The sequence below is a fragment of the Gemmatimonadota bacterium genome, from assembly GCA_026702745.1.
Taxonomy (GTDB): Bacteria; JAAXHH01; JAAXHH01; order JAAXHH01; family JAAXHH01; genus JAAXHH01.
Genome location: JAPPBT010000083.1, coordinates 57126 through 114796 on the forward strand (window position 1 = coordinate 57126; position 57671 = coordinate 114796).

General features: G+C 57.5%; 44 protein-coding genes and 1 pseudogene (2 of these 45 cut by a window edge). 34 read left to right on the forward strand and 11 right to left on the reverse strand.

Annotated features, from left to right (window positions below; genetic code table 11):
• Positions 1-174: the end of a hypothetical protein gene (locus OXH56_14140; protein ID MCY3556450.1), read on the forward strand. 519 nt of this gene lie to the left of the window's left edge; only the last 174 of its 693 coding nucleotides appear in the window; its start codon lies off the left edge, out of view; the stop codon is at positions 172-174.
• A 110-nt stretch (positions 175-284) separates the two neighbouring features.
• Positions 285-1268, forward strand: a complete 984-nt coding sequence (locus tag OXH56_14145; GenBank protein ID MCY3556451.1) for an ankyrin repeat domain-containing protein — start codon at positions 285-287, stop codon at positions 1266-1268.
• On the opposite strand, the gene OXH56_14150 is transcribed toward OXH56_14145, so the two are convergent.
• Positions 1246-2841, reverse strand: coding sequence for an ankyrin repeat domain-containing protein (locus OXH56_14150; GenBank protein MCY3556452.1), 1596 nt, complete (start codon positions 2839-2841; stop codon positions 1246-1248). The genes OXH56_14145 and OXH56_14150 overlap by 23 nt on opposite strands.
• 250 nt (positions 2842-3091) lie before the next feature.
• Here OXH56_14150 and OXH56_14155 point away from each other — a divergent pair, with 250 nt between their 5' ends.
• The 6 genes from OXH56_14155 to OXH56_14180 all read left to right on the forward strand — a co-directional run bounded on the left by OXH56_14155 (position 3092) and on the right by OXH56_14180 (position 11717).
• The gene (locus OXH56_14155) at positions 3092-4048 is read left to right on the forward strand and encodes a nucleotidyltransferase domain-containing protein (GenBank protein MCY3556453.1); all 957 of its coding nucleotides are present in this window, start codon (positions 3092-3094) and stop codon (positions 4046-4048) included.
• 69 nt (positions 4049-4117) lie between these two features.
• Positions 4118-7102, forward strand: a complete 2985-nt coding sequence (uvrA, locus tag OXH56_14160; protein ID MCY3556454.1) for an excinuclease ABC subunit UvrA — start codon at positions 4118-4120, stop codon at positions 7100-7102.
• Positions 7080-9683: a DNA polymerase II gene (locus OXH56_14165; GenBank protein ID MCY3556455.1), complete on the forward strand. Its 2604-nt coding sequence runs from the start codon at positions 7080-7082 to the stop codon at positions 9681-9683. The genes uvrA and OXH56_14165 overlap by 23 nt, the downstream gene beginning before the upstream one ends.
• 25 nt (positions 9684-9708) lie before the next feature.
• Positions 9709-10302 carry a YdeI/OmpD-associated family protein gene (locus OXH56_14170; GenBank protein MCY3556456.1) on the forward strand — a complete coding sequence of 198 codons (594 nt, stop codon included), beginning with the start codon at positions 9709-9711 and terminating at the stop codon, positions 10300-10302.
• Positions 10303-10380: 78 nt separating this feature from the next.
• Positions 10381-10734: a VOC family protein gene (locus OXH56_14175; GenBank protein MCY3556457.1), complete on the forward strand. Its 354-nt coding sequence runs from the start codon at positions 10381-10383 to the stop codon at positions 10732-10734.
• Between the two features lie 2 nt (positions 10735-10736).
• The gene (locus OXH56_14180) at positions 10737-11717 is read left to right on the forward strand and encodes a hypothetical protein (GenBank protein MCY3556458.1); all 981 of its coding nucleotides are present in this window, start codon (positions 10737-10739) and stop codon (positions 11715-11717) included.
• A gap of 19 nt (positions 11718-11736) precedes the next feature.
• Here OXH56_14180 and OXH56_14185 read toward each other — a convergent pair whose 3' ends face one another.
• Entirely contained in the window at positions 11737-12108 is a 372-nt protein-coding gene (locus tag OXH56_14185; GenBank protein ID MCY3556459.1) for a glyoxalase, read from the reverse strand.
• Positions 12109-12282: 174 nt separating this feature from the next.
• On the opposite strand from OXH56_14185, the gene OXH56_14190 reads away from it, so the two are divergent.
• Together OXH56_14190 and OXH56_14195 are read left to right on the forward strand one after the other, a co-directional pair.
• Complete coding sequence (locus tag OXH56_14190) at positions 12283-14481, forward strand: sigma-70 family RNA polymerase sigma factor (protein MCY3556460.1); 2199 nt, start codon at positions 12283-12285, stop codon at positions 14479-14481.
• Between the two features lie 29 nt (positions 14482-14510).
• On the forward strand, positions 14511-15485 hold the full coding sequence (locus OXH56_14195; protein ID MCY3556461.1) for an ankyrin repeat domain-containing protein: 975 nt from the start codon (positions 14511-14513) through the stop codon (positions 15483-15485).
• Between the two features lie 23 nt (positions 15486-15508).
• On the opposite strand, the gene OXH56_14200 is transcribed toward OXH56_14195, so the two are convergent.
• Positions 15509-15811 (reverse strand): MoaD/ThiS family protein, encoded by a 303-nt coding sequence (locus tag OXH56_14200; protein ID MCY3556462.1) that lies wholly within the window; start codon positions 15809-15811, stop codon positions 15509-15511.
• Positions 15808-16923, reverse strand: a complete 1116-nt coding sequence (locus OXH56_14205; GenBank protein ID MCY3556463.1) for a sialidase family protein — start codon at positions 16921-16923, stop codon at positions 15808-15810. The genes OXH56_14200 and OXH56_14205 overlap by 4 nt, the downstream gene beginning before the upstream one ends.
• 335 nt (positions 16924-17258) lie before the next feature.
• On the opposite strand from OXH56_14205, the gene OXH56_14210 reads away from it, so the two are divergent.
• Positions 17259-17663: a VOC family protein gene (locus OXH56_14210; protein ID MCY3556464.1), complete on the forward strand. Its 405-nt coding sequence runs from the start codon at positions 17259-17261 to the stop codon at positions 17661-17663.
• A gap of 11 nt (positions 17664-17674) precedes the next feature.
• Positions 17675-18235 carry a DinB family protein gene (locus OXH56_14215; protein ID MCY3556465.1) on the forward strand — a complete coding sequence of 187 codons (561 nt, stop codon included), beginning with the start codon at positions 17675-17677 and terminating at the stop codon, positions 18233-18235.
• A 59-nt stretch (positions 18236-18294) separates the two neighbouring features.
• On the opposite strand, the pseudogene OXH56_14220 reads toward OXH56_14215, so the two are convergent.
• A pseudogene (locus OXH56_14220) lies at positions 18295-19137 on the reverse strand (phytanoyl-CoA dioxygenase family protein).
• Between the two features lie 71 nt (positions 19138-19208).
• Positions 19209-19979 (reverse strand): DUF481 domain-containing protein, encoded by a 771-nt coding sequence (locus OXH56_14225; protein ID MCY3556466.1) that lies wholly within the window; start codon positions 19977-19979, stop codon positions 19209-19211.
• Positions 19980-20098: 119 nt separating this feature from the next.
• Here OXH56_14225 and OXH56_14230 point away from each other — a divergent pair, with 119 nt between their 5' ends.
• The 6 genes from OXH56_14230 to OXH56_14255 all read left to right on the forward strand — a co-directional run bounded on the left by OXH56_14230 (position 20099) and on the right by OXH56_14255 (position 24985).
• Positions 20099-21103: a Gfo/Idh/MocA family oxidoreductase gene (locus OXH56_14230; GenBank protein ID MCY3556467.1), complete on the forward strand. Its 1005-nt coding sequence runs from the start codon at positions 20099-20101 to the stop codon at positions 21101-21103.
• Between the two features lie 113 nt (positions 21104-21216).
• Positions 21217-21510: a class I SAM-dependent methyltransferase gene (locus OXH56_14235; protein MCY3556468.1), complete on the forward strand. Its 294-nt coding sequence runs from the start codon at positions 21217-21219 to the stop codon at positions 21508-21510.
• 18 nt (positions 21511-21528) lie between these two features.
• Positions 21529-21963: a hypothetical protein gene (locus tag OXH56_14240; protein ID MCY3556469.1), complete on the forward strand. Its 435-nt coding sequence runs from the start codon at positions 21529-21531 to the stop codon at positions 21961-21963.
• An 18-nt stretch (positions 21964-21981) separates the two neighbouring features.
• Complete coding sequence (locus OXH56_14245; GenBank protein MCY3556470.1) at positions 21982-22707, forward strand: aldolase/citrate lyase family protein; 726 nt, start codon at positions 21982-21984, stop codon at positions 22705-22707.
• An 88-nt stretch (positions 22708-22795) separates the two neighbouring features.
• Positions 22796-23809 carry an Ldh family oxidoreductase gene (locus OXH56_14250; protein MCY3556471.1) on the forward strand — a complete coding sequence of 338 codons (1014 nt, stop codon included), beginning with the start codon at positions 22796-22798 and terminating at the stop codon, positions 23807-23809.
• A gap of 81 nt (positions 23810-23890) precedes the next feature.
• The gene (locus tag OXH56_14255) at positions 23891-24985 is read left to right on the forward strand and encodes a Gfo/Idh/MocA family oxidoreductase (GenBank protein MCY3556472.1); all 1095 of its coding nucleotides are present in this window, start codon (positions 23891-23893) and stop codon (positions 24983-24985) included.
• A 35-nt stretch (positions 24986-25020) separates the two neighbouring features.
• Here OXH56_14255 and OXH56_14260 read toward each other — a convergent pair whose 3' ends face one another.
• Positions 25021-26193: an aminotransferase class V-fold PLP-dependent enzyme gene (locus OXH56_14260; protein MCY3556473.1), complete on the reverse strand. Its 1173-nt coding sequence runs from the start codon at positions 26191-26193 to the stop codon at positions 25021-25023.
• Positions 26194-26471: 278 nt separating this feature from the next.
• On the opposite strand from OXH56_14260, the gene OXH56_14265 reads away from it, so the two are divergent.
• Positions 26472-27413, forward strand: coding sequence for a hypothetical protein (locus tag OXH56_14265; GenBank protein ID MCY3556474.1), 942 nt, complete (start codon positions 26472-26474; stop codon positions 27411-27413).
• 13 nt (positions 27414-27426) lie between these two features.
• The gene (locus OXH56_14270) at positions 27427-28359 is read left to right on the forward strand and encodes a PfkB family carbohydrate kinase (protein MCY3556475.1); all 933 of its coding nucleotides are present in this window, start codon (positions 27427-27429) and stop codon (positions 28357-28359) included.
• Positions 28360-28437: 78 nt separating this feature from the next.
• Here the strand turns inward: OXH56_14270 and OXH56_14275 are convergent, their stop codons facing one another.
• The gene (locus OXH56_14275; GenBank protein MCY3556476.1) at positions 28438-29805 is read right to left on the reverse strand and encodes an aminotransferase class V-fold PLP-dependent enzyme; all 1368 of its coding nucleotides are present in this window, start codon (positions 29803-29805) and stop codon (positions 28438-28440) included.
• 4 nt (positions 29806-29809) lie between these two features.
• Positions 29810-31222, reverse strand: a complete 1413-nt coding sequence (locus OXH56_14280) for a LamG domain-containing protein (protein ID MCY3556477.1) — start codon at positions 31220-31222, stop codon at positions 29810-29812.
• Positions 31223-31621: 399 nt separating this feature from the next.
• On the opposite strand from OXH56_14280, the gene OXH56_14285 reads away from it, so the two are divergent.
• Genes OXH56_14285 through OXH56_14305 form a run of 5 tightly spaced genes read left to right on the forward strand, consistent with a single transcriptional unit; the run spans position 31622 to position 38601 of the window.
• Positions 31622-33370: a hypothetical protein gene (locus OXH56_14285; protein ID MCY3556478.1), complete on the forward strand. Its 1749-nt coding sequence runs from the start codon at positions 31622-31624 to the stop codon at positions 33368-33370.
• Between the two features lie 14 nt (positions 33371-33384).
• Entirely contained in the window at positions 33385-34104 is a 720-nt protein-coding gene (locus OXH56_14290; protein ID MCY3556479.1) for an ABC transporter ATP-binding protein, read from the forward strand.
• 20 nt (positions 34105-34124) lie between these two features.
• Positions 34125-36491, forward strand: coding sequence for an FtsX-like permease family protein (locus OXH56_14295; protein ID MCY3556480.1), 2367 nt, complete (start codon positions 34125-34127; stop codon positions 36489-36491).
• Between the two features lie 13 nt (positions 36492-36504).
• Positions 36505-37686, forward strand: a complete 1182-nt coding sequence (locus OXH56_14300; protein MCY3556481.1) for an efflux RND transporter periplasmic adaptor subunit — start codon at positions 36505-36507, stop codon at positions 37684-37686.
• A gap of 30 nt (positions 37687-37716) precedes the next feature.
• Entirely contained in the window at positions 37717-38601 is an 885-nt protein-coding gene (locus OXH56_14305) for an alpha/beta hydrolase (GenBank protein MCY3556482.1), read from the forward strand.
• A 52-nt stretch (positions 38602-38653) separates the two neighbouring features.
• On the opposite strand, the gene OXH56_14310 is transcribed toward OXH56_14305, so the two are convergent.
• Both OXH56_14310 and OXH56_14315 read right to left on the reverse strand, forming a co-directional pair.
• Positions 38654-39841 carry an MFS transporter gene (locus OXH56_14310; GenBank protein ID MCY3556483.1) on the reverse strand — a complete coding sequence of 396 codons (1188 nt, stop codon included), beginning with the start codon at positions 39839-39841 and terminating at the stop codon, positions 38654-38656.
• A 3164-nt stretch (positions 39842-43005) separates the two neighbouring features.
• Positions 43006-43155, reverse strand: coding sequence for a hypothetical protein (locus OXH56_14315; protein MCY3556484.1), 150 nt, complete (start codon positions 43153-43155; stop codon positions 43006-43008).
• Between the two features lie 450 nt (positions 43156-43605).
• Here OXH56_14315 and OXH56_14320 point away from each other — a divergent pair, with 450 nt between their 5' ends.
• From OXH56_14320 to OXH56_14360, 9 genes are all read left to right on the forward strand, one after another.
• The gene (locus OXH56_14320) at positions 43606-44733 is read left to right on the forward strand and encodes a sigma-54 dependent transcriptional regulator (GenBank protein MCY3556485.1); all 1128 of its coding nucleotides are present in this window, start codon (positions 43606-43608) and stop codon (positions 44731-44733) included.
• 1247 nt (positions 44734-45980) lie between these two features.
• Positions 45981-47045 (forward strand): radical SAM protein, encoded by a 1065-nt coding sequence (locus tag OXH56_14325; GenBank protein MCY3556486.1) that lies wholly within the window; start codon positions 45981-45983, stop codon positions 47043-47045.
• 59 nt (positions 47046-47104) lie between these two features.
• Positions 47105-48388 (forward strand): radical SAM protein, encoded by a 1284-nt coding sequence (locus OXH56_14330; protein MCY3556487.1) that lies wholly within the window; start codon positions 47105-47107, stop codon positions 48386-48388.
• Positions 48389-48714: 326 nt separating this feature from the next.
• Positions 48715-49404, forward strand: coding sequence for a hypothetical protein (locus OXH56_14335; GenBank protein MCY3556488.1), 690 nt, complete (start codon positions 48715-48717; stop codon positions 49402-49404).
• Positions 49379-51274, forward strand: a complete 1896-nt coding sequence (locus tag OXH56_14340; protein ID MCY3556489.1) for an asparagine synthase-related protein — start codon at positions 49379-49381, stop codon at positions 51272-51274. Before OXH56_14335 ends, OXH56_14340 begins: the two co-directional genes overlap by 26 nt.
• Before the next feature lie 1567 nt (positions 51275-52841).
• Complete coding sequence (locus OXH56_14345) at positions 52842-53150, forward strand: PqqD family protein (protein MCY3556490.1); 309 nt, start codon at positions 52842-52844, stop codon at positions 53148-53150.
• Positions 53140-54969 (forward strand): ABC transporter ATP-binding protein, encoded by a 1830-nt coding sequence (locus tag OXH56_14350; GenBank protein ID MCY3556491.1) that lies wholly within the window; start codon positions 53140-53142, stop codon positions 54967-54969. Before OXH56_14345 ends, OXH56_14350 begins: the two co-directional genes overlap by 11 nt.
• Positions 54970-55309: 340 nt before the next feature.
• Positions 55310-57076: an ABC transporter ATP-binding protein gene (locus OXH56_14355; protein MCY3556492.1), complete on the forward strand. Its 1767-nt coding sequence runs from the start codon at positions 55310-55312 to the stop codon at positions 57074-57076.
• A gap of 331 nt (positions 57077-57407) precedes the next feature.
• A protein-coding gene (locus OXH56_14360) for an ABC transporter permease (GenBank protein ID MCY3556493.1) crosses the window boundary here: on the forward strand, positions 57408-57671 show its 5' end (the start). Its footprint extends 2082 nt past the window's final position; 264 of the gene's 2346 nt are visible here — the first part of the coding sequence; it begins with the start codon at positions 57408-57410; its stop codon lies beyond the right edge, outside the window.

Sequence of the window (57671 nt, forward strand, 5' to 3'; positions counted from 1 at the left end):
CCATTCTACTACACCCTGCTTGCTTTGTCTGAGGTCGACACGCCAAACGCCCGACGCGCCGTTTCCTACGCCTTGCCGGAATGCGAGCGCCGCGTGAAGTCCATCCGGCGAAATCCCCCGTTTGGCACTCGCAGATACCGGTTGTTATCCCGGATCCTCGATCAAAACCCTTAGGCACCCACGCATCCATGCATCCATGCATCGAACAGGACGGAAGAGAGGATAGCCCGATGTCCGAATCCCGTGAACCCTCCCCCCAAGCGGACTCGCACTTCGGTGCGGCCATGAAACGACTGCGAACCGCCATCTGGCAGATGGATCCGGCCGGGGTCGAAGCAGCCCTTTCCCAGGTACCTGGTATAGTCAATGATGCCATGGACCATCCGCGCTGGGGAGGCCGACCCACCCCCATCCAGCTGGCGGCGGAACGCGGGGACACGAAGGTCATCGAAATACTGTTGCGCAACGGGGCGGACCCGAACGGCGGAACGGACACCTACGGAGGCTGGACCGCACTCCACCTCGCGGCCCACTGGGGACACACGGATGCAGCCGAAACGTTGCGGTCATTCGGCGCGAACGTGGATCTGCATGCCGCGTGCCTGCTGGATGATGTCGCCGCCATCCGGGCGATACTGGCGGAAGATCCAGGCGCAGCATCCCGTCCGGCATTGGGAGGAGAGCCACCCCTTCACGTAGCGGTGTCTGCGGAGACGGCCGAGGTTCTGCTGGACCACGGTGCGCGGCTGGACACGACCGATAGCGAAGACAACACGCCGCTGGGTGCGGCGCTGGCCCGCGGTGAACGTTGTCGCAGGTTGGCAGAATTCCTGATCGACCGGGGCGCGCCGGCGGATCCCTGCCAGCTCGCCGCCCTGGGAAGGACAGACCAGCTCGGGCGGCTTTGCCGGGCCGATGCAGGCACGTCGGCGTACGAAGGGAAGATCGGGGTTCATGCCGTGGTGGGGACGCCCTTGCACGCCGCGGTGCAGCATGTACGGGCGGAAACGGTCAGGATTCTGCTTGACTGCGGCGCGGATGCGAACGCCCGGGCGGACTCCGGGCAGACGCCCCTGCATTTATGCGGAGATGCCGGGATCGCGAAGATGCTCGTCGATGCCGGCGCCGATCCGGGTGCCACAGACGATGAACACGGCACGACGCCACTGGTATGGGCGGAAGTGGGGATTGAAATCCACGGCACGACGCCGGAGCGCGTGGCCCTGGTAACGTACCTGAAGGATATTACGCCGGCACGGAAGGACTAGCGGCTTCGAACATGGAGACGATGCGTTCCTTGTCGGGGCGCTTCATCCGGCGGGCGATCCCAAGAGGCGACTTGCCCAGTCTATCTTCAAGGGTCGGATCCGCGCCGTGGGCCAACAACAGTGCCACCGATCTCACCATGTCCGCCCGTGGACCCGCCTTCAGCGCGTAAAACAGGGGGGTCTCGCCCTTTTCGCTCCGCCCGTCGACCGGGGCGCCGTTGTCCAGCAGCACCTCCATTGCTTCGGTAAACCCGGCCTTGGCGGCAAAGTGCAGGGCGCCGGCCCCGCGCAATACCGTGTCGATCCGGGCCCCTTTGTCCAGCAGGGCCTGCACGTACCAGGGATCGTCCCGCTGGCTGTTGTTCCCCGTACAGGCCGTCCAGATCCAATTACCTTCGGGATAGTTGACGTCGGCGCCGCTGGCGATAAGCAGGGCCGACTCTTCTTCGTCGAGTACCCATCTGCCGCAGCCGATCCGGGTGGCGTCCGCGCCATGTTCCAGCACCAGCCGAAGCAGTTCGGTCCGCCGTCGGCCGGCGGCGTAACTGACCAGGGCCGTGCTGTTTACGCCGACCCTGGCGCCGCGGTCGAACAGCATGCTCGCGACTTCTATGTGTCCGCCGTACACCGCGTGATGCAGCGGGGTAACGGGTAGCAGGTCGCAGGCGGGGTCGTGGGCATTGACCAGTCCGGGCGCTGCATCCAGCAGTTCGCCAACCCGGTCCAGGTCACCTAGAAAACTGGCGCTGAAGACATCATACACCGCACCCCGCTCCAGCAGGAACGCGGCCGTTTCGTCCTTCTTCTTGCTAAGCGCGGCACAGTGGGCGGTCATCATGATGTCGCTCGAATCGGCAAACGGTATGTTCACGTCCACCCCCCGGTCGAGCAGCACGGCCGCTACCTTTGTGTGGCCCCGCAACGCTGCCTCTCCAAGCAGGATTGCGCTGTGACGGGGGTCGTCCAGCACTGAAGCGTCCTCGTCCAGGAATCGCTCAAGGCCTTCCAACTGGCCCCTGGCCGCCATTCTCGCCGGTACTCGCCATCGTTTCTCCCGGTGACATCTCATTTCCCACCCGTGCCGGGCGGGTTCCCGCTCGTTGACGAGGCCGTGGGCAAGGGGCCGGAGCACGTGCAGTACTTCGGCAACGAGCGTTTCGTCACCAATGTGATCCCGCAGCGAAGCGGCCATGTGCGTGAGCCACCGGTCGGCGGATGCACGGGTGATGTGAATGTGACCGTGCCGGTTTTTCAGACCGCCGTAGGCGTGGTGCCGCGTGTAGCCCGGTTCGCCGCCCATCCACTCCACCATGAACGCCTTCTGCTTCATGCGTTCGGGCGCCAGCGTACGGGTGAACATGGGCCGTAGCTCGGCGTCCTTTTCGATACGGTCATACAGGCCGTCAATGATGCCCGCGACCACGGATCGGCCGCCGACGCGCTCAAAGAGGGTCGGATCGGGTCTCAAGGTTGAAGCGAGCCCGCCCCGGTGGGCCAGCAGGTCCTGGATCCGGGACGAATCGGTGGATGCTGGAGATGAAGTAGATGAAGGAGACGCTGGTGATGGCGTCATTGCACCATCCTCGAATTATGGAGTCTGGCCGTAATGACCTGGAGGTTCCTGCGCGGCTGGGATGCTGGGTTTGTAGCAAAGTAGCCGCCGCCGGGCGTTCCAATCAAGGGGTTTCATCGCCTTTCCACCCGTAATTGCGCGTTGACGAAAGCACGATGGCGTATTATATAGAAACGGGCGCATCCACGGATCGGTGACGGTTTGTGGTATGCGCTTTATCCTTTTGGATGCCTTTTCCAGGGATCCCCCGATGGAAACCACGCACTCGACCATAGAGCGTAAATTCGAGTCGGCCCTCGCGTCCTTCGTAAGCAAGGCGCGGGAGGACCGGCACGTGCTGGCGGCGATTCTCTTCGGCAGCCTCTCCGCCGACCGGGTATGGGAGAAATCCGATATCGATCTGATCGTCGTCACCCGGGACGACAAGGACCTGTTTCGCCGGGAAGGCGGGGATGACGACGAGGTGTCCGAAGGCGCCGCGCTCCTGGAGAACGACGTATACATCCACGTGTTCATGCAGCCTCGCTCCGCGTTCAGGAAGATGATCGAAGGCGGACTGCAGAGCTCGTTCATGCACTCGGCCCTCGCCCGCAGCCGTCTGCTCTTCACCCACGACGAGACGATCCGGGAACTGTACGACGGCATTCAGGCGTTGCACGCGAAAGACCGCCAGGTCCAGCTCATGCACGCGGCATCGCACGTGTTACCCACGCTGTACAAGGCAGAGAAATGGTTTCACGTCCGGCACGATCTCCACTACGCGTTTCTCTATATCATGTGGTGCGTGAGCAGTCTCGCAAAAATCGAGGTTTTCATGCACGGCCAGCTTGCCGGACGCGAAGTCATCCAGCAGGCGCTGGAACTCAATCCGGAGTTTTTCAGGAAGGTGTATACGAACCTGATCGACCAGCCGAAGACCGAGGCGCTGGTGGGTGAAGCGCTAGGACTGATCGATTCCTATCTCGAGGAACGCCTGCCGGACCTGTTCCAGCCCATTCTCGACTACCTCGCAGAAGAAGGATCGGCCAGGTCGGTCACGGAAATCGAGACCTGGTTCGATAACCAGATGAATCTAAGGGGCGTTACCACCGTGTGTGAATGGCTCGCGGACAAGGACATCATATCCCGGGTATCCAGCCCGCTGCGGCTCACATTGAAAAGCAACGTGGAGTACGAGGAACTCGGATTCTACTACTACCGCGGGTGATTCCACAACTGCCGTGGGCGATTTTTCGGTTACCGTGGGAGTATCCGCTCAGTGATTCAGGAGCATGGCATGTCCGAAATCCCGGTCCGGCCCCGTACATCCGCCGATCCCGCATCGGCCGGTCCAACAACAGTCGGTCCACAAGCCAACACAAGCGGCGACGGGGCCGGTCCTCGCACAACGATCCTGGTTCAGGGCGCCCGGGAGCATAACCTCAGGGACATTACGGTAGAACTGCCGCGCAACCGGTTGATCGTGGTAACCGGACTTTCCGGCTCGGGGAAATCGTCCCTGGCCTTCGATACGATCTACGCGGAAGGCCAGCGGCGCTACATGGAGTCGCTTTCCTCCTACGCCCGCCGGTTCATCCAGCAGGTGGGCAAGCCGGACGTGGACTATCTCTTCGGCCTTTCTCCCGTCATCTCCATCGAGCAGAAGACCGTCGCGCGCAATCCACGCTCCACCGTGGGCACCATGACCGATGTCAGCAGTTACCTGAACCTGCTGTTCGCCACGATCAGCAGCGCCCGCTGTCCCTATTGCGGCCACGATCTACCAATCAAGACCGCGGTGCAGATTCTCGATGAGCTGCTGTCACTGCCCGAAGGCACCGAAGTGGAACTGCGCGCGCCGGTTTCCCGGATCTATGGCGAGGACCTCGACTTTCTCTTCACGGAGATCCGAAAGAAGGGGTACCGCCGCATGGTGATCAACGAAACGCCCGTGGACATCAGCGGCGAGGTCGATGTGGACGAATCCGGTGACCTGCGCATGGAGGTGATCGTAGACCGGTTCGTCCTGAAACCCGGCGTGGAGAAACAGCTGGTCAAGGGGATACAGGACGCCCTGATCGCCGGGGATCAGTTCCTCAGGATCCACGTGGCGGCCTGCGGCAGCAAATCCGCCGCCGATCGATTCTACGCGTCCTTCGGCTGCCCGGAACACCATCTCGCGGTGGGCGACCTGGCGCCGGACTACTTCCAGTTCAACAATCCGTCCAGCGCGTGCCGGACCTGTCTCGGACTGGGCACGTACATGGTCGTGCACCGGGATCTGCTGGTGCCGGACAAATCGCTGAGCATCCGGGACGGTTGCTTCGTCAAGGACGCCTTCAACTACAACCCGGATACCTGGTCCGGTCGGGTCATGTACAGCCTATCGGTGTACATGGGATTCAGCCTCGATACACCCTTCCGTGCATTACCACCACCTGTCCAGGACGTGCTGTTCGACGGCACGCCGGACAAGTTTCCCCTGCTGGCGCCGCCCGACGCGAAGGAACCCGATCACAAGCTGCTCGGTAAGCCATGGGGATTCGGCGGCATCGGCAAGGGGATCGAGCGGAACTACAAGCGGTACCGGCAGAAGCAGGTGGCCAGTTCAGGTATGGAGGCCTGGCTCGAAAAGGTCATGGTGGAGCGGGTGTGTCCCGACTGCGAGGGATCCCGGCTCAAGGAGACACGGCACAGGTTCCGGATCAACGGCCGCACGGTCCACGATTTCGGGGAGATCAACTTCGACGAGCTTCGCGCCGAGTTGGATGACATCGAACCCGCGGGACGCCAGGAATTGGCCGGCCGGCAGGTGATCCGGGAGATTACCGGCCGGCTCGACCTGCTGTTGGGCATCGGCCTGGACTACCTCAACTTCAACCGCCGCGCCGGCACCCTTTCGGGCGGCGAAGCGCAGCGCATCCGGCTCTCCACGCAGATCGGATCGGGCCTCATGGGCATGCTGTACGTGCTGGACGAACCGAGCATTGGGCTGCATCCCCGCGACAACGTGAAGATGATCCGCACGCTCAGGCAACTGCGCGATCTCGGCAATACGGTCATCGTGGTGGAGCACGACGAGGAGACCATCCGGGCGGCCGACCACATCGTGGAAATGGGGCCGGGACCGGGCGTGCACGGTGGAGAGGTCGTGGTGCAGGGCGATCTCGACGATATCCTGCACTGTGCCGGGTCGCCTACCGGCCAGTATCTATCGGGTGCGCGGACCATCGAGACCCCGCACGTACGGCGCGGCCCGACCGGAAAGACGCTGCGCATCCTGGGCGCGCGGGAGAACAACCTCAACGACATCGACGTCGAGATCCCCCTTGGACAGTTCGTCTGCGTGACCGGTGCATCCGGATCCGGGAAGAGTACACTGATCAACGAAGTGTTATACAAAAAGCTGTACAACCAGCTGTACGACAGCCGGGTGCTCGCGGGAGACCACGACCGGCTCGAAGGCGTCGAGCACATCAAGCACGTCATCAACATAGACCAGTCGCCCATCGGCCGGAACGCCCGTTCGAACCCGGCCACCTACATCGGGTTCTACGACCAGATCAGAACGCTCTTCTCGAAGACCGACGAGGCGGTATCGCGTGGCTACCGGCCAGGTCGGTTCAGCTTCAACGTGGCCGAGGGACGCTGTGCCGAATGTAATGGGGAGGGTACGATCACTACCCAGCTCTACTTCATGCCGGACGTGGAGGTGCCGTGCGAAGCCTGCAAGGGGGCCAGGTACAACCCGGAGACGCTGGAAGTGACCTATCGGGGGAAGACCATCGCCGACGTGCTGAACATGTCCGTCGAAGAGGGGGTCACCTTCTTCGAGGAAAGGCCCACCATCGCAAAGAAGATCGGGACACTCGACCAGTTGGGTCTGGGCTACCTCACACTGGGCCAGTCCGCCACCACCCTCTCCGGGGGCGAGGCCCAGCGCATCAAGCTGGCGAGCGAACTGGGAAAGCTGCGCCGGGGCAGCCATATCCTGTACATCCTGGACGAGCCCACCACCGGGCTGCACCTGGCCGACATCGTCCACCTGCTGTCCAGCCTGAACCGGCTGATCGAAGCCGGTCACAGCGTCGTGGTGATCGAACACCATCTCGACGTGATCAAAACGGCCGACCACATCATCGACCTGGGTCCCGAAGGCGGCCACAGCGGCGGGGAAGTCATTGCCACCGGCACGCCCGAGGAAGTGGCGGGGGTCGACGCGTCCTACACCGGCCGGTTTCTCCGAGACCATTTGAGCCATGTCCAACGCGCTACCGCATAGCAACGCCGGCGGGGCAGCATCCGCGCCCGGCGGTGCGGCATCCGCGCCCGGCGGTGCGGCATCCGCGCCCGGCAGGACAGCATCCGCTCCCGCCAGGGAAACCGCTGCGGAAGACGTGGGATACCTGCTTCACGTCTTCCATCGGGCGGAGCACGGCCGGGACGTGATCTGCGGGGTCGGGAAACTAAAGAACGGCCAGACCTTCCAGTTCATGGACGACCGGGTCTCGCCCACGCTCTACGTCCGGGTCTCGGAACAACCGGAGGCCGACGCCCTGATCCGTTCCGAAGGGGTTTCTGCCCGGGTGGTGCCAGCGGAATACACCACGATGGACGGCGAGCCCGTTGCGGGCATCGAGTTTGAGCGCGTGCGCGACCAGCGCAACCTGGTCAAAAGCCTGGAGGCCCAGCAGACCCGGACCTACGAAGGCGATATCCCCTTCGGCAGGCAATACCTGATCGGACGAGGACTTCGGGGCGGGGTGAGGATCAGCGGCGCCTGGACCGCTGGCGACCGGGTCGACCGGGTCTATGCCAACCCCGAACTAAAACCGGAGTACTGGGAACCCGTCTTCAGCGTGCTGGCCCTGGATATCGAAACGGATCCCGATGCGACCACCATCTATGCCGTGGGCCTGGTCCTGTCGGAATCAGGCGGCGGCATCGACTCCGAAGAAATACACATGGTCGGTGAGCCGGCCGCAGGGGACCCCCCGCACCTGGTCTGCTGGCCCGACGAGGCGTCGATGCTGCGCGCCCTGTCGTCCCGCATGCTCGAAATGGATCCCGACCTGATTACGGGATGGAACCTGGTCGACTTCGACCTGCAAGTCCTGCAGCGACGCTTCAGGGACCTGAACGTGCCGTTTCAACTCGGGCGGACCGATGACACGTCCTGGTACCGGTCCGGGGAGGTCTGGGGCGGCAGCACCATGGTGATCCACGGCCGGCAGATCCTGGACGCCCTGCACCTGCTTCGCGGCACGTTGCAGCGGTTCGAGGACTACCGCCTGGACACCGTGGCCAACGCCATCCTGGGCAGGGGCAAGCTGCTGGAGGAGGATGGGGGAAGTTCCCGGGCGGAAAAGATCACGGAGGTCTATCGCGAGGACCGGGCGACCTTCTGCGCCTACTGTCTCGAGGACGCGAGGCTGGTACTCGACATCCTGGAGGCGGAAGGACTGATCAACCTGACCCTGCGCAGAGGCCTGCTGACAGGCCTGCCGCTGGAAAGGGCGTGGGTCAGCGTTGCCGCCTTCGACAACATCTACATCAACGCCCTGCACCAACGGGGCATGGTGGCGCCGACGACCGGCGTGGACCGCACCCCGGGCGCCGGCGCGCCAGGCGGATTGATCATACCCGCGAAAGCCGGGCTCTACCGAAATGTCTTCGTCTTCGACTTCAAAAGCCTTTACCCGTCCATCATCCGCACCTTCAACATCGATCCACTGGCACATATCGAGGCCCAGGATTCGGCATCGGACGAGACGGGCGCGGTTCCCGGCCGCGTGTCCGACGGCGACCGGAAAGGGGAATTCCTCGAGGCCCCCAACGGCGGGCGGTTTTCCCGCACCCCGGGCATTCTGCCTTCCATGCTGGAACAGTTTTTCAAGCGCCGGGAGGAGGCCAGGACCACCGGGGACGAACTTGCCTCCTTTACCTACAAGATCGTCATGAATTCCTTCTACGGCGTCCTGGCATCCGCTTCCTGCCGCTTCGCCGCACCTCAACTGGCCGGTGCGATCACGGAATTCGGACACTACATCCTGAAGTGGTGCCGGGATGAGTTGGAGAAAGACGGTTACAAAGTGCTTTACGGGGACACGGATTCGGTGTTCGTTGATCTCGACCCGGTGGAAAGGCCGGAATCGGGTCAGGCCATGGATATGGGTCGGAAAGTATGCGACCGGATCAATGCCCGGTTAGCCGCGCACGTGAGGGAACGGTACGGCGTGGCGTCTTTCCTCGAACTGGAACTCGAGAAGTGCTACCACCGGTTCCTGCTGCCTTCCATGCGGAGTGACGTCGAGCGCGGCAGGGCCAAGGGTTACGCGGGCCTGCGTCGCGGGACCGATGGCGACCGCGTGGAAATCGTGGGCATGGAAGCCGTGCGGCGGGACTGGACCGACCTGGCTCACCGGCTGCAGGGCGTGCTGCTCGACCGGGTGTTTCACGACGTGCCCGGCGCCGAGATCGAAGAAGAAATCTACCACTGGGTCCAGGAGGTCCGCACCGGTCGCCGGGACGAATTGCTCGTCTACCGGAAGAACTTGCGCAAGCCCGTCGAATCCTATACCCGTTCGGTGCCTCCTCACGTCAAGGCAGCCCGGCTCATGGAAAACCCGACGGGTGTCATCCGGTACGTGATCACGCTCGACGGGCCCCAACCGGAGGGCCGGATCACGGCCCCCATAGACTACGGGCACTACATCGAGAAACAGATCCGGCCCATCGTTACGACCGTCGCCCACGCGTACGAACTGGATGTGGAGGCCGCCCTGTCCGGCCGGCTCAGTCTCTTCGGAAACGCCCTGAACGCCCCGCAGTTCCAGTCGGGATCGTCTGAGGTCCCGCCCTAGGCCGAATTCATGGAAAGGATGGATCGTGCAACGGTATAAATCGGTTGAAGATTACCTGGATGGCCACGTGGAATGGCGGCCCCTGCTGGAGAGACTATGCAACATCATGAACGCATGCGAGGTCGAAGAGACCGTCAAGTGGGGTCAGCCCTGCTATACCCATGCAGGCAAGAACGTGGTGGGCATCGGGGCGTTCAAGGAGTTCGTGAGCGTCTGGTTTTTCCAGGGCGCGTTGCTGCGCGACGAACACGGCGTCCTGGTCAATGCGCAGGAAGGCAGGACCCGGGCTATGCGGCAGTGGCGGTTTCAGGCGGTCGAAGAGATCGACGAACCGCTGTTGCGCGCCTACGTGGACGAGTCCATTGAGAACCAGCGGCTGGGCAAGGAGATCAAGGCGGAAAGGAAGAAGCCGGTGGAGGTTCCGGATGAACTGGCCGGCGCACTGGCGGATGACCGCGACGCCGGCGAGCGGTTCAGCTCGCTTACGCCGGGGAAGCAGCGCGAGTACACCGAATACATCGCCGAGGCCAAGCGGACGGAAACCAGGACAAAGCGCCTAGAGAAGATCCTGCCCATGATCCGGTCCGGCCAGGGGCTCAATGATAAATACAAGCGTTAGCATGGACCACAAAGTAGCATGAACCGTAAATCAGGATGAACCGCAGCAACACGTACCACAACCAGAGAGGAGCGCGCAATGGCGAATCCCGTCATGCATTTCGAGATCGGTTGCAAGAACAGAGAAGAATCCCAGGCCTTCTACGCCGGCCTGTTCGGTTGGAACATGGAGTCCCATGAACATGCTTCCATGATCGACACCGGGGGAGATGAAGGGATCAACGGACACATTTCCGCTCTCGGTCACGAGCCGCACAACTACACGCTGGTCTATGTGCAGGTCGACGATTTGGACGCCTACGTCGCAAAGGCCGAGGAACTGGGCGGAGCGTCCATCGTACCTCCAACCGAAGTCCCGGGCATGGGCCACTTCGCGTGGATTGCGGATAACGAGGGTACGTTCGTCGGGTTGTGGAAGCCCCTGGGATCGTAACCGTGGCCTGTACCGTGGCGGACCGCGGTACGATCATCGACTTCGAGGCCACCCTCGACCGGTACCGGCGGTATGGCACCGACCTTGCCAACCGGTTCGAAGCGGGCGTTTTCAGCAAGGTGATCCGTACAGCCGGTGGACCGTGCCTTCTGTCCCTGTACCGCTCCGAAGACCGGATCGAAATGCGCCTGACGCCCCGGGACGGAACCGCCCGGGCGGAATCCCCGGCGATCGACGCGGCAGCAGACGCGGCGACCGGCGAGGTGCTCGATGCGGCAACCGGCGAGGTATCCGACGAGATGCTCGACGAGGCGATCGCGGCAGCCGGGAAGATCCTGGGCCTGTCCTTCCCGCTGCAGGCCTTCTACGCGTTCGCGGCCGGAGACCCTGTACTTTCCGCCGCGGTGGCAAACCACCACGGCCTGCGTCCCAATCTGCAGGTCGACCCCTTCGAGATGATCGTGTCCTCGATCACGGCCCAGCAGATCAACCTGGGGTTTGCCTATACCGTGCGGAGCAGGCTCGTAGCCGAATACGGCGAACCCCACGTGTTCGGCGGCGAAACCCACTATGCCTTTCCGACGCCCGGCCGGATGGCGGAAGCGGGACCCGGCGATCTGCTGCCGCTTCAGTTCTCGAGACAGAAGGAACGGTACATACTCAACCTGGCACGGGCAGTTCGGGAAGGTGAACTAGACCTGTACGGGCTCGCGGAGAAGGACGACGCGTCAGTTGAACGGGAATTGACGGCCCTGGTGGGGATAGGGCGGTGGACGGCGGACTGGTTTCGCGCGCGTTACCTGGGCCGGGGCAGCGTCATTGCCGCCGCCGATCTCGCGGTCAAACGGTCCATCGAGCGGCATTACTTCAACGGAGAACGCGTTTCCGAGGAGCGGATCCGGGATTTCGCGGACCGGTGGGGAGAATACACGAACCTGGCTGTACAGTACCTCCTGGCCGATTACGGCTCCGGCGGGACCTGATCAACCGAGCACAGAATGCTCAGTCCGCATCCTGGGCGATGTGCCAGAGCACGCCGGCAGGATCGATCAGATTGATCTCGCGAAGCCCCCAGGGGTAGACCTTGGGCGCCGCGGCGCGGACGCCTTCGTACCGCGCCACAAGGTCCTTTCCCACGATGTGCTCCCACCAGGCGTCCAGATCCGCCACTTTCAACTGCATCATGAAGTTGTCCGCCCACTCCTTCTGATAGTAGTTCTGAAGGAAGAAACTGAATCCCTCGATGCGCATCTCCGTTACGTCGTGTCCCGACCAGACGGTTTCAAATCCCAGGTCCTCGTAGAACCGGATCGAAACGTCGTGATCTATTGACGGGACGAAAACCCGGAGCGCGTTCACTTTCAGGTTTTGCATGGAGGGTCCCTCCTCTTGCACGATAATCCAAACGACATGGTAACACCTGACCCCTGTGAATGACACTATGGTAATGGGGAATGGGCGGAAGGCGCAAGGCACCGGTTACCGTTACGTCGGTTCGATATGACCAACGACCTCAAACAACACATTCGGATTTCAGCCGACCGATCTTTGCCTCATGCGGAACGCTGTACCGCTTTCGGCGAGGTGGTGGCCAACTACCAGGACATGGCCTTCGGCTACGCGCTGGGACTTCTGGGTGAACGGCACCAGGCTGAAGATGCCGCGCAGGAAGGATTCATCGCCGCCTGGCAGCACATCGAATCGCTCCGCGAGCCGGATTCGTTCCCAGCCTGGCTGAGGCGGATCATAAAGTGGCAGTGTTTCCGGTTCAAGAGACGAAACAGTCACCATTTCGTACCCATGGATGGCGACATCGAGGCGGCAGATGAAAGTCCCCTGGACCGGGCGGCGCGCAGGGACATGAGCGAGAAAGTCCGCGCCGCGGTGGAAGCATTGCCGGAAACACTGAGAGAAGTCACGGTACTTCGGTATATTGGAGACTATTCAGCACCCGAAATCGCAAACTTCATGGGATTGAAAGCGGGCACGGTGCGCAAAAGGCTGTTCGAAGCGCGGAGTAAGTTGAAGCCGAGTCTGCTTCGCACTTTGTCAAGCGAACTGAACGGTCACGCGCCGTCTGCAAATGATCACTTTGGAGACCGAGTTATGCGTTGGATACGACCCGATTTCACGAGCGAGCAAGGCCATTTCATGGATGGCAAGCCGAACCTTGTCTGGGACATGCTGCTGGCCTCGGTGGAAGGCGATCTTGCCAGGATCAGGTCGCTGCTGCGGGAGGACCCCGGCCTGGCCAACTGCAACTGGGCGTACTACCAGCCTCTGCACTTCGCAGTCCGGGAAGGGCACACGGAGGCGGTCCGCCTGTTGCTCGAACACGGAGCGGATCCTTCGTCGGCATCGGGACTCGATTATCACGTGCCGCCGCTCGAACGGGCCAGGGATCGCGGCTTTGACGAGATCGCCGGGCTCTTGACGGACGCCATCGCTTCCAGGTACAGCGCGCCGCCCGTGGGCGAACGTGCCTGCGAAGTGGTCCGGCAGGGCGACGTTGCAGCAGCCCGGGCGTTGTTCGAGGCTTCTCCCGAGATGATCGACGCCTCGGACGAACGCGGCAACCGTCCCCTCCACGAGGCCGTTGCAGCACACAACCTTGAAATGGCGGCCCTGCTGCTGGACAAGGGGGCCGAACCGGATCCGGTCCGGTGGGATGGATGCAAACCGCTGCACGTGGCCGTGTTCCGCGCGCGCAAGTCCCGGGGAGGCCTGGATCCGCTGCTGACCGGATACCTGATCGCAAGAGGAGCGCATTACAGCATGACGGTCGCGTGCGCCCTTGGAGACGAACGACGGGTGAGAGATCTCCTGGCAACAAACCGGAACCTGGCCAACGACCAGGATACCTGTGGACACTCCCCGCTGTTCAGTGCGGCAGGACAGGGATACACCGACATCGTGCAGCTCCTGCTGGACCACGGCGCCGACCCCAACGCCCCGGAACACAACGCGCCCCGGGGACACGCGCTGTACGAAGCCGTGGCCGGCAATCACCTGGAAACAGCGAAACTTCTGCTCGATCACGGCGCCGATCCCAACGCCCCGGTGGAGTCCAGCGGCGTGCCCCTTTCACAGGCCCTGGGCCAGGGGAAAAACGAGGAGATGATCAACCTGCTATACCGGCACGGGGCGACGGCCGACATCAGCATGTACGTGCTGCTGGACAACATCCCCGTGGTCGGCGAGCTCCTCGGCGCGGATCCCGGCCTGGCCAACTATGGCGGCGACTACGGTGTGCTCTGCATGGCGGCGGGTTTCGCGCGCAGGGAGATCATCGAAATGCTGCTCCGGGCAGGTGCGGAGCTGAACCGGCCCTGGTACGCCAACAACTACATGGGGTACGCGTTCCGGCGACGCAAGGGCTGGCACCTGGACGGGCGCGCCCTGACCCCCAACGACGATATCCTCGACATGCTGAACCTGTTCTTCGACCACGGCGCCGATCCCAATAACGCGAACTGGCACGGCGTCACTTACCTGCACAAACTGGCGGTGATCGGCGACGTGGATAAATCCGCCCTGCTGCTTGACAGAGGTGCTTCCATCGAGGCCGTGGACGACGAGTGGCGCTCTACCCCGCTGGGATGGGCCGCACGCTGGGGACACCGGGACCTGGCGGCGTTCCTGCTGGAGCGGGGCGCGGATCCCCGGGGCGGCGGCGCGGAGTGGGCGACGCCCCTGGCGCGGGCGGAGAAAGGCGGGCACCAGGATATCGTCGAGCTGTTGAAATAGAACAGAATGCCAACGAATTGTAATCGATCATGCCGCAAACCGAATGCCTGGCCGGAGATCACGCACTGGGCGAGGCGATTGTGCGCAACGACCATGCCGCCTTCGAATCCGTAATGGCCGCCAGGCCCGAACTGGTGGAAACGCCCTGCAGGTGGATCGATCGCCGAGGCAGGGAACGACCGGTCAAGCCCCTGGTACTGGCAGACATGCTGGCGCGGGTTGACCTGACGAAGCGACTGTTACGGGGCGGCGCCGACGTCCATGATCTGGACGCCTCGCTCTTCGGCTGTTGCGAGGGTCACGACCTGGAACACCTGCGGCGGTTACTGGCCGTCGGCGTCGACCTGAACGACGCGCGAAACGAAGGGTGGGACTGCGACGTGCTGTACGGTTTCCTGCAGACCTACACCCGGTCGACCCCCGATCATCTCCACACCTGTATCAACCTGCTGATCGACCATGGCGCCGCCTATGAAGACGGTCCGGTCATGGACATTCACCGGGGAGACCTGGATGCCCTGGCGGCCCGCCTCGAAACGGACGCCGGACTCGTTACGGCGCGTTTTACGCTCGACTACGGAAGTAACCTCACCCTGCGGGGGAGCACGCTGCTCCACGTGGCCGTGGAGTTTCATGAACTGGACGCGATTGCGCTGCTGCTGGAACGCGGGGCCGATCTGAACGCGCGGTCGTCTATCGGGCGGAACGGCGTGGGAGGACAGACGCCCCTGTACCATGCTATCGGTACGAACCAGGGGACGGGTTTTCACGTGTTCGAACACCTGCTGGACCTGAAGCCCGACCTGGCTGTGGAGGCCAGGATCCAGACGAATCCGGGCGACAACGACCTGGTCATGGACTGTATCCACAAGGGTAACGACCACTTCTTCGAGGAAGTGCTGGAACTGACGCCCCTGGGATACGCAAAGCGGTTCTCTGAAGGTCCGGTCTGGAGAGAATCGAGCAGGGAGTTGGCGGTCCTCGAGAAGCTCAGCGCGGCATAAAAGTTCGGCGCGTCTTGACGCCGCTACCCGCCGGCCACCGAACCCACGATCCGGTAGGGTTCCTCGCCTTGCGCGATGGCTTCCGGGACCGGCGTGTCGGGCGATTCGAGGGAAAGGTCCCGCCCGCAGCCAAAGAACCGTACGAGGGGCCGGCGGCAGCCCGATCCGTAGTCCCGGACCGTTCCGCCAAGCTGCGGAAACCGCGCTTCCAGCGCATCCAGGATCTTGCGCTGGGTCACGACCCCGCCGGCGACCTCCAGGATGACTTCCTTGTCCCGGCAACCCGCCAGGTTCCGCAGGTGATAGGGCAGCATGACGCGTATCATGGGAGGGTCTGGACTTCGACGGACATCACCGGCGGGAGATTCTCCACGATGGCGGTCCAGTGGTCGCCGCCGTCTGGGGATACATAGACCGCGCCACCCGAAGTCCCGAAGTAGATCCCGCAGTCATCGAGGGTATCCACGTCCATGGCGTCCCGCAGGACGTTGACGTAGCAGTCTTTCTGCGGCAGTCCCGAGGACAGCGGTTCCCATTCGTTCCCGCCGGTCCGGCTCCGGTAGACGCGCAGGTGGCCCTCGTCCGGGTAGTGCTCGGAGTCGCCCTTCATTGGGACGACGTAGATCGTTTCGGGCTCGTGGGCGTGCACGCTGATCGGAAAGCCGAAGTCGCTGGGCAGGTTGCCGCTTACGTTGGTCCAGGAATCTCCCCCGTTGTCGCTGCGCATGATGTTTCGGTGGCTTTGCATGAACAGCGCGTCCGGATGGGATGGATGCATGGCGAGTCGATGGACGCAGTGGCCCACTTCGGCCTCGGGTTCGGGCATGTAGTCGGAATGCAGGCCCTTGTTGATCGCCTGCCAGGATGCTCCACCGTCCAGGGACCGGAACGCACCTGCCACGGAAATGGCGACGATTATCCGGTTCGGGTCGCCCTCGTCCAGCAGGATGGTATGCAGGCAGAGCCCGCCCGCGCCCGGATGCCAGCCCGAGCTCGAAGGGTGGTTTCTCAGGCCGGCCAGTTCGTGCCAGGACCGGCCCCCGTCTGTGGAGCGGAAGAGTGCCGCGTCCTCGACGCCCGCGTATACCGTATCCGGATCGGAGAGCGATGGCTCGAGGTGCCAGACCCTGTTGAACGCCCATGGACACGGGTTGTCGTCGAAATCGAGGTGGGTGCCCACTTCGCCTTCGAAAGTGAATTCGTTGCTCACCGGATCCCAGCTCTTTCCACCGTCGTCCGATTTCTGCACCAGCTGCCCGAACCAGCCCGTGCCCTGGGCTGCATACAGGCGATCGGGATCGACGCTGGAGCCCTTGAGGTGGTAGACCTCCCAACCCCCGAAATGCGGGCCGTCGATGTCCCAGTCTGTTCGGACGCCGTCCGATGACAGTATAAACGCCCCTTTCCGCGTGCCCACCAGTACCCTGACCGTACCCATAATCGCTCCTGTTCCTTGTCTGCATTCCACCTGGACACCTGGTTTTCAATCCTGCAATCCGTCTGAATACCAGGCCCCGGTATATGGTATGATAATGTAGGTATGGGACCGGTATGTGTCAACATCCCACCTGCCGATCCGGCAGGGCGAGTAGAGCCGAAACCTGTGGCGTCATACCCGTGCCATTCGTACATTAACCTGGTTTAGGGAAATGCATCCTATCCAACGCGAGGGGTCGACTTTAGTGCCTGAAACGCGGATAGAAGCGCTCGCAAGTACATGGCATCATAAAGTAAAAAGCATTACTGAACGATGCGGATTAATGGAGGAAGAAAATGCGAATCGAAATGACGGGCGTCTTCGTGAACGACCCCATCGAAGCGCACGAGTTTTACACGAAGATACTGGGCTTCAAGGAGATCATGTTCGTGCCGGAGGCCAGTCTCGCCATCGTAGCTTCTCCCGAGGAACCCGAAGGCACAACCCTCCTGCTGGAACCGAAGGGTACCGAATGGTCCCAGGTCTACCACAGGGAGCTTTATGATTCGGGGATGCCGTCCATCGTGTTCTCGGTGGACGATATCGCTTCCGAGTACGAACGGCTGAAGAAGCTGGGCGTCCGGTTCAGCGTGGACCCGACGAAACAGGACTTCGGCATCCAGGCCATTTTCGACGATTCCTGCGGCAACTTTATTGCGCTCGTGGAACTGAATGAAGGCGCCTGGCAGACCACACCCTGAAAGGAGAAAACGTGAACTGGACCGAAATACTGACTCGTGAACTGCATTACTCCTACCTGGCGGCAGACGGATTGATGGACCTCGTCGAGGATGAGGATCTCGACTGGAAACCGTCGTCGGGCGACAACTGGATGACGACGGGCCAACTGCTTTTTCACGTGGGCGAAGCTTGCGGTATGGCGATAAAGGGTTTCGTGACCGGCGACTTCGGTCTGCCCGAAGGCGTCAGCGTGGACGACATGGGATCCGGGGATATGTTGCCTCCGGCCGAAGCGATGGCCACGGTCGCCTCGGTGGCGGAAGCAAAGGAAAAGCTTGCGGCGGACCGGGACCTGGCCTTCGAAATGCTCAAGCTGGCCGGCGAGGAAAGAATGCAGAACGAACCCGCCCCCGCGCCGTGGGACCCTTCCACGCCCGTACTCGGCCATCGCATGCTTGAGATGGTGCAGCACCTGGTTCAGCACAAGGGGCAGTTGTTCTACTACCTGAAACTACAGGGCAAGCCGGTCAACACCATGCACCTGTGGGGCGGGGAGCTCGCCGAAGACCGCGATGCGGAGCGTAAGGAGTAGCGAGGAGTAGCAAGGAACAGCTCGGTATAGCGGTCCGGCTGTTGCCGCGCGGTTGCCCGCTAGATTTTGCCTTCCTTTTCCCACCGGGCGAAGAGTTCCTGGCGATAGCGTTCGGCCTTCTCTTCGTCCTTCCTGGCTCTGGCCGCGAAGTAAACCAGGCCCAGTGCGGCGCGTCGTCGGTCGGACCGGTTCGCGTCCGCCCGGTGTATGATCATGCTGTGATGGGCGAATACGTCGCCCGGGCTGGCGCGCATGGCCACTTCCCGTTCCCGGTCCTCGTCGGAAAAATCGGGTATCCCCTGTGTATTCCCTGTTGTTCGTCTAAGTCCTACGAGCAAGCCAGGTTACACGATCCGGCGTTATGCCTGTACCAACAAACAGCCCACACCCTGTGAAAACCCGAGTACGTTGGACGTCCGGTGGGGACGCATGCCCCGCCGGTGCGATCCCCGCACGTAACGCATGCATCCGTTTTCCTCGTCGATTTCATCCAGGGCGATCCACAGGGTCACGGCCTCGTTGGGTTCCAGCATGAAATAGAAGCCGTCCTGGTGGGGCGGGGTGACGTCGCCCACTCTGGCTGGCTTGTTGAACCACTGCGGATTCTTGGGAAGCACGCCGTCCGCGAGCAGGAATCCGGCCAGTTCGGCAAAACCGTAGGACCCGAACAGCTCGTCGAAGTACGGGTCCAGTTCCGCCATGTTCTGCAGCCGCTTGATGGACGACGGGTCCTCCTTGACTTCGTAGAAGGCCGTCGTATCGGGCGCCTTCGGAAGCACCTCTTCGATGAACCGGTCGATGTTACCGTTGATCTCGGCCGCTTCCTCCGAAGACAGGTACCCCTTGAGCAGCACGAAGCCGTCACGGTCGAAATCCTGCTTTACACGGTCGTTAAACTCCATTTATTCTTCTCCTCTTCTTGGGCCGCGCGTCCTGGTTTAACCATAATGATTCACTTTCGCTATCTGTCATACTAAAAAGTCACGGCCAGGCCGTTCTCCAGCACCGTATCCAGCTTGCTGACGCCTTCCGGCGGTCGGCTGTCGTAGCGCATGACGAAATTCAGGGCCAGCACGAGCGGTCCGGCCAGGTCGATCTCCAGGTTGAATTCGCCAAGGACGCGGGTGTCGCCGATCTCGTTCCACAGCGGTTGGAAATAAACCGTGCAAGTGGACACGACGCGGTCATTGACGGCGATTCGGGAGGACAGGTAGTGGCTCCAGCGCACGACGGTCGCGTTGTCGGGGTGGTCATCAGCCGGATTCAATTCGCTCAGTCTCTCGTGTTCCACGAAGGCGGAAACGCCTTCCCACAGCTGGAAACCCTCGGACTCGACCAGGTGGAATCGAAGCCCACCACCGGCCAGCATACGGGCATCGAGCCGATAGGTTGTATCATAGTTGTACTGGGTGAACGCCTCGATGCCGACCCGTCCATGCAGGGGGTAGTGCTGGCGGAGGTGGATCAGTCCTTCATCGGCGAAACGCTCGCTCTGTTCCCATCCGAAGTCGTTACGGGCCAGCATGAACGTGTTCACCCTGGGGTGGTCGAAGTCCAGCCGTCCTTCCAGACCGATTTCCTTCAGATCCGTATTCCCCGTATGCATCTCCAGGTTGAGCGCCAGGGCGCCGGAGAATCCCGTAGCACCTGCGTCGCCGCGCAGCGCTTCGATGTTCACCTGGGCCGCCGAATGACCGGTCGCCAGCGCCAGCGGCAGGAAGACGAGCAGGTAAAGGTATCTCAAGCCGGAGTCTCCGGAATACTTAGTGCTTGCCATACCGATCCGCGGCGGTTTTCATTGTCGTAATATACTTCGGTTCTGGCCTGCAGTGAAACGATAAGTAATCCTGCGAAAGACATATCATGTCCAACATACGCGTCGGGCTGATCGGATACGGCGGGTGGACCCGGATAGCCTTCGTGCCTGCCCTGCGGCAGCACGACCGGGTGAAGATCGTTTCCGCCGCGGCGTTCAGCGAAGCGTCTCAGGGTCGCATACGCGAGGAGCTGGGTCCGGATGTGCGTGTCTATGGCGGTTTCGATGAATTACTGAGCGGTCCCGAAATCGACGCTGTCATGATGGCCATCCCCGACGCCATCCACGAGACGGCCATGGACGCCGTGCTCGATACAGGGATCGCCGTCTACTACGAACCACCGCTCGCCGACCATCCCAGCGGCATACGAAGGATGCTGAAACGGCTGGTCGCGGCCGGCCAGGTTACCCACGGCGATCTCGAAATCGGCTACGCTTCGGTCGTCCTCCGTACGGCGGAACTGTTAAGATCGGGGACGATCGGCACCCCGCAGACCGTCCATTTGAATCTGCGGTGCAATTGGGCGGGGTACGATGGCCCCGACCTGAGCCTTGCCCACCATCTGGGGCCCTGGTACGTGGACGGACTGAACAGCATCATCGGCCGGTCGCCTCGACGGGTGCTCGTCATGGACGGCCACGGGCAGGTGGGCCGGCGACAGTTTCACAGTCTGGTCAATTTCGACTACGATGGCCTCTGGGGCACGATCCACCTGAACATCGACTCGGTCGATACGCTGGAGACCACGATCGAGGTGACCGGTGACGAAGGCGACTTACACGTAGACTATTTTCGCAACACAATAAGATTGCGCACGAAGACAGATCCCGAAGTCAAGGAAATCAGCGTGGAGCCCGCGAAGCCGGTCGTCGGTGGCTGGCCCGGCGAGGCGGAAAGCGTCGCCGACTTCCTGGACGCCGTGGAAAAGGGCATGCCGAACCGCACCTATGCCCGGATGGCCGCGGGGCTCTACCTCACGGGACTGGCCATTGAGCGGTCGAAAGAATCCGGCGGCTGGGTAGAAATCGAGGAGGTGGCCGGACTGGCTTGATATGCGGACTGGTATTGAATTCCTGTCCGGCAAGATATACAGACCGGCCCGAAATCCGGACCGACCAGATATCAAAAGAAGCGGGAGAGAGGCATGAAAGGCGGGGGTGCGCCATGAAAGGTGTTCGAGTAGATCCGGAACGGCGTGAAACGCGGATGCTCAGACGGCACGTGCCGTTCGCCGGTGCGCGCGTCCTCGACATCGGTTGCGGCGACGGCCGGTTGTCGAACCGGATCCGGGGATGGATCGAATCGATTGCCGGGGTCGATCTGACCGGGCAAGACGTCGCACGCGCCCATGCCCGGAAGCGACTGGACGGCATCGCTCGCTTCGCCGTGGCCGATGCGTCCCGCTTGCCGTTCCAGGACCGGAGTTTCGACCTGGCTATGTTCTCGTGGTCGTTGTGATGAGTGCGACATGAGGGCATGGGGCATGCCCTTCACGAAGCCTGTCGTGTACTGAAACCCGGTGGCCGCGTCGTCGACATCCGTCCGTACTTCCCTGCACACCTGGGCAAACGCCGGCACGCGAGGCAGCAGGTGTACTGCAAGGTCGCCCACGAAGCGAATCGGGTGGCCACGCTGGCCCGTGAATACGTCGACTTTCACTTCGCGGACCGGGTGGTGGCCGAGGCGATCGCCGGCCACAAGCTCGAATTGAGTACGTACATTGATTTCGTTTTCCGGCACTACTTCGACAGCCTGGAGCTGTTCGACCGGTGCCGGGCCCTGTGGTGGGACAAAGCGCACATTCCCGTCTCGGACCGGCGCCTCCTCGAACGAACCTTGAGGCGTCAACCCTCGACTGTAATTCGTGTAGATACACCAGTTCAACTACAGGTACTGACGAAGATTAAATAGAAGAGGGAGCGTTCCGTCATGGTCAAACCCATCTCGCTGAAACACCGCATCCGTGGCGGCGAAATCGTGACCGGCCTGGGCGTATCCATGGATTCCGGCCGGGAAGACCTGGAACGGTATCTTCAACAGGGCACGATCGATTTCTTCAACGTGGACTGCCAGCACGGCCCCCAGAGCGAGGACCGGATCGTTTCCTTCTGCGCCGCTGCCGAGGCGTTGGGCGTGCCGGTGATCCTGCGCATCAAGCATACCCGGCACACCTACCTGATCGGGAACTACCTGGACCTGGGCCCCGCGGGTATCCTCGTTCCCGAGGTCAGGGAGGAAGCCACGGTGCGTGAGGCGGTCCATTTCTTCTACTATCCACAGTTCGGCAGCAGAAGCTGGGGAGGTAACGCGCGCCACGGAATCGCCGGTCGTGCCGACCGCCTCGAGTATGCGGCCTGGTGGAACGACACGGGCGTCCTGTGGCTGCAGCTCGAATCGGTCGACGCCGTACTCAATTGCCGGAAGCTGGCGCTGGAGGGCGTAGACGTCCTCACTTTCGGTCCCAACGATCTCTTGTTCGATATCGAACGGTACCAAAACCCGCCGTTCCGGACGGTGGACGACTGCGTCCGCCACGTTGCCGGGGAGATGGAGGGTACATCCGTCGCCGTCAGCCTGGCGCTCCTGGACCCCTCCGATCGCCAGAAGTACATCGACATGGGCCTGACCGTACTCCAGACGCCCATGGTGGTCTGAGCCGGGTCCGTACGCCTGGTTCTCGCCAGTTCACAAAGGCCATTTCCACCAACGTGTGGATTCCGTAACAACCCCAAAGGAACCATTGATGAATCGTCCGCCGGAAGCTTACATCCATGTCGATGAAACATCCCTGCTGGCCTTCACGACGGCCTGTTTCGAGAAGGTAGGCCTGTCCGGCCACCATGCTTCGATCATCAGCCGGCTGCTGGTAAACTCCGACCTCAGAGGCGTTCGCAGCCACGGGGTCCGCGCGGCATCCGGCTATACGCGGTCCTTCGCCGAGGGGCATCACAATCCACGGCCCAGTGTGCGGATCATCGCTGAATCGCCCACCTCCGTCATCGTGGACGGCGACGGGACGCTCGGGTACTGGCCCATGGTGGATGCGACGGAAGGCGCCATCGCAAAGGCCCGTGAAACCGGACTGGGCATGGGATTGGCCCGGCATATCGGGCATTATGGATCGGCGGGCCACTACACCCGCATGTGCATGGAGTCGGGCTGCATCGGATTCTCGGTCCAGGGTTACCGCAACATGGGGGATGCCCGCGGCCAGGATCCGAAGCCGCAGATCGGTTACTTCGGCAATCCACCGCTCTGCTTCGGCATGCCGGCCGGCGATGAACCGCCCATCGTGCAGGACGTGGCCACGCGCATCCTGGCCGACTATCAGCATTCGCCCGAATTCGACGATCTCCTGTCCCGCATACCAGCCGCCTTCTTCAAGAGCATCGGTTACGGAGCGGTCGCCACGGTCCTGGGATGTGCGCTGGCCGGCGCCGCGTTGCCGGAGGCTGACGAAGTGCAGGCGCGGTGGCCCGGTGCAAGTCACGGCGGCATGGTTCTGGCAATACACATCGAGACGGTGATTCCCGAGGGGGATTTCAAGAAGGAAGTAGACCGTTTCGTAAAGGATGTGAGAGAAACCTACGAGCCCATGCCGGGATATGACGAGGCCTTGCTGCCCGGCGCGATCGAAGAAACGCGCGCGGCACTCCACCGGGAGCAGGGCATCCGGTTCGGCGAGATCGAACAGCGCACTGTACGGGAGATGGGCGAGCGGCTGGATGTACCGCTGCCCTGGAGTGATCAGGACTAACCGGGCTAACCAGACTAACCAGTAGGTCCCCCAAAGCCGCTCTTAGCACTGTATCTTCATTCAGTCGAGAGGAGAAACAACGTGGCAAAGTACCGGGCAGGACTTATCGGACTCGGCTGGATGGGCATGCTTTACGATCTCGCGCAGAGGACGGGCGTGTGGGACGTGGACGACATCGATCGCCCGACGCCCGAATTAAACATCCACCGGCGCTTCCACTACCACGAGAACCCGGGCACGGAGGGCCTGCCCTCTTCCTACGCCGAAGCATTGTGGGACCGCCCGGACGTCGAACTGGTCGCGGCAGCGGAGCGGGATGTGAAACGGCTGCGCGCCTTCCGGGAACGGTACGGTGTCGTGTCCCTTTATGATGACGCCGGGGATATGCTCGCCATAGAAAGGCCGGACATCGTGGCCGTGGCGACGAACACCAAGCATCGCGCCGATTTCACCTGCCTCGCCGTCCATCATGGCGCGAAGGGAATTTTCACCGAGAAGCCCATGGCCCATACGCTGGAAGAAGCGGACCGGATGGTGCGCACCTGCGCGGAAGCGGGCGTGCCGCTTAGCTGCGGCGCGATCGCCACCACCCATCCATCCTTCGCCCGTGCCGGCACCCTGGTGCGCGACGGCGGCATCGGGGAGTTGCTGTCGATTGAAGCACCGGGACCCTTCGCCCAACACCAGAACTGGTCCTATTTCGTGGACAGCGTACCGGCCTGGGTAATCGGAACCGGCGACGAACCGCGGCGGGAATCGGGAAGCGACGAATTCACGGGTCAGGGCCTGATGGTGACCGAAAGCGGCCTCGTGGTCCATTTTCGCAAGGGCGCACCCGGCGTGCGCCTGCACGGCAGCAAAGGCGACCTGGCCTACGATTTCCCCACGGGCTGGCAGCGATGGGAGGCCATGGAGGTGAAAGGCCGGCCCTACCGGGTGGAAGTGCCCTGGCCGGGCCCCCAGTTCGTGCCGCCCTATGGCGGGGTGTATTCGCTGAACGACGTGATGGACTGCCTGGCGGGGAAGCTGGACGAGCCCAAGAACTCCGGCCGCAGGGTCGCCATGGCGCTGGAAGTGGAGATCGCCCTGAAACGTTCCTCCGCGCTGGGCGGCGTGCGCGTCGACCTGCCCCTGGAAGACCGTTCGCTGGGTCTCAACTACGACTGGTTTCGGTAGGGGAGTTGTTCCGGAGGCCCAGTCCGGGCCTGGATCTACGAATCCAGCCCCTCTCGCTGCACCCTCCGGATCCCCGACGTCAACCGCTCCAGGTCCTCGTCCGAATTGAACACGTGGGTCGAAACACGGGTGCTTTCCGCCGCGAATTCGAGCGGGGAGACCAGCACTTTCTCATGCTGCTGAAGGCTTTCCGACAGAGGGCCCGCCTCCAGGCCCGGTACGTGGAACGTAACGATGCCCGATGAATCGCCGTAGGACGCCGGCGTTTCCAGCACCAGTCCCGGGACCTCGAGCAATGCGGCCTTCATCCGGTCGGTATACGCCGCGATGCCGGCGAAAATCTCCTCCCACCCCAGCCCGTCCCAGATATCCAGTGCCTTGCCGAAACCCGCCTGGTCCGGCACGCTCCGCGTGGCGAACTCGAACCGCCGGGCTTCGTCGTGCAGGGCCATGTTTCCTTCCTGGTCGAAGGTTTTCTGAGAGTGGGACCCGATCCAGCTCGGCTTGAGCCAATCGATCCGGTCCCGGCGGATGAACAGGCCCCCGGTGCCCTGCGGCGCCATGGTGTACTTGTGCCCGCAGAAGCTGTAGAAGTCGCAGTCCAGCGCCCGCACGTCGATCGGTATGGCCCCGAAGGACTGGGCGCCGTCGAAAAGGACGGGCGTGTCTTTCCCATGGGCCAGGTCGCAGACCGCCCGGCCGGGCAGGCGCAGGCCGGTGCGTCTCGAGACGTGACTGACGCTGACGAGACGCGTGCGGCTGTCGATCAGGCGGTCCATCTCCTCGAGCGTTCTGCCAAGGTCGTTGTACATCGGCGCGAACCGCAGTTCCACGTCGTACCGCCCGGTCAGGTTGTACCAGGTCAACCGGTTGCCCGGGTGCTCGTGGTCGGTTAGCAGTACGTTGTCGCCCGGTTTCCAGTCGATGCCGTTCGCCACGATGTTGATGCCGATCGTGGTATTCTCCGTCATGACGATCTCTTCGGGCGTGGCGTTGACGGTACGGGCGACCTTACCCCGGATGTCCCGTTTCTGTTCCTCGATCCGCTCGGAGACAAAGGGCAGGGCGGGGCCCCGGCTCTGGAACTTCAGCCAGTGGACGACTTCATCGACGACGGGGTTCAGTTTGGGAGAAAACCCGCTGGTCTGGAAATACGCGTATCCGTCCAGATCGGGCAGCATGGCCCGTACGTTTGCGGTCAGTGACATGGACCTGATTCCTTGTGGATTCGGGTGGCATTTCGTGGTCCGGCCTCATCCTGGCCGGTGTCGTCCAGACCGGTCTCATCCTGGCCGGTCTCGTCCTGGTCGGAATGATGGATGGACATTGCAGCATCCAGCCTTGCTCGACGTGAAATGGTAGGGTTGTCCGGGAGAACTGTCAATTGAAATGGACTTGACGCCGGCGACCGGTGTGTTAATATGCCCGCACCTCCTTGCTTCATCGATATCCAGAGCCGGAATACCCTTGCCAGGGAGTACCCGACGTGTTCAGACTCGAGGGCCACCGCATCGGAGATGCCTGGTATTTTACCGATGGTGCTACCGTCCATGCATGGTTTCTCGCCATGCCCCTAGATCATAAAACAGGATGGAGAATCGACCACTGCGTTTCGGATGACCTGGCGCACTGGGAATACCAGGGGACGGCACTCGAACCGGGCTCACCGGACGCGTGGGACGGCAAGTCCCTGGCGACCGGCAGCGTTATCCGGCGCGACGGGCGGTACTGGATGGCCTATACCGGCCACAAGCACGAGGCCGCCTTTGTCCAGCGCACGGGAATGGCGGTCTCAGACGACCTGGCAACCTGGTGCAAACTTTCCGAAAACCCGACCTCGGTGGCCGATCCCGCGTTCTATGAGATCGAATCGACCGGCCAGCGGCAGCTCACCCACTGGCGGGACCCCTTCCTCCTGGACACGGGAGGCCGGGTCCAACAGTACGTCTGCGCGCGGCGCACTGACGGGGACGTGGCCGAACGGGGCAGCGTCGGTATCGCCCGGTCGGTTGACATGATCCACTGGGAATGCCTCCCGCCGCCGGAACACGATCGGATGACCGAGGAAATGGAAGTGCCCCAGGTATACTTCATCGAAGGCCGTTGGTATCTCGTTTTCTGCACCCATGAATTCTGGCTGGCGTCCTCCTTCAGGGACCGTTTCCCCGGTCATCCCTTCAGAAGCACCGACTACGCCATGGTGGGTGATTCGCCACTGGGTCCGTTCCGGATTCACGGCACGGGCGAGATCATGCCCGAAGCGCCGGCGCATCGCTTCTATGCCAGCCAGCTCGTAGAGCACGGCGGTGAATGGTTCCTGCTGGGTACCGAGGGTCTGGATGCGGAGAGCGGCCTTTCGGACCCATTGCCGGTCGATGCGGACGAAACGGGCATTCACGTGAAGCAGAGCCTGTTGACGAGAAGTTGAAATGAGGAACCGGATGATGACTCATGACGTCGTCGGCCTTGGATGCGCCTGCCTGGACTTTCTGGGTATCGTGCCCCACCTGCCGGACCAGGATGACCAGGTCTGGATGAGCGCCTCGACCCAGCAGGGCGGTGGGATGGTCTCCACCGCGCTGGTCACGCTTTCCAGGCTGGGGGTGTCCACCGCCTTCGCGGGCAAAGTCGGGGGCGACATGGCGGGCCGTGCCGTGAAGGAGGAATTCGACCTCTTTGGTGTCGACTCGGAACATTTGATCGTGGAGCCCGGTGCTACGACCCCCGTCAGCATGATTCTCGTCGATGAATCGACCGGGCAGCGCACCATCATGGCCGGTGGGACGACCGTGGATATGTCCCCTTCGGAGATACCAGCTGGAATGATCGCCGACGCTAAGTACGTGCATCTGGACACTACGGGCCGGCAGGCCGCGCTGGCTGCCGCGGAAATCGCGGACGCAGCGGGCGTGCCCGTGGTCCTGGACGCGGACAGCCTGTCCCGCCCGCAGGATATCGAGGATCTGCTTCGGGCGACGGACTACCTTATCGCTTCACAGGTGTTCGCCGAAGCGCTGACCGGCCGGGCCGATCCGGCGGCTGCCGCGAAGTCTCTGGCTGGTTACGGATCGTCCGTCACAGTCGTAACGCTCGGTGAAGAAGGCAGTTACACGCTGGCATCCGGCAGGTCATTCCACACGCCGGCGTTTCCCGTAGAGGTTGTCGATACGACTGGCGCGGGCGACGTTTACCACGGCGCTTACATTTTCGGCCTGCTGCAGGAATGGAGTCTTGAGAAGAAGGCTGTGTTTGCCTCGGCTGTCGCCGCCCTGAGCTGCACCCGGCTCGGAGGACGAACCGGGATTCCGGATTTACGCTGTACGTTGGATTTCCTGCGGGATCGTGGGTCGGAGCACTTCAACGACGGGGACTAGGTGCGTCGAAAAAGCGGTTCAAGGCTGGACCAGCGACACAAACGGCGGAATATGACCCCACCGGTTTCCGGCCGGCCACTACATGATTTCCCTCATCACCTCGAGCAGTCGATCGATCTCCGCCGGCGTGTTGTAGAAGTGGGTGGATACCCGGATCATATCGTGAGACCGTCTCTGGTCCCGGCTCACGATAATGCCGGCCTTTCCACGGAGGATCCCCCGAAGAAGCGAGGTGTCCCATCCCTCGACGCCGAAGGAGGTGATGCCCGGACTCGACAGCGCATGGTCCGTGGAGGTTCCCAGGCTGATTCCGGGCATCTCCATGAGCTGTTCCTTCAGATAGTCGGACAACATGCGGTCGCGGGCGTATATCGCGTCCATTCCTATGGAATCGAGAAAGTCGAGCGCGGGTTTTATCGCAGCCCGGATGGGTCTTTCGTACGTGCCGTGGGGGCCAACGCGCCAGAGTTGCTGTTCCCGGTCGTCCCACGGGCCGTTGCCGTCGGACGTGGGCCAGAAGGTCTCCTGGAATCCCTCCCGGACATACAGACAACCGGTGCCGGATGGGGTCAGCGCCCACTTGTGGAGGCTCGTGGCGAAGAGATCGCACCCCATCTCATGCAAGTTGACGGGGGTCATTCCGGGCGTCTGGGCGCCGTCTACGGCTGACACGATACCCTTCTCGCGGGCCATGTCGCACAGTTCTTTGACGGGGTAGAGCAGTCCTGGACCGCGGGTGACGTGGCAGAAGAAAACCACTTTAGTCCTCGGGGTCAGCGCCTGTTCGAACAGGTCCACCACTTCCTGTTTGCTCTTCGGAGGACTGGGAATGTGAACCTGGTTCACCTGTATGCCGAATCGCCGGGCACGCCGCGTCCAAGGCTGGATGCCCGCGATGTGCTCATCCGAAGTCATGAGCACTTCGTCCCCGGGTTCCATCCGAATCCCGTTCGCGATGACGCTCAGTCCTTGCGTTGCATTCCGAGTCAGTACCATTTCTCTCTCGTCCGCCCCCAGAAACCGGGCGGCGGCCTTCCGGCTTGCTTCCACTTCGTCCCAGAGTTGGGACCTGCCTTCGCTGCCGGTTTCCGCGAGATACACGTACCCGTCGTAGACTGCCCGTGTGACCGGTTTCGGACACAGCCCGAGGGTCCCGTTGTTCAGATAGATGGTATCGGGGTTCAGGTGGAACTGCGCGCGGACCTTCTCCCAGTAGGCTTCGTCGTCGATCCTGGCGGGCGGACCGGGCGGACCGGGAGGAGCCGCTACATTTTCCTGTGCCAACGCCGCTGTCGCGTCCCACATCGAGGTCGCCGCGACACCGGCCGCCGCCGCGAGACTTCCTTTGAGAAACTGGCGGCGGCTACCGGGTTCATGGGACGCTTCGCCGTCCGGCTCGGGCCGACCGTGCGGTATTTCGTCTGCAAGGTCTGTATCGCGATTCATGCGGTTACTCCTGTGCCTCTTCGAATAGGGATTCGATCTCCCGGTGATTCAGCGGGCGGTTATACAGTCTGACGTCGTCCAGGTCCAGGCGCGACAGGTTCCATCCGCTCCCGAAGGTAGCGAAGGTCAGCCACATGCGGCCCAGTTCGATATACCGGTAGGGATTCGGCGTCACCTGTTCCGCTGAAAGTATACCATTGACGTAGATTTTCTGATCCATGAGTCCGTCAGGCCGGGTATTCAGGGTCGCTGCCACGAACGTCCACGCGTCGGATGCGGGCTTCGATTCGGTCATCACTTCCCATTGCGTCGCCACGTCGTCCACGCGAAACCCGACTTTCCCTGTTTGTATCGACATCGAATAGGGGTCCTGTCCCCAGGCGCCGTCACCGTACCAGAGCACCTGGCTGTACTCGGTTTCTGTATCGAACCCTCTTATCCAGCACGTAATGGTCAGGTAATGGAGGAGATCGAGTGCCGGGTTTTTTACCACCGCCCAGTCCTCGCTGCCATCGAACCGCAGCGCTCTGTCCTTTCGACCTTCAATGGTCTCCGGCTGTCCCATCACGATGGATTTCAGCCCACTGCCCGACACGTCGCGCATTTCGGCGGTCTCCATCGGCCAGTGGGCCACCAGGGCTTCTTCGAGCGATGACTTCGGCGGATCCGGCACTTCGATGCCCGGCAGGGGCGGAGGCTGCCATCCATTCTCCCGTGTCAGGGCCAGGATGGCCTCCGGAGAGAGCGTTTCCGTGTAGATACGCACGTCGTCGATCACGCCCTTGAAATAGAAATCCGGTTCGCCCGAACCCTTGCGTCCTACGTAGACAGGTTCCTGCGGGTGCGGCGGGAAGGGCGCTTCGGCTTGATCATGCAGTACACCGTCCATGTAAAATCGGTGTACCTTCCCGTCGTGGGTAGCGACCAGGTGCCGCCAGACGGAGGTCCCGACAGGACGGGTAATCAGGGGATCGCGGCCCCTGCCCATGATGTGCCACGTGGGCAAGGGGCCGAATGCGCTGAGTTGGAAGACGCGTCGTTCGCCGGATCCGCCGCTGTCCTGCGTGATGACACCGTTGGTCCAGTACCGGGAGAATGCGTCATCGTCGTATTTTACCCAGACCGAGAGTGTAAACGCCTCGGCGGAAAGCCGCGGCGGCGGTGCGATGCGGATATGGTCGTTCCGGCCGTCGAAGGCGTACGCGGCGTCGGTCTGTCCGAAGCGGTCAGACGTAAGCACCGGACCGAACACCTCGCCGTGATGCCCGTTTCCGCTCGTATCGCGGGCGTCGCCGTCGAACAGCAGCTCGAGCACCAGGTCGGATTGGTCGACCGTTTGCGATTGGGCCGCAGTTACGACCGGATGCGTGAGGAGAATGGACAAGGCGGACATCATCAAAACGACGCGACTGATCATACGGCCATTCCTTTCAATCAGGCTGAACCCGAGTCAGGCAAGTGAGACCCGAGCCAGACAGGCAGGACCCCAGGTCACCGGCACGACGGCATTTCTACAGGTACACGGACAGGGATGCACGACGACAGAAAACGCGATTCGAGTGGTCCTGGCACAGCACCTCAGACTCGGCCACGATCCGCTTGACGATAGATGATTGAAGCCCTATCTTCCTGTCGATCATCCAAACGGATCGAGAACGTAAATGCAGTACGTTCAATAAAATAGCCTGCCGTCTGGAACGACAGGCCCGGTTCCGGGTCCCTATCCGGAAGCGTACAGCGAACCCTGATTATCGTTACTACTTTTACAATAGTCAACACCATAACATTCATTCTTGATTGAACGTCAGGATCCTTCATGCCTTCACGCATCAATATGGACATCGACACCCCCATGGCCCCGCCCCAGTGGGCCTTGCTGGAGCGAGCGCTCATCCGCTCCATGTCCCAGGCGCTCGAACTCTTCTACGACAAGTACTTCGACGAGAAAGGCTACCTGGAATGCGTGCCCCGCTGGGGCGCCCTCGACGGTCCGGACGATGCCATCGAAAACCTGGCGAACTGGCCCGTCGTCTACCTGCTCGGCGGGGGTGACCGTATTCTGGACATGTGCAAGACAGCGCAGGATGGCCATATCCGCCAGTACACCGAGGCGAAGACCGTCGACGTGCCCTTTGCCAGGGACGGCATGTACTACAAGGAATTCCCGGTACACAGCGACTGGGCCCATCACGCCGAGGGCCTGGTGGTGTTCAACCTGCTGGGCAACTGCGATCCGGACGACGAAAACCATATCCGCCGGGTGAGAAGGTTCGCAGGGTTCTACATGGACGAGGATCCCCAGGCGAAGAACTACGACCCGGAACGCCGGTTGATACGGAGCATGTTCAACGGCAGCCGGGGGCCGATGCTGCGAAAGACCACCGCCCTGGACTGGGTCGGCGACCCGTTGGAAGACGGCCGGTTCGACCTGTTGCACGGGCAGCGCGATTACGCGGAGATGTGCGAGCGTTTCGAGACCTACAACGACGTGGCGGGCGACCACCCGCTGAACCTGACGAGCACGGGACTGGCCTTCAACGCCTATGCGCTCACCGACGAAACGAAGTACCGGGACTGGATCCTCGAGTATGCGGACGCGTGGGTGGACCGCACCTATGCCAACGGGGGCGTGATCCCCTCGAACGTGGGGCTGGACGGCGTCATCGGCAGCGCCTGCGAGGGCCGGTGGTGGGGCGGCGTCTACGGATGGGACCACAAGGTGTTCGCCCATCGCCACGGCCGGCTGGACAATTTTACGCTGAATGCCGTCGCCCACGCCGTTGACGGGTTCGGCAACGCTCTGCTGCTCACCGGCGACCAGAAGTACGTGGACGTCTGGCGCACCGTCCTCGAATCGGTCAATGCCAACCAGAAGGCCGTGGACGGCGTCACCATGTATCCGCACATGCACGGAGACGACGGCTGGTACGATTACGCGCCCGAACCCTATGACCGGGGCGCGGTCGAGGTCTACGACTGGTCCATGAACCCGGACGACCGCGCGCTGGCCGGCGACCAACCCTGGCTGGATTTCCTGGACGGATCGAATCCCGGTTTTCCCGTGGACGTGTTGAAGCAGGACTTCGAGGATCTGCGGGGGCAGGTGGAGAAGATCCGCAACGATACGTCGACGCCGGACACGCGCCTGTCGGACAATCCCAATCCCTTCAACCCGGCGCGGATCGAGACCCTCGTGAATCTCATGACCGGGGGGCCGAGGCCGGCCTACGCCCGTCCGATGCACTGCCGGCTCTGGTACTTCGATCCCGATCGGGGCCGGCCCGGCGTCCCGGCGGACGTGGCCGCCCTGGTCGACCGGATGGATCCCGATGGGCTGGACGTGCACCTGGTGAACGTCAACCCGGTCGATGCACGTACCGTGACCGTCCAGGGCGGCGCCTACGGCGAGCACCGGGTGAGCACGGTCGAATTCAACGGGCGAAGTGTTACCGTTGACGATACCGATTTCACCGTACGCCTGGCGCCCGGATGCGGCGCGCGGCTGACATTAGGCCTGCGCCGCTACGTCAACCAGCCGACCGCCCGGTTTCCGTGGGACCGGTAGAAGGAGCATCTACCATGACCGTCGACCAGGCGAGTCCGGTGTTCCGGGCCCGGCGCATTTCCAAGGTCTACCGCATGGGCGAGGTGGACGTGTCCGCCCTCCGGGGGGTCGACCTGGACCTGTACGCGGGCGAGCTGGCCGTCTTCCTGGGGGCGTCGGGAAGCGGCAAATCGACGCTGCTCAACATCCTCGGCGGGCTCGATGTGCCCACGGACGGCCAGGTTTACTACCGCGAAAGGGAACTGACTGCGGCGGACGAGCGCGAACGGACGGATTTCCGCCGGAAGTCCGTGGGTTTCGTCTTCCAGTTTTACAACCTGATCCCCAGCCTCACGGCGCTGGAGAACGTGGAACTGGTCACCGAAATCGCCGACCGGCCCATGCCTGCGGAGGAAGCCCTTCGCCTGGTGGAACTCGAATCGCGCATGCACCACTTCCCAGCCCAGATGTCGGGCGGAGAGCAGCAGCGCGTGGCCATTGCCCGGGCCATCGCGAAACGCCCGGAAGTGCTCCTGTGCGACGAACCCACGGGCGCCCTGGACTACGCGACCGGCAAACGGGTGCTGGAAGTGATCGAGAAGGTCAACAGCACGCTGGGCACCACGACCGCGGTCATCACCCACAATGCGGCGATCGCAGACATGGCCGACCGGGTCATTCGCCTGCGCAGCGGCGAGATCGTCGAAGTTTACGCCAATGAGGCGAAGAAACGCCCGGACGAATTGAGCTGGTAGGCTGCCGGATCGAGCAAACCATGACCATCCTGAACCGCAAGGTATTCCGCGAACTGGCGCGCATGCGAGGCCAGGTCATCGCCATCACGCTGGTGATGGCCTGCGGGATCATGGTCTACGTTTCGTCGCGCCACACCTATATCGCCCTGCTGGAGTCGCAGGAATCCTACTATACCAAGTACCGTTTCGCCGACGTGTTCGCCGGCATCAAGCGTGCGCCGGCGCCTGTCGCGGAGCGCATCGGCCGGATACCGGGGGTTTCGAGCGTCCGCACCCGAATCGTGATGGACGTGAACCTGGATGTGCCCGGCCTGAATGAACCCGCGATCGGCCGACTGGTTTCCATGCCCGAAGTGCGCAGGCCCGTGCTCAACGACCTGGCGATCCAGGAGGGCCGCTACCCGGCGATCGGCCGGCCCGAAGAGGTGATCATCAGCGAAGCCTTCGCCCTGGCCAACGGCCTGGCGCCGGACGACTGGATCGGGGCGGTCATAAACGGTCGGAGGAAGGCGTTGCGCGTCGTGGGCATCGGCCTGTCGCCCGAATACGTCTACGAAGTGCAGGGATCCGGTTCCATCTTCCCGGACAACCTGCGCTTCGGCGTGATCTGGATGAGCCGGGACGCCCTCGGCGCCGCCTTCGACATGGAGGGCGGGTTCAACGATCTCTCGGTCGCCCTTTCGCCGGAGGCGCGCGAGCGGGACGTGATCGACCGCATGGACCTCATTCTCGAACCCTATGGGAGTGCGGGCGCCATCGGCCGGGGCAGCCAGATCTCCCACAAGTTCCTTTCGGACGAGATCCTGGGCCTGAGCGTATCCAGCAACGTCACGCCGGCCATCTTCCTAGGGATCGCGGCGATTCTGCTGCACATCGTGTTCTCCCGCATGGTGCGGGCCCAGCGGGACCAGATCGCCATCATGAAGGCCTTCGGCTACCGCAACCTGTCGATCGGATGGCACTATCTGAAATTCGCCTTCCTGGCCGTATCCGGCGGGACCCTTCTCGGCATCGTGGGCGGCTTCTGGATCGGCCGGCCGCTCACCGGCATGTACCAGGCATATTACCGTTTCCCCGACCTGGTCTACGAGCTGCACGCCGACGTCATCACCCTTTCCGCGGTGATCAGTGTTTCCGCCGCGTTGGCGGGCACCCTGCACGCCCTCCGCGCGGCCATGGCCCTGCCACCCGCAGAAGCGATGCGGCCGGAGTCTCCACCCCACTTCAGGCCGCTCGCAATGGAACGCATGGGCCTGCACCGGATGCTCTCGCCGGTCTGGCGGATGATCTTCCGCAACATGGAACGGAGGCCGGCCAGAACGATGCTCTCCGCCTTCGGCATCGCCATGTCGGTGGCGATCCTGGTCATGGGGCGTTTTACCTTCGACTCCATTGAATACATGATCGACTACCAGTTCCGCACGGTACAGCGCGATGACGCGGCCGTCGTCTTCGCGGGTCCCCGTCCCGCGAGTGCCCGGTTCGAACTGGCCCATCTGCCCGGTGTCGTCCGCTCCGAGCCGTACCGCGCAGTGCCCGTCCGGCTTCGTGCCGGTCATCTGGTGAAGCAGACCGCCATAACGGGACTAGATCCGGCCGGAGAACTGAGGCAGCTGATCGACCGGGACGGCCGGGTGCAGTCCCTGCCGCCGGAGGGTATCGTGCTGAACAAAACGCTGGCAGACCTCCTGGCGGTTCGTGAGGGCGATATGCTCGCCGTGGAAGTCCAGGAAGGGTCGAGAATGCAGGGCAGCCTGCCGGTAACCCTGATCGTCGACGAGTTGATCGGCACCACCGCGTACATGGACAGCCGCGCACTGAACCGGTTCCTGGGCGAAGGCCGCACGATCTCCGGCGCCTATCTCTCCGTGGACCCGCTCCGGGCGGCCGAGTTGTACAGCACATTGAAAGAGACACCGGCCGTGGCGGGTGTCGCCGTCCGCGAGGCCGTGATCAAGGGCTTCGAAGATACCATCGCCGAAAGCACAAACGCCACCACGTTCACGCTGACCATTTTCGCGTGCGTCATCGCCTGCGGCATGGTCTACAACGGCGCCCGCATCGCCCTGGCGGAACGAAATCGGGAAATGGCCAGCCTGCGGGTGCTCGGGTTCACCGAGCGGGAGATATCGGTCGTCCTCCTGGGTGAGCAGGCCATCATCACCCTTTTTTCGATACCGATTGGATTTCTGATCGGTTGGGCATTATGTTATCTTGCCGTGGACGCCACCGCCCAGGAGCTCTTCCGGATGCCGTTGGTCATCACCGGAAAGACCTACGCGTTTGCCTTCCTGGTCGTCACCGCCGCGGCCGTGGCGTCCGCGTACATCGTCCACCGGAAACTGCGATACCTGGATCTGGTCGGAGTGCTCAAGACCCAGGAATAACTGTGAGACCGTCATGAAAATACGTCGCAAGCACATCATCTCCTTCGTGGTCCTCGCCATCGTCCTGGTCCTCCTCGTCCGCGCGTTCATGCCGGCGCCGGTCCTGGTCGACTCGGCCACCGCAGAGATAGGCCCCCTGCGGGTGACGATCAGCGAGGAAGGCAGGACCCGCGTAAGGCAGCGCTACCTGATCACGGCCCCGGCGTCCGGCCGGCTGGCGCGACCGGCGCTGAATGAAGGGGACCGGGTCGGCCAGGGCGATGAACTGGCGCGCATCACGCCTACACCCCTCGGTTCCCGCGAGTCCGCGGAGGCCCGCGCCCGGATCGAGACGGCCCAGGCACTGGTCCGCGAGGCCGAGGCGAATGTCGCCCGTGCGCGGGTGGAACAGGAAGAAGCGGCCCGCGGCCGGGACAGAGCGGAACAGCTCGCCGCGAGCGGAAGCATCTCGAGGGAACGCCTGGAGCGCGCGGTGCACGAGGCAACGGTTGCCGAACGGTCCCTGGAGTCCTCCCTCTTCCGCCACCGGGCGGCCGTCTCCGAACACGAGGTCGCCCAGGCGGCGCTTCTTGCGCTGCAGGAGGAGCGCGGCGACGCCAGGGCCATTCTCTCCATCGCGGCGCCGGTCGGCGGCCGGGTGCTGCGCCTGTTCGAAGAAAGCGAACGGGTCGTCGCCGCGGGTACGCCCCTGCTGGAAGTGGGCGATCCGGGCGACATGGAGGTTACGATCGATGTGTTGTCCACCGACGCCGTAAGGGTCGCCGTCGGGCAGACGGTTCTGATCGAAGAGTGGGGCGGCCCCGATCCCCTCTCCGGCAAGGTGAGCCGTGTCGAGCCGGCCGCGTTCACGCGCGTGTCCGCGCTGGGCGTGGACGAACAGCGAGTCAACGTCATCGTGGACCTGGACGAAACGCCGGTGGAAATGGGCGATGGGTACCGCGTCACGGGACGGATCGTCGTCTGGGAGAATGAGGACGTGCTCAAGATCCCTTCCAGCGCCCTGTTCAGAATAGGCGAAAGCTGGGGGGTCTTCGTCATCGAAGAAAGCGTCGCGATGTCGCGGGAAGTATCGGTGGGACAGCGTAACGGGATCGAGGCCGAGATCCTGGATGGCCTGTCGGCCGGCGACCCCGTCATTCTGCATCCCAACCCCCGCATCGCGGACGGGGTCGGTGTCGAGACCCGGACGGACTGAAGCCGTGGAGAGGAATCACGGGAATTGGAGATGGAGAAGCGCACCGGCTTCGTCGAGGCAAACGACGGCGTTCGACTCTACTATGAAGACACAGGAATCGGGAAGCCCGTCATCCTGATCCACGGCGGCGGGTTGAGCCTGGGTTGGTGGCGCAAACAGGTTCCGGCCCTCAGCCAACGATTCCGGGTCATTGCCGCCGACACCCGGGGCAACGGCCGGTCCGACAAGACCCCGTGGGGCCACCGCACGGCCCGGTACGCCATGGACGTGCGCCAGATCATCGAGACGCTCGATCTCGATGAAGTTACCCTCGTGGGATGGTCCATCGGTGCCCGGACCGTCCTTTCCTACATCGAACTCTTCCGTAATTACCGGCTCAATGGTGTTGTGCTGGTGGACGAAGTACCCAGCATCGAAGTCCATAGTCCGCCTGATCCGCCCGATGCCGACGCCGAGCCCGATGCCGACGCCGAGCCCGATGCCGACGCCGAGCCCGACGCCGAACCCGAAACCAGACCTGGATCCGTGACCGACGCTCCGCCTGAGGACGAGACCGAGCGCAAGCGCCGGCAACTTCGGGATATGTTCGTCTCCCTGGACGTCCCGGACGCCGAACTGGACGTGCTGCTGGAGGAAAGCAGGGAGAACACGCCAGCCCAGGGAGTCACCCTCGGCCCCGATTACCAGGCGCAGGACTGGCGTCCCATGCTGCCATCCATCGACCTCCCGGTCCTGATCACCACGGGCGGCAAAAGCGGTGCTTACCCGGGCTGCAAGTACATGAACGAACACATCCCGGGTGCGCGCATGGAAGTCTTCGAGGACAGCGGCCACGCGCTGTTCTACGAGGAACCCGACCGGTTTAACGCCGTCGTCACAGCGTTCGTGGACGGGCTGCATCCGGACGCGACCTGATCCGGTCGGATGCGCATGACGCATCCCCAGCCCGCCGACTGTACTCACCCGTTTATGCCTTGCGCGTTTCGGGGATGAACCGCCATATGATGAACCCCATGGCAAGCATGCCCGTACCTCCGATCACAGAACTGAGCACGTAACCGACCTCGGTATAGACGACGCCCGCGACCGCGCTGCACAATCCCATGGCCAGTTGGCCGGTGGCGATACTCAGGCTCATCAGCGAACCGCGCCGCTGCGCCGGCACGATCTCGGACAGCAGCGCCTGGAGGGGACCCATGCGGCCCGACACGAGTACCATGATGGCGAAAAAGAGCGGGTAGGCGATCCAGAAATCCGTCATGATGGCCGTCGTAAGGGTCATGAGGACGAAGAGCCCCAGGCAGCCGCCCACGACCAGCACTTTCCGGCCGATCCGGTCCGAAAGGCGTCCGGCCCAGGGTCCCACGATGACGCTGGCGATGCCGGCGACCACGAACAGTGAAGCCACCTCGTCGTTCGTCACTCCGAAAGTCTCCTTGATCCATACGACCAGGTAGATCACGTAGAAGGCGATCCCCGAGAACATCACACTGTAGGCGCCGACTGCCGCCGCGGTCGACGGCGTCGTGAACAGGGACGCGTAGTGCCTGACGACTGATCCGATCGAAGACAGGCGCGCCCGGGCCACGGCCGGCTGCAGGGCCAGCCTCCAGACCAGGACAAATGAAAGCACCATGGGCGCCGCGAAACAAACGAAAGGCGCGGCAAAGCCGAATCGGTCGGCCAGGATCGTTCCACCCGGAATGCCCACGATCTGTCCCACGGCTACGGCGGTCATGACCACGCCGTTGGCCCAGCCCCGCCGCTCCGGCGGAAAATGATCCCCGATATAGGCCGGCGCGACGCCGCTGAGGATGCCGGCGGCCATGCCGGACAATGACCGGATAAGCAACAGGGAAGCAAAGTCCGTAACGAAGCTGTGCATGAAAAGGGTCACGCACATGGCCCCGGTGCCGATCATGAGGATACGTCTCCTGCCCATCGCGTCCGAAAGCGGACCGGTGACCAGCGCGCACAGCCCGAGCATGACCGAATAGACCGAGACCAGTGCGCCGAGGTATTCCCTGGGCACGTCGAACTGCTCCTCCACGATGGGCAGTATCGGCGTCATGATGATCGTCTGGCTGCTCGCGGCGAACATCATGAACCAGAGCGCCAGCAGGATGCTAATGTCGGCGAAAGTACTCGGTCGCATTGGGCCAAAGTCGGTGCCTTCCTGAGCGCATGATATTATGGTTAGGAGTTTAAGTTGTTATAATATAATTCTTAAAGTAGTTACCTTGCTTGCTCACTAGTTGCTCTGTCGTTGCCCAGGAAAGCGCGGTTATCCTGATGCCAAAGCCGATTACGCCTGTAGTGGATTAGCGTGGGATGGATGTATCGTTCACGGGCTAACTGACAGACAGGTTTGCCTGTATCGGCTTCCTGTAGAACCTAAAGCATGAATCGCGAGAAAACTGACGACGGCTCGAAAACTGACGACGGCTCGAAAACTGACGACGGCTCAATGTACTGGCGTGCCTCGTAGATCAGAAAGAAACCAAACTCTGAGTCCCGCTCAAGGGTGCGGTACAGGAACGAAACTTCACGAAGTCTATGTATATTCTAGACTACGTTGCAAATTCCATATTCACCTAACGGTAAGCCTGTTCATTCTGAGATCAATCAGAAGTAAACAGTTTAATCTGATATATTTGCAATCAGTTAGCAATTGAGAGGCGGGCCTTGCGTTCCGGTTCGCAGCTCGTTGGCATGTAATTTGCGAAATGTGGATGTTGTACGCAATGGTGTAGTCCCCTTCTAGTACAAATTGCAATGAAGAAGGCTTCTCGGTACATTGGGTGAGTGTATCTTCGATAATGAACGTGCTCTTTATTGCACGGACCCTTATGATGAAGTAAGTATCTACCACGCAAGGCAAGAAAAAGCGGGCATCTACCCGTTTGTCGAATGAAGTCGAACGCATGTTCAACACGGGATCTGGATATGCGTCTTTCGCTGACCTGGGTGTATATTTTGATCGGTTTAGACCGTTGGGCGAAGTGCTTAAAACGCAGTAGCGGCTCGTAGCGGTGCGCGGTAGGGCCCGCAAGGAAGACTACAGCAAATTGGCCGGGATCTTGGAAAGCGACCAGGTTCGTGTTGGACCTCGTCTGACCTGGTCATAGACAGCAAGTTCTTCAAGGGGAAACAGATACTCGTCTGCCTAGATCTCACTTTCGATAAGCAAAGGATTTCCATAGGTTTCGAGCAATCGGAAACGGAGAATGAAGGGGTCGCCTAGCAGCAACTTGGCAAGCTTGTAGAGTGCGGCACGCACGTAGAGTGCGGCACGCACTTAGATCAGGGCGCCTGCGCCGCCTCGGATCCCTCCGTGGCAACAGCCTTGGACGGTGGCCTCGAAGAAACACTCACCGTGTATGGTTTGGGCATGAGGACCTTTCTCAAACACGGCCTCATAACTACCAACGGCATCGAATCTATAAACAGTTCGTTCGTCAAGAGGACCCAAAACGTCATTTACGATGGACCACTGCAACCACAGTCGTCGCTGAAATAGCCGCCGGCTTCACGGACATAGACCCCCACACTCAGCGAGGTCATACACCGTGAACTCGAGATCGTTCCGAGGTGATGAACGCATAGCCTCGCTCAGCACGGGAGTCAGTTTAGTTTCATCTGGAAACGAGGCTTGACCCGTTTATAGCAAACCGTCGTTGCGCACTGTAACAACTTTTATGAAAGGCGTATTTAAAATGAGAAAAACCTATTTTTTCACTCGGTGGTTGCCCGCCATCTTGTTGATTGGCAGCCTCGCTTTCGCCGGATATACTGTGATCATTTGGTTGCTCTGGCCGTGGGTTGTACCCGATCTGTTTCCCGGAGCTGTGAGTAGCGGACTTATTGCTGCGTCATTGTCTTGGACAACTGCTATGAAAACCGCTGTTACTTTTGCCATATTGACGATGGTTTTTAGGAACGTGCATAACCGCCAGTGATATGTAAGATCAGGAGGATTAACCAGCGTTAATAGAGAATGAATTTCTATAGAACAGATCGATGTTTGGAATATGACTGAAAAGGTGGATTACGAAATATTTTCCGAGACAAGGTACACTTAATGGTAGATCTCGTTCGCTCCAGATGCAGTCCTGAAGCACTGGCCAAAGAGTTCCCGCTCAAACCATCCGCAACTGGTTTAGGCGACACGATCTGGATCAAGGCCGGCGAACCGATGGCCTGACTACCGGAGAATGGGCCGAACTGCCTCGCCCGCGCTGTGATAACAGGCAATTCAGGGTGCAACCGGAGATTCTAGCAATAGCCACTGCCTGGTTGGTCCGGCAAACCGAGACTCGCCCGAGTCTTCTTGTTAATTGAGGCAAGCAAGCTAAACCTTCTATTCCGTTCGCCGGTTGTGTAAGGCTGTTGGACGTCTCCTTCATCGGCTACAACGGCTGGCTGGCTCATGAGGCCTGTGCCTTGAATAGGGCCGAGACGGTTTCATGGCTTCTATGCCGGATCCGCTTGATCCACCAACGCCTTCATGGTGCCTATTATGCGCCGCGTATCAATGCGAAATTCCGCGAGTTGGCATACATGTAGGACGTAAACGCATGGCCCACCTGATTCGCAAGGCCGCTTTCAGCGCAAATAACGTCACAGCGCCATGCACACCACCTGACGTTCGCAGGCATCACCTTCGCTCATGCGCCGTAAGGTGCAAGAGCGAACGCGCCGTAACGCGCCGCTAGGTGTGCAGGCGGACCCTCACCAAGTGGCGTGGACGTTTTCTCCGTCAGGAGTTTTTCAGATTTTGCGTCTGCGACGAGTCCAGACCTAGCCAGCTGCGTAAGCACGGGGACTAAAGGGTGAGGGTCGTGGTTGATGCGACGCTTCATCGCAAACAGCAATACAAATCGCACTGGAGCGCGAACTCACGCAGAGGAGGTGTCCGTGCCGTGTCACTTCCTCCTTCGGGTATGAAGGCCATCGGCATCAAGCCCTAATCAGTCCAGACTTTCAAGCTTTCTTTGAAACCCCGCTTCATCAGGGACGGTGCAGGAAATCGTAGGCTAGTACATGAACCCGCCGAATACGACCGTGGTTTCGTGTACGGACAAGAAGAGTCCGATTTAGGCCTTGGACCGCCCCGCCCTTCCTTTCCGATGATCTTCGGCTTTCCCGAGACCCTCACCCATGACTTCAAACGATTCAGCACGTCAGTTTACGCCGCCCTGACCCATTCATCAGTTGCGCACGGCGTGTATCGGCCTGTGTCGTCGATGGATGCTTGAAAGTGGGGAACTTAACGATCTGCTAGCTGTCGACGAGTGCTTCGTGCACGGTGTTGTAGGGTCAATCCAGGAAATCCGCCCTGGTTTCCGCCTTGTAGTATCTGACAGGCTCGACGGGTGCATATCCAAGCATCTCGGAGAAGCCGTTGGGAATACGTGCGTGCAGGTACAGCAGCCGCTGCCCGACACCGGGGTTTGGAACTGAAGACATAATGATTTCTTGCTATTCGCAGGTGTAATTTTCAGTCGTGCGATCAAGCTCTGAAGGCAGCAGACTTCGTTTTATTCGTCTTACCTACTTTCATTCCGTATAATCCATGATATTGATTATTAACATATGATAAAAATATCCACTTGACTGTTGTAATCACAGACATACAGATTATCGAATTTTGGGATGTAGTGCGTGCATGTCATTTTAAAAGCGCGTATGTAATCACGTTATCCCTGTAGAAACTGACACGTTCGAATAGACCTGGTATGTAGTCATGCTTGCAAGACTGCCCATTCGTCGATCTATTGATGGTAGATCAGTACCTGAGTTTCCCATCCCGCCAGTGTACACCTCTCCGTCTCGAAGTACACACAGGCCGGCGCAAGCGCATTTTCTTCTCAATCCAGCGGCCGAATTCTCAACCCTGTTTAGCCATTGGCTCTACATATGTCAGATATTCACGATCACCTGACCAACGCCGGTTATTACTCGGTCGTTACAAGTAAATTGTTGTTACAAGCGTTCGAGGCCGGACCATACACGGGAGGTTGCATGGGATCATCTGGAGAGTATCGCAACAGTTCATCCGAGCAATTCGGGAGTTATCACGAGCATTCCGCCTTTGAACCGATTATTCACAAGAGCAACGTTATGAAACGTATCTGTTCGATGACCTTACAGTATGCTCAAACGGATTTGCCGGTGTTAATAACAGGTGAAACTGGTACTGGGAAGGAACTGATCGCCAGGGCGCTTCATGCGGCAAGCCGTCGCGCCGACCAAGCCTTTGTGGTCGTGGACTGTGCCGCGCTGCCCGAAACGCTGGCTGGGAATGAGCTTTTCGGTCACGAACGGGGCGCCTATACGGGAGCCGACAGAAAACAGCCAGGTCTTTTCGCCGCTGCGAATAAAGGTACCATCTTCCTCGACGAAATCGGTGAACTGCCTCCAAGTGCGCAGGCTGTATTACTGCGGGTACTACAGGATGGATCGTATCGACCCTATGGCAGTGTCCGACAAATGTATACGGATGTTCGAGTAATCGCAGCAACCAATCGAGATCTGAAGGAGGCCGCAGTTCAAAAATCCTTCCGATTGGATCTCTACCATCGGATCGGGAGCGCGGTGCTCCAGTTGCCTCCGCTACGGTCACGATTGGCCGACTTACCGTTACTTGTCCGTCACTTCATGAGGAGAACGACTTCTTTCGGTGCTCAGCCATTGGAAATTTCGCCGGCTGTGATGTCTAGGTTACTTCGACATAAGTGGGAGGGCAACGTAAGAGAGCTCGAAAACAGACTCAGATCGGGGACTGCACTGGCGTCTAGCGGTCGGGTTACCGTCGAGGATATCTTCCCTGAAGAAGGTGAGGGAATAGACCGAAATCACGAGATCCCATCACTTCGAGCCGTTAGAACCGGTGTATCAAGAGATACTGAAGGGCAATACCTGGAGGGGATTTTAAGGGAAACAAATGGCAACGTTTCGAAGGCTGCGGATATCGCTGGAGTACATCGTACCCATCTATATAACCTGTTATGTAAATATGAGATAGATCCGTCAGATTACCGGTGAGCGCCTGAACACACTTTCAGGTCATCCTTAGTGTCACGCGACGCTGGAATATGACTTGACGTAAACCGTGGCCGCACCTCTACAGACAAAGTACAAATAGTATCCAATCCCAAAATACCGGCTCGGTGCAACAGTTGCTGTTTCATTCCTACTGTACGTAGGAACTGTAACAATAGCATACTAGTCCACTTGCACTGGAAGTGATTACTTAGACCAAGCACACCCGTGTCGTGTAGAGTACCGACTACATAACTTAAGCTGCTGAAATTGTTTCACTTGTTCTCTGTAATTTAGTTTGTGCTGTAGTTTGGATTTTACAGTGAGCATGTTCGCGTTTCCAAAATCTGGAGCGTCCGTGTTGACGTCGGGCTTCCAAGAAACAGAATTAAGTCGTAATACTATAACAACTTACGGCCTACAGGCAGTCGTCGGGATAAGGTGTGGTATTTGGTCAGGTACGCATTGGTATGACTTTTGCTACTTAACAATTCGTAGGATGTTAAATTCATCTTTTTTGGATGGTTTCTGCACGCCAATCAAACTCAAGCCTGTTCCTCCTATCGGAATCGCCAGGTTAGTACTGCTGCGGAGGTAAGCAATATAAATGCCAATCCACCGCTGTTAACATGACGCAACCCCCGTTCAATTTGGGAACCTCAGATTGACCTTTCTAAAAAAAGTTGGTTTGAGAACAGTCATGTAGAATCCGCGGTCGAATTGGGTACCTGCGAGGCGATTACAGACCCGGAAAGGTCTGTTTACGGGTAGTTTTACCGGGTGATGTCCCGTCTGGACGCAACGATTCCTAAGCGACGGCCAGTGTCCACCTCGCCATAATAGGAATTGATCCCGTTGCAGTTATTGTAACGGGCATAATACCCCGATGTTGGAGATGTAATGAAGAAATGGTTTCAGATTGGAAAAACCTCCTACATGGATGCAGGCTGTAAACTACTACCTCGTAAGTTCGCTAGAATCGTTAAGACGGAAGACGGAGCTATCGCTTTATCCATTAATACATTTCGGTATTACTATTTGAACGAGATGGCTTACGACATCTGGCAATTGTTATTGCAGGAAGACAGTCCAATCAAGGCATATGAAAGACTGTTGACCGAATACGATGACATTCCCCAAGAAGACATGTACAACGATTTCAGTGGAGTGTGTCAGTTCTTTTTAGATAACAAGCTATGGTATATCAGGCGTTCTTGGAGTTAACTACAAAATTCCGTCAGGAGTAACTAGTGGAAAACTCTCCGTGTCATGATCTGTTCGTGGAACTTACTTCAAAATGCAATTTGAGATGTATCCATTGTTACAACTCATCCGGAATTGAACGCCATAAACTGAAGTTGGATCTGATAAAGAAAACCCTGGCCGACTCACAAGAACTGGGCACAAATGTGGTTCAGTTCACTGGCGGTGAAACAATGTTATATCAAGGACTTATTGAGCTTCTGGAGCTCGCAAACGAATTAGGTTATGCCGAAACTTGGATTATAACAAATGGAACGGTTTTCAAGAAAGAAATCCTAGAAAAGTGCAGAGATCTTTCGGTTAAGTTACAAATAAGTCTTGATGGCGGCACTGCGGAAACAAACGACGAGCTACGAGGTAAGGGTGTGTTTAATCGGGTATTGAACTTCCTTGAATTGCTTAACGAGTTTGACCTGAACAGATCTGCACAGATTCGTTGCACGGTTTCTCGTAACAATCTGGACTCGACTGAGCATCTGATTCAGGTTGGTCTACGCTACGATATTCCTAAGATTCATTTTTCGTGGGCGAAATACGAAGGTCGTGCAAGAGACGATAACACATATTCGGATATTCAATTTGCACCAACTGAAGTTCAACACGCCATCAATCATACGGCTGAATTAATGACAAAATACCAGAACGAAATCGAAGTATCACGGCTTCGTGCACATAGGAACCAATGTCCGATTTACAGGGATGCCGTCCCCTGTGGTAGCTTGAGGATTGCCTATGACGGTCGAGTGTTTCCATGTCAGGGATTGGTTAAGGAAGGACATGAACTGGGTGATCTAAACCATGAGGACCTTCCTGATATAGTTACAGATTCTCGCCTTAAAGCCCTAAGCAATAAACTGAACGCTGAATTTCAAGCGTGCCGGCGTTGCGCTTTTAAGAGTATTTGCCCAGGTGGTTGCCCGTCACTTGGCGAATACATTATCGAAGAACAGCCGGAGAACTTCGACGCATTTTGCACGGCACGAAGGATATCGTTCCGAGATGATCTTTTCAGGTCTCGTGGACTGCCTGAACCCCAGATGGCCGTTCAATAAAACTCCACCGCACCGTGTAGGGTAGCGGACAACGCCAAGTAGATAAGAGGGTATTTATCATGACCGAACTGTTAGCAATAGAGACCGCGTGGTCTCCACCAGATAACATCATTACCGCAGCAAGAGAAAGAATGCTTCAAGAGAAATACAAAACTGAAGGAGAAGAGATTCGAGGTTTAGTCATAGTAATGAAACTCACCGGCGCATGTAACATCAAATGTTCGTATTGCTATGCAACACCCGAACTTATCGGTGGGAACACGTCTACTGATCTTGCCATAAACACCATCGCCCATGCCGCATATAGTCATTCCGGCCCGATCGTCATCGACCTACACGGCGGCGAGCCACTATTGATGTTCGACCGAATCAAGACGATTGTAGAGGATACCGAACAACGACCGTATGCTTGGCGGGTGAGATTCAACATACAAACAAATGCATTGTTACTTAATCGGCATATAGCGAGATACCTCCATACACACAACATTAGCATCGGCATCAGTCTTGACGGTCGTGGAGATGTTAACGATATCCTACGCAAAGATCACGACGGGAAGGGTACATTTGACCGTGCTATGAAAGCCATAGAAATGTTGCGTGAGGAAAACATCCCCTTTGGTGTTATCTCAATCTTAACCAAGGTGAATCATGATAAGGTTATTGAAATGTTCGAGTTTTACAAGGAACTGAATCTAACCGTAGTCATGTGTAATGCACTTTCCCTTTCAGGTAGAGGGAACGGCAAGATACATCTACTGCCGAGCCCTATTGAGTACTTTGAATCGAGCAAACGCATTCTTGATTGGATGATTGAGCACAATTCAACCAATGAGACACCTATGTATGAATGGGACCTGTCTTTAATGGTACAACGAGTTGCGGGAATACTCAATCCCGCCGAAACAGTATGTCATAACTCTCCATGCGGAATTGGAAAGGAAACCATCTCTGTAACACCTGATGGTAGTGTCTATCCATGCGACTGGCTTGTTGGGCTAAACGAATACAATATGGGGAACATCAAAGAGCAATCGTTAAACGACATAATGAGGAACAACGGGGTTCTAGATCAATTAAGGATCCCTCATACCGAACGTGTTTTGGAATGCCGTGAGTGTGAATTGAATACGATCTGCAACGGAGGCTGTCTGGCCAGAAACATACTGGCCTATGGGCGAGAAGGCATTACTAGAGTTGCCGGAATGTGTGCGTATTACATGCAGATTTTGCCATACATAAAATCACTATTGGAGCAAGGTGTTGAGCTAAGTCACATTTCGTATCCCAAGGACGGTATCCAACCACCGTTCGATTCAGAAGATGGCTGTTTTGTAGACTAAGGAACAATCAAATGCGATTCTACCGTGCGTTCGGGAATTCAATCGCGAGTTCCATACCACTACCGTTAATAGAAACACAACAGCGCACTTCCCCTGATTTAGTCTTTACGGTGGAGTACGATCAAATTGATTTCAGTGACACTGATTTCACGGGATTCGAGAGGAAGAACTCAGCCGGTCGATCTTTCGGTGATCGGTCACCCGTGGCGTTTTTTTATGATTCGCGACGAGTTGTCCTCTATCCGGGAGAAGCATGCTATACAATCACGTTAGGCCAACCAGTTAGTATCCACTGTAGGGTATCATCCGGAACCGTACTCGACATAGTGGCGGATACATTCGTCGATGATATAGTGAGTTTGGTTACTCTAATGCAAGGCGGAATCGCACTACATGCCGGATGTGTCGAAGTAAATGGGTTTAGGTTTTGCATCTTTGGAGACTCTGGATTTGGAAAAAGCACGACAGTTACTTCACTAACCAGGCTTGGTTGTGATTTTCTAAGTGATGATGTAACCACCGGGCGCATCGTAAACGACCAATTCGAGGTGCATTCGAGTTTTCCTTATGTCAGGCTTTGGGATTCATCTGCCGACCGAGTGATCCCCAAGTATGAAGGAATATCAATTGCAGGTAAACCAGGAAAGAAAAGGTATCGTGTAACTGACTGGACTTCGGAAAAGCAGACCTGGCGAAGACTAGATTTGGCCTACTTAATGAGACCATTCCCGTCACTGGAAGCAGAATCTGTTACGAATGGTTCAAAGATGGGCATGTATATAACGTTAATCAAATCCATCATGATGGGCTTCGCTCTAACTGCTAGGGAATGGGAAATAGTACAACAGACATGTTACCATATTTCAAGCTGGACAAGGTTTCATTTGGTCTCTTACGCTATTAAGATTGAGCGTGCAGAGAAGGTAGCTGAGTTAATCATGCGTCATGTAGCCCAAACTCAAACAGAATCGAACAACATGAGAGGTAGCCATGAGCTTTGTTTGCGGTCTGTTTGAACGAAATGGTAGACGGGCTGATGAGTGCGATTTAGATAAAATGATCGAGGCTGGACTTACACTAAATGAGGAGAGCATCAGCCACCTCCTGTCTCCACCTTGCGTGAAGCAATTGGACAATGCCATTGCAGGTGTCACAACTTGGCCACACAGTCGTGGAACGCAACTCGGCAGCCCGGTTCACCTTGAAGGTAATCTACTTACTTGGACCGGTCGACTGGATAACCGAGACGAGTTGGTCGGAGAGCTGAACGAAAGGGGCACCTCTCTCACTCAAACCGTCAAGGACGATGAAATCGTCGCTTGGGGAGTTTACTTGTTCGGCGGTGAGGTTTATGTCAAGAAAATGATCGGTGATTATGCTTTTGCTGTCGTAGAAAGCAATAAAAACGAAGTCTTTTTAGCAAGGTCACCATTCGGCGTAAGAGAGTTGTACTATCTTGTTTCGGCATCGCGTACAGCATGGGCATCAAATCTAGCTCAGATTATACCGATACTAACAGACACGATCGACGAAAAACACTTAAAGGTTTATATAGCAGAATACCTTTGCTGTACGGCCAAAGGTCGTATGGCGCATACCCCGTATAGGAACGTGTACAAGTTACTTCCTGGCAGGTTTCTTCGGATTTCAACTGGCGGACTTACATCCGGTGAGATATGGTCACCTGACGAAACAAAAGCAGAACGTTATTCTACGAATGAAGAATATGAGGAACGCTTTCGTCAACTCTTGTCGACTGCGATTCGTAGAAGATTAGCCTCTTGTGGAAGCAACGGGATTCAGATCAGTCTGAGTGGTGGCTTGGACTCATCAACTGTTGCTAGTATGATTGGCCATATGCGTGAAAATGGTGAGTCGCTGCCAAGAATCCAGCTTTTTACAAACGTTTATCCAGGGCAAGGAGATGAAAGCGAGTACGCACGTACTGTAGCCAAACAAACTACATTTCCCTTAGAGATCGCGAGATCGTTCGAAAAAAACTGGTTGCTTAAAGGCTGTGATTCTCTACAGAGGCTACCAGAGCCTCAGGAGTCAATTCTTGAGAACCGAATTGGACTTGAAGAAGAACTCAAACAAGGCTCACTGACGCCCTATATGTCCGGTTTAGGAGGTGATCAAATCCTAACCGGTAATCTTATCTATCTAGCAGGCTACCTTAAGAAATGGAAGATGGCCACGTTTTTTAATCAAATACGTCAACTTTCTCAAAAATCAAAACAATCTGTAGTCAGTTTAGCTGTTCAATATGGCTTAAAGCCTGTCTTGGATCGTAGTCAGTTTCAGTTCAGAAGGCGTGGTATAGCTTTTAGTATAACAACAGAAACCTTTCGAAAACAGTACTCACTTAAAGAGCGGCTCGAATCTCGCTATCTACCTGTTGCTTACTCGGATCCTTCTGCCCAGGACGACTACGAAAGTCTTCTCTCATTGCACCAATGGTCTTGCCCTGGATTTAGCATTTTGGATATGAGAACACCGTACTTGGATACTGATTTGGTTGAGTTTTGTCTGACACTTCCAGGTAAACTACGAAATGATGGATTGCATGACCGAGTAATCATGCGGCGGGCAATGAAGGACATACTGCCCCCAAAAATTCTGCACAGAAGATCACAGGGAAGTACAGAAGACAGTATCACCTTTGGATTAAACAAAGAATGGCATCGAATCGAATCACGTTTAGGGAATTTCTATCTGGCACAACTAGATATTATCTCTAACGAGAACTTGGAAATCCTGCTAAGACGCGCAAGGGCTGGAGCATTGAGATATGATGTGTTATCCGGAATACAGATTCTTACGCTAGAGTTCTGGTTAGAAACAATACTGGGTCATGAATCAAATCCTATATTTCACAGACCTTGAATGTAATAGATCGTCGAACCTTTAATTAACTCAATATAAGGAAAAGGAGTATTATGAGATTCGAGGCGATTATCCTCATAGGTCTAGTGAGGGCCGTAATTCGATTTTCAGGTTTTTGGCTGATTTACACCGCCATCGGCCTAGTCTGGAGAGTGAACCGGTTACACGCCAATAAACAAAGAGAAATCGACATGCGCACTGTACAGCAAGTATTCGCAACAATTGATGCGGTGCTACAAACGGAAGTGTTCCCTTCTCAGTGCCTTTATCGTTCATGCGTTGCGCATATTATGCTGTTCTATCGAGGAATACCCTCACGGTTCAGGATAGGTGTAAAATCCAACCCGTTTTCAGCACATGCATGGTTGGAATGGAATGAAACACCGCTCATGGAATCAGAATCTTGTGGTTTGCATGTTATCCTGTAACGCCCTACGGGAACTTACCGTCTGACAAACTACACATATTCACATTTACCAAGGAGGTGATGTCCATAGCAAATTAGATATTTTAGTAGTTAGTTTGAGTCGATTTTGTCTGGGACTTCTGAGTTACGATCTTGATTCAAGAATAAACTCAGTGTCTTCGTTCAACTTCCCAAGATTGGGGGGAAAGTAAATGGCTAGCGAGAAGAAACAGTACTCGAAACCGGTGGTACTTGATCTCGGTGACGCCGCTGAACTTACAGCTGGGTTCAGTTCTGGCGGTTCGGAAACTATCGGAGTTTGTTTGTTCGGCTATCTTTATTGGGAGAACTCGGTTGAGCAACGGTTTAACAACAATTGATGCGGTGCTACAAACGGAAGTGTTCCCTTCTCAGTGCCTTTATCGTTCATGCGTTGCGCATATTATGCTGTTCTATCGAGGAATACCCTCACGGTTCAGGATAGGTGTAAAATCCAACCCGTTTTCAGCACATGCATGGTTGGAATGGAATGAAACACCGCTCATGGAATCAGAATCTTGTGGTTTGCATGTTATCCTGTAACGCCCTACGGGAACTTACCGTCTGACAAACTACACATATTCACATTTACCAAGGAGGTGATGTCCATAGCAAATTAGATATTTTAGTAGTTAGTTTGAGTCGATTTTGTCTGGGACTTCTGAGTTACGATCTTGATTCAAGAATAAGCTCAGTGTCTTCGTTCAACTTCCCAAGATTAGAGGGGGAAAGTAAATGGCTAGCGAGAAGAAACAGTACTCGAAACCGGTGGTACTCGATCTTGGTGACGCCGCTGAACTTACAGCTGGGTACAAATCTGGCGGTTCGGAAACTTTCGGAGTCTGTTTGTACGGCTTTATTTATTGGGAGAACTCGGTTGAGCAACGGTTTGGTAACTGAACGAGACTATGTCAAGTGTTTATAAGCGTTCTGTCCACACAAACGTCTCCCGCGAGTAGGGAATCTTTATAGGTGCCAGGACAATTCGTTTGTGAACAGGTTGCCTGTTTTCCGGGCCAGGATTTCAACATTCTGCCCGGAAAACACCGTTTATTCACGTCTCTGACGTCAGTTAAGTTACCTCCTATGCCTGCCTTCTCAAACAAGTAGGGGATAGTTCCGATGAAAGCAAATCAACTGCTGGATAAACCGGCAGATGTCATTGCCCATAGATTTGAAGATGGCATGGTTGTTTATGTAGGCGACAATGATCGTTTTCTCGGCTTAGACAGTATGGGTGCGGTTATCTGGGATTATCTGTGCTCACACGGTAGTGTAAACACTGTTGTAGAGACAATGCTTCTCGAATACGACATCGACGAACATACACTACGTGAAGACGTTGAATCGTTATGTCGACAAATGATTGAGTGTGGTGCGCTAAAACCCAAGCACGACGGAGAGAAAGGTAAAAAAGAAATTGGAATTTAGAGAATTCAAGAGACTACCCAGGTGGTTTAAAGAAGGATACAGAGCCAATCCGGTGGTGTTCTTTGTTTTCACTTTTGCTACCTGCATTCAAGGACCACTTTTAGCCATTGCCGTGCTTTGGTCTGGTAAATTGGTCGATCAAGTACCTGGTTTCATCGAAGGAAATGTAACGAATGTACAGGTACTGTTAACGTCATTGGTTATACTAGGCATCGGACTCTTAGTTACTTCCGGTGTTTTTGTACAGATGATAGCAAAAGGTCGTTTACAAGACAGCATTGCGTACAAAATCAAACGTCAACTCCTGCAAGCATCACTCGAAACGGACTATCTGGCATTCCTTAAATCAGAAAAGCAAAACCGTTTGGATCGCATCTTAAGAGGGTTTGATATGGATCTGACGTTATTGCTTATGGATTCAGTTTCTTGCCTGGGAACGACATGGACAATCGTTTCATATCTTGGCATCATCGGATTCACATCTAGCTGGTATGTAGCAATTGCTGGGCTACTTTTTTTTGTGCCGATAACTTTCATAAACCTGAAGTTAGTACAAAAGGAGTTCAAATTCGACCAGAAGGTTTCTTCCGACGATAGACGTATAAAATACACTGAATACGTCCTTACTGGATCGAACACGGCAAAAGAGATCAAGTTGTTTGGCTTGGGAGGGTATTTATCAAGAATTTGGGAGGCTAGATACAGAAAACTGAAATCAGGTAGATCTCGAATTGAAATACACCAACATATTTGGAAGGCCAGCACCCAGATTATGGCTTTGGCTATATCAGCTGGTTTGTTGTTTCTGGTTTTAGGTCGAGGCGGTGTTTCACCCGGAGAGTTCCTGGTCATCCTAACAGCATTGACATTCATTCAAAGTGGTTTGGTCGAAATTAGCAAGACAACGGCTACATTGGTTCTACGCTTGGAAAGACTGGAAGAGATTGATACTTATTTACGGGAAAAAGACCCATTAGAGTACTACCAAATCAACGAGCAAAAAGTACTACCTGTGAACTCCAACCACACGAGGCCTGCCATCGTGATTGAAAATGTATCTTTCTCTTACGATACGGGAAAAAACTGGGCACTTAAGAATATAGATCTGACAATAAACCCTGGTAAGAAGATCGCTCTTGTCGGAATGAATGGTGCGGGTAAATCTACTATTATCCATCTTCTACTGGGGCTTTATCGACCATTGACCGGCAGAATTCTGATCAATGGCTATCAACCGTATGGTATGGATTCTAAAACCCGTCACAAAATGATCTCTGCAGTATTTCAACAGTTTGGCAGATATCATGGCTTAACATTGTGGGAGAACATCTCATTAAGTTCGTTCGATCCTGCCTTCAGCCCAGGTGACCTTCTAGTAGGCGGTTCTGAGTTGTTCCCGACTCTTGAAGACAAAATGGGTTTAGTTGTGGGTAAGGAATTCGATGGAACTGAACTGTCAGGAGGGGAGTGGCAACGAATTGCATTAGCCCGTGCCATGATGTTGAATACCCCTATCGTCATTCTTGATGAACCTACTGCGGCTTTGGATCCGTTGGGCGAAGCAGGTTTGTTTAACGAATTTATGGGTTTACTTCACAAAAAGACAGTTATCGTTGTTACACACCGTTTAGGATCAATAAAAGAGGCTGATGAAATCATTGTACTCAAGGACGGTCAAGTTGAGGAAATAGGTAATCATGACGAACTGATAAATCGTCAAGGTCACTATTGGCAAATGTTTGAGGCACAAGCGGAATGGTACAGGGAACCCGCTGCAGAAATACACTCCACTTCACTTCAAGAGTCCAATCAGAACTGAGTTGTAAGCCCTAAGGGGGTATTTATGCTATGGAATATGGTTGCCGGCTTCACAAACAGTATTATTGATTTTTCACTCTTAAATACCGGGACTGTCTGGCTAGGATTGACTGTCATTGGGATCTGTATCTTCGTTATTATTGTATTCTGGACATATAGAGACGCCCGACAACGAATAGACTGTCCTTTCTTGGCAGCGTTGATGGTGTTTTTTGCGGGACCCGTCGGACTGTTAATTTGGTTAGTGTTTCGACCTAGAAAACCAGACGCTAATCATCGTTAGTCTATAGTAACACTGCGTGGATGTTCGAGGGTCAACTGGTTCACCCGGAGCTAATAGCGTGTTAAAAGAGTTGATTGAGAAGTCATATCTGTTGCGAATGATGTTACTACTTACGTCGCTTGACAGATTTCGGGTCATTCCGCTATTGGGGCTTGCCGTTCTTCGTGGAGTACTACCGACAATTGATCTCTGGATAATCGCTCAACTTGTAGACGCTCTGGTCTCGTGGGAAGGAAATCTTCTGTCAACCTTTGGATTCTGGCTAAGTACCCTGATTGGATTGCGTATCGTTGGAGAAGTAATCTCCCTGGGGATGTCGTATATAGGTGTGAAAATACGAGATCGTGTAGATATACACCTTAAACGTACGTTGTTTGCTCACATCAACGAAATCGGATTGCTGGAAAGGGAATCATCCAATTACGCGGATCGTGTATCTCGTGCGAATTCAGCGACGAATCCAACAAGAATAACCATATTGTTGGAGAGCGTTCCGAAAACCATATCTGAATTTGCCGGAATGATCTCATTGATGGTACTATTGTTTAGTATTTTTTGGCTTATTCCTGTTTTAAACATTGTTCTTCTTAGTCTCTGCATTTTCGCACAGGCCAAAGCCAGTGTCGTGTTCTTTTCGCAGTTTTATAGTCAGACTCAAGAACAACGTCTACTAGAGACCTACGAGCATGCCTTGTTCAGTAAAGATCAAGCTGGTGAGGTTAGGTTTTTCGGTTTTGGAAAGTGGCTCTTGGCAAAATGGGAGAGGTTATTCGTCACGTTTTCTAAACAACGCAGGAAAACAGTCAATAAACAGGCAAGAACCGGTAGGATCTCAGAGTGGGTTATGATCTCATTCCTTCCTACTACATCCGCTTTAGTTTTAATTTTTGGAGTTCAGGAAGTCACCGCAGGAAGTGTTATCATCGCACTTCAGTCTACGCAACATCTGTCTTCAAAACTCTACTTTATTTTGAATCAATTTCAGTCTTTTGTTGAATCCCGGCAAATGCTTAAAGAGTTCTTTTCATTCCTGGACGAAGTACCACAGGATGGGAATTCAGTTGAACCCCTTGTAGCAAAAGGGTTGAGTATTCAATGTTCTAATATGGGATTTACATATCCAAATCAGAAAGAACCTGTCCTTGAGGATGTAAACTTGAATATCGCTCCAGGGGAGCATATTGCCATAGTGGGTGAGAATGGTTCTGGTAAATCTACACTTGTTAAATTACTAATGGGATTATACTTACCTACCGAGGGTCAAGTTACACTGTCGTCCAACAACAAAACAGGAACCTGTGCTAACAACAATTACCGAATATCCGCTTTATTTCAGGATTACGTCAAGTACAATTACAAATTGCGTGAGAATATCGGCTTTGGCGATTATCGATTCATAGATGATCAGCAACGACTAAGCGCGGCAGCTAGAAAATCTGAGTGCCTTGAGATTGTGAACGAAGCTGGACTCGACATACAGATTGGTAGAGAATTCGAAGGCATCGAATTCTCAGAAGGCGAATGGCAACGGATAGCCCTCTCGCGGACACTATTCAGGGAAGATTGCGGTCTCATTACCCTGGATGAACCCACCGCCGCTCTTGATGCCATTAGTGAAGCTAAGATATTGAGAGGATTTCTTCAAATAGACCGTGAAAGAACCTGTCTGTTTGTTTCTCATCGGCTTGCTTCTATCCGTCTTGCTGATCGCATTTTGGTATTAAAGGAAGGACGGATTGTCGAGCAAGGTTCACATCAGGAACTTATGGAAAATTGTGGAGAATACAGTCGTCTGTTTAATACTCAAGTTAGTGCGTATTCTTGACAAACGCAGGAGTGCCTTGGTCAATCAATTTGGTGCAGTGTTTACCCAATGGGAGCACCGGTTAAGCTTTTGTTTACTCACGTGAAATCATTCAATCAAACTCGGTGGGTGGTCAGTTGTTCGGTCTGAGCACAAGCGATTACGATTGTAGAGCTTGTCGATGCAGTAGATGAGACGTGATCGGCCTTCTTCCACGGTTTCATTCTCTCGTAGTGATTGACCAGTTGGAATTCAAAGTTTCTGATGAATAACTAAAGATATTGGCCTTTCGAGTTAAGGGAAAACCAAAAGCAATTGTTGACTAGATAAACCTTGGAAATGGAATGGGACAATGATCAGCAACTACCTGAAAACAGCCCTAAGAAACATCATACGGAGCAAAGGACACAGCGTCATCAACGTATTCGGCCTTTCAGTAGCTATGGCCTTGTGCATCCTGATTTTCCTGCTCGTTCGACAGGAGTTAAGTTACGATGACTTCCATGAAAAGGGCGCCAACGTCTTTCGTGTCTCGAAAACGGCCTTCATGGGAGAGTATCGGACGATTGGGATGACGCCAGTACCCCTTGCTCCGGCGCTGGACGACGCGTATGCG

Excerpts from the sequence above, each read along its gene's own strand:
- OXH56_14305 (MCY3556482.1), top strand. The coding sequence starts at position 37,717 with ATGGAGAAGCGCACCGGCTTCGTCGAGGCAAACGACGGCGTTCGACTC.
- OXH56_14320 (MCY3556485.1), top strand. The coding sequence starts at position 43,606 with ATGTCAGATATTCACGATCACCTGACCAACGCCGGTTATTACTCGGTC.
- OXH56_14275 (MCY3556476.1), bottom strand. The coding sequence starts at position 29,805 with ATGAATCGCGATACAGACCTTGCAGACGAAATACCGCACGGTCGGCCC.
- OXH56_14230 (MCY3556467.1), top strand. The coding sequence starts at position 20,099 with ATGTCCAACATACGCGTCGGGCTGATCGGATACGGCGGGTGGACCCGG.
- OXH56_14300 (MCY3556481.1), top strand. The coding sequence starts at position 36,505 with ATGAAAATACGTCGCAAGCACATCATCTCCTTCGTGGTCCTCGCCATC.
- OXH56_14280 (MCY3556477.1), bottom strand. The coding sequence starts at position 31,222 with ATGATCAGTCGCGTCGTTTTGATGATGTCCGCCTTGTCCATTCTCCTC.
- OXH56_14240 (MCY3556469.1), top strand. The coding sequence starts at position 21,529 with ATGGGGCATGCCCTTCACGAAGCCTGTCGTGTACTGAAACCCGGTGGC.
- OXH56_14210 (MCY3556464.1), top strand. The coding sequence starts at position 17,259 with ATGCGAATCGAAATGACGGGCGTCTTCGTGAACGACCCCATCGAAGCG.
- OXH56_14165 (MCY3556455.1), top strand. The coding sequence starts at position 7,080 with ATGTCCAACGCGCTACCGCATAGCAACGCCGGCGGGGCAGCATCCGCG.
- OXH56_14270 (MCY3556475.1), top strand. The coding sequence starts at position 27,427 with ATGATGACTCATGACGTCGTCGGCCTTGGATGCGCCTGCCTGGACTTT.
- OXH56_14145 (MCY3556451.1), top strand. The coding sequence starts at position 285 with ATGAAACGACTGCGAACCGCCATCTGGCAGATGGATCCGGCCGGGGTC.
- uvrA (MCY3556454.1), top strand. The coding sequence starts at position 4,118 with ATGTCCGAAATCCCGGTCCGGCCCCGTACATCCGCCGATCCCGCATCG.
- OXH56_14340 (MCY3556489.1), top strand. The coding sequence starts at position 49,379 with ATGAGCTTTGTTTGCGGTCTGTTTGAACGAAATGGTAGACGGGCTGAT.
- OXH56_14245 (MCY3556470.1), top strand. The coding sequence starts at position 21,982 with ATGGTCAAACCCATCTCGCTGAAACACCGCATCCGTGGCGGCGAAATC.
- OXH56_14235 (MCY3556468.1), top strand. The coding sequence starts at position 21,217 with ATGAAAGGTGTTCGAGTAGATCCGGAACGGCGTGAAACGCGGATGCTC.
- OXH56_14295 (MCY3556480.1), top strand. The coding sequence starts at position 34,125 with ATGACCATCCTGAACCGCAAGGTATTCCGCGAACTGGCGCGCATGCGA.
- OXH56_14345 (MCY3556490.1), top strand. The coding sequence starts at position 52,842 with ATGAAAGCAAATCAACTGCTGGATAAACCGGCAGATGTCATTGCCCAT.
- OXH56_14315 (MCY3556484.1), bottom strand. The coding sequence starts at position 43,155 with ATGTCTTCAGTTCCAAACCCCGGTGTCGGGCAGCGGCTGCTGTACCTG.
- OXH56_14285 (MCY3556478.1), top strand. The coding sequence starts at position 31,622 with ATGCCTTCACGCATCAATATGGACATCGACACCCCCATGGCCCCGCCC.
- OXH56_14200 (MCY3556462.1), bottom strand. The coding sequence starts at position 15,811 with ATGATACGCGTCATGCTGCCCTATCACCTGCGGAACCTGGCGGGTTGC.
- OXH56_14195 (MCY3556461.1), top strand. The coding sequence starts at position 14,511 with ATGCCGCAAACCGAATGCCTGGCCGGAGATCACGCACTGGGCGAGGCG.
- OXH56_14205 (MCY3556463.1), bottom strand. The coding sequence starts at position 16,923 with ATGGGTACGGTCAGGGTACTGGTGGGCACGCGGAAAGGGGCGTTTATA.
- OXH56_14310 (MCY3556483.1), bottom strand. The coding sequence starts at position 39,841 with ATGCGACCGAGTACTTTCGCCGACATTAGCATCCTGCTGGCGCTCTGG.
- OXH56_14185 (MCY3556459.1), bottom strand. The coding sequence starts at position 12,108 with ATGCAAAACCTGAAAGTGAACGCGCTCCGGGTTTTCGTCCCGTCAATA.
- OXH56_14290 (MCY3556479.1), top strand. The coding sequence starts at position 33,385 with ATGACCGTCGACCAGGCGAGTCCGGTGTTCCGGGCCCGGCGCATTTCC.
- OXH56_14260 (MCY3556473.1), bottom strand. The coding sequence starts at position 26,193 with ATGTCACTGACCGCAAACGTACGGGCCATGCTGCCCGATCTGGACGGA.
- OXH56_14175 (MCY3556457.1), top strand. The coding sequence starts at position 10,381 with ATGGCGAATCCCGTCATGCATTTCGAGATCGGTTGCAAGAACAGAGAA.
- OXH56_14330 (MCY3556487.1), top strand. The coding sequence starts at position 47,105 with ATGACCGAACTGTTAGCAATAGAGACCGCGTGGTCTCCACCAGATAAC.
- OXH56_14150 (MCY3556452.1), bottom strand. The coding sequence starts at position 2,841 with ATGACGCCATCACCAGCGTCTCCTTCATCTACTTCATCTCCAGCATCC.
- OXH56_14250 (MCY3556471.1), top strand. The coding sequence starts at position 22,796 with ATGAATCGTCCGCCGGAAGCTTACATCCATGTCGATGAAACATCCCTG.
- OXH56_14155 (MCY3556453.1), top strand. The coding sequence starts at position 3,092 with ATGGAAACCACGCACTCGACCATAGAGCGTAAATTCGAGTCGGCCCTC.